This is a genomic window from Aeromonas sp. 600886 (assembly GCF_049174935.1).
Lineage (GTDB): Bacteria > Pseudomonadota > Gammaproteobacteria > Enterobacterales > Aeromonadaceae > Aeromonas > Aeromonas veronii_A.
Genome location: NZ_JAAKUB010000009.1, coordinates 1 through 56,284 on the forward strand (window position 1 = coordinate 1; position 56,284 = coordinate 56,284).

56 protein-coding genes and 2 tRNA genes (1 of these 58 cut by a window edge) are annotated in these 56,284 nt (G+C 58.0%); 23 read left to right on the forward strand and 35 right to left on the reverse strand.

Translation table 11 applies throughout. The features are described 5' to 3' along the window. The 15 genes from G5179_RS08850 to ruvA form a co-directional block, all read right to left on the reverse strand. A tRNA-Val gene (locus G5179_RS08850) sits at window positions 1-72 on the reverse strand. Between the two features lie 31 nt (window positions 73-103). Continuing rightward, window positions 104-179, reverse strand: a tRNA-Lys gene (locus G5179_RS08855). 174 nt (window positions 180-353) lie between these two features. After that, complete coding sequence (gene ybgF / locus G5179_RS08860) at window positions 354-1,154, reverse strand: tol-pal system protein YbgF (protein ID WP_005343216.1); 801 nt, start codon at window positions 1,152-1,154, stop codon at window positions 354-356. Between the two features lie 158 nt (window positions 1,155-1,312). Next, window positions 1,313-1,837: a peptidoglycan-associated lipoprotein Pal gene (gene pal / locus G5179_RS08865; protein WP_005313284.1), complete on the reverse strand. Its 525-nt coding sequence runs from the start codon at window positions 1,835-1,837 to the stop codon at window positions 1,313-1,315. 49 nt (window positions 1,838-1,886) lie between these two features. Beyond that, window positions 1,887-3,212 (reverse strand): Tol-Pal system beta propeller repeat protein TolB, encoded by a 1,326-nt coding sequence (gene tolB / locus G5179_RS08870; protein WP_005335728.1) that lies wholly within the window; start codon window positions 3,210-3,212, stop codon window positions 1,887-1,889. A 95-nt stretch (window positions 3,213-3,307) separates the two neighbouring features. Beyond that, window positions 3,308-4,438, reverse strand: a complete 1,131-nt coding sequence (gene tolA / locus G5179_RS08875; protein WP_216979490.1) for a cell envelope integrity protein TolA — start codon at window positions 4,436-4,438, stop codon at window positions 3,308-3,310. Between the two features lie 5 nt (window positions 4,439-4,443). Continuing rightward, window positions 4,444-4,890, reverse strand: a complete 447-nt coding sequence (tolR, locus tag G5179_RS08880; RefSeq protein WP_005335733.1) for a protein TolR — start codon at window positions 4,888-4,890, stop codon at window positions 4,444-4,446. Further along, window positions 4,890-5,567 carry a protein TolQ gene (tolQ, locus tag G5179_RS08885; protein ID WP_216954450.1) on the reverse strand — a complete coding sequence of 226 codons (678 nt, stop codon included), beginning with the start codon at window positions 5,565-5,567 and terminating at the stop codon, window positions 4,890-4,892. Before tolQ ends, tolR begins: the two co-directional genes overlap by 1 nt. A gap of 1 nt (window position 5,568) precedes the next feature. Then, complete coding sequence (gene ybgC / locus G5179_RS08890; RefSeq protein WP_005343212.1) at window positions 5,569-5,976, reverse strand: tol-pal system-associated acyl-CoA thioesterase; 408 nt, start codon at window positions 5,974-5,976, stop codon at window positions 5,569-5,571. Window positions 5,977-6,081: 105 nt separating this feature from the next. Beyond that, entirely contained in the window at window positions 6,082-6,393 is a 312-nt protein-coding gene (locus G5179_RS08895; RefSeq protein ID WP_041202810.1) for a cyd operon YbgE family protein, read from the reverse strand. Next, window positions 6,380-6,496 carry a cytochrome bd-I oxidase subunit CydX gene (gene cydX / locus G5179_RS08900; RefSeq protein ID WP_005304933.1) on the reverse strand — a complete coding sequence of 39 codons (117 nt, stop codon included), beginning with the start codon at window positions 6,494-6,496 and terminating at the stop codon, window positions 6,380-6,382. Before cydX ends, G5179_RS08895 begins: the two co-directional genes overlap by 14 nt. 14 nt (window positions 6,497-6,510) lie before the next feature. Further along, window positions 6,511-7,647, reverse strand: coding sequence for a cytochrome d ubiquinol oxidase subunit II (gene cydB, locus G5179_RS08905; protein ID WP_005335741.1), 1,137 nt, complete (start codon window positions 7,645-7,647; stop codon window positions 6,511-6,513). Between the two features lie 11 nt (window positions 7,648-7,658). Next, window positions 7,659-9,215 (reverse strand): cytochrome ubiquinol oxidase subunit I, encoded by a 1,557-nt coding sequence (locus tag G5179_RS08910; protein WP_227341407.1) that lies wholly within the window; start codon window positions 9,213-9,215, stop codon window positions 7,659-7,661. A gap of 935 nt (window positions 9,216-10,150) precedes the next feature. Beyond that, window positions 10,151-11,161 carry a Holliday junction branch migration DNA helicase RuvB gene (gene ruvB, locus G5179_RS08915; RefSeq protein WP_005335744.1) on the reverse strand — a complete coding sequence of 337 codons (1,011 nt, stop codon included), beginning with the start codon at window positions 11,159-11,161 and terminating at the stop codon, window positions 10,151-10,153. An 8-nt stretch (window positions 11,162-11,169) separates the two neighbouring features. Continuing rightward, entirely contained in the window at window positions 11,170-11,784 is a 615-nt protein-coding gene (gene ruvA / locus G5179_RS08920) for a Holliday junction branch migration protein RuvA (RefSeq protein ID WP_216952061.1), read from the reverse strand. A 261-nt stretch (window positions 11,785-12,045) separates the two neighbouring features. Between ruvA and G5179_RS08925 the strand changes: the two genes are divergently transcribed. Continuing rightward, window positions 12,046-14,055: a methyl-accepting chemotaxis protein gene (locus tag G5179_RS08925; protein WP_421258213.1), complete on the forward strand. Its 2,010-nt coding sequence runs from the start codon at window positions 12,046-12,048 to the stop codon at window positions 14,053-14,055. 132 nt (window positions 14,056-14,187) lie between these two features. On the opposite strand, the gene lysE is transcribed toward G5179_RS08925, so the two are convergent. Beyond that, a complete protein-coding gene (gene lysE, locus G5179_RS08930) occupies window positions 14,188-14,799 on the reverse strand; it encodes an L-lysine exporter (RefSeq protein WP_421258214.1) in 612 nt (203 codons plus the stop codon). Window positions 14,800-14,993: 194 nt separating this feature from the next. Next, complete coding sequence (locus G5179_RS08935; RefSeq protein WP_216952064.1) at window positions 14,994-15,776, reverse strand: LuxR family transcriptional regulator; 783 nt, start codon at window positions 15,774-15,776, stop codon at window positions 14,994-14,996. A 62-nt stretch (window positions 15,777-15,838) separates the two neighbouring features. Here G5179_RS08935 and G5179_RS08940 point away from each other — a divergent pair, with 62 nt between their 5' ends. The 6 genes from G5179_RS08940 (at window position 15,839) to G5179_RS08965 (ending at window position 23,348) form a co-directional block, all read left to right on the forward strand. Next, complete coding sequence (locus G5179_RS08940; RefSeq protein ID WP_266135413.1) at window positions 15,839-16,489, forward strand: acyl-homoserine-lactone synthase; 651 nt, start codon at window positions 15,839-15,841, stop codon at window positions 16,487-16,489. A 199-nt stretch (window positions 16,490-16,688) separates the two neighbouring features. Further along, window positions 16,689-17,588 carry a LysR family transcriptional regulator ArgP gene (locus tag G5179_RS08945; protein ID WP_266135412.1) on the forward strand — a complete coding sequence of 300 codons (900 nt, stop codon included), beginning with the start codon at window positions 16,689-16,691 and terminating at the stop codon, window positions 17,586-17,588. Window positions 17,589-17,674: 86 nt separating this feature from the next. After that, window positions 17,675-19,690 carry an exoribonuclease II gene (locus G5179_RS08950; RefSeq protein ID WP_216952067.1) on the forward strand — a complete coding sequence of 672 codons (2,016 nt, stop codon included), beginning with the start codon at window positions 17,675-17,677 and terminating at the stop codon, window positions 19,688-19,690. A gap of 253 nt (window positions 19,691-19,943) precedes the next feature. Continuing rightward, entirely contained in the window at window positions 19,944-21,584 is a 1,641-nt protein-coding gene (locus tag G5179_RS08955; protein WP_421258215.1) for a GGDEF domain-containing protein, read from the forward strand. A gap of 4 nt (window positions 21,585-21,588) precedes the next feature. Continuing rightward, window positions 21,589-22,692, forward strand: coding sequence for an EAL and HDOD domain-containing protein (locus G5179_RS08960; RefSeq protein ID WP_421258216.1), 1,104 nt, complete (start codon window positions 21,589-21,591; stop codon window positions 22,690-22,692). A 65-nt stretch (window positions 22,693-22,757) separates the two neighbouring features. Next, window positions 22,758-23,348 (forward strand): HAD family hydrolase, encoded by a 591-nt coding sequence (locus G5179_RS08965; protein WP_270905676.1) that lies wholly within the window; start codon window positions 22,758-22,760, stop codon window positions 23,346-23,348. Between the two features lie 132 nt (window positions 23,349-23,480). Here G5179_RS08965 and hfq read toward each other — a convergent pair whose 3' ends face one another. Next, window positions 23,481-23,840, reverse strand: coding sequence for an RNA chaperone Hfq (hfq, locus tag G5179_RS08970; RefSeq protein ID WP_421258217.1), 360 nt, complete (start codon window positions 23,838-23,840; stop codon window positions 23,481-23,483). Window positions 23,841-24,016: 176 nt separating this feature from the next. Between hfq and G5179_RS08975 the strand changes: the two genes are divergently transcribed. The 3 genes from G5179_RS08975 to G5179_RS08985 are packed head-to-tail and all read left to right on the forward strand — an operon-like array spanning window position 24,017 to window position 27,496. Next, window positions 24,017-25,288, forward strand: a complete 1,272-nt coding sequence (locus G5179_RS08975) for a paraquat-inducible protein A (protein WP_106844099.1) — start codon at window positions 24,017-24,019, stop codon at window positions 25,286-25,288. Then, window positions 25,281-26,930 carry an intermembrane transport protein PqiB gene (gene pqiB / locus G5179_RS08980; protein ID WP_005335774.1) on the forward strand — a complete coding sequence of 550 codons (1,650 nt, stop codon included), beginning with the start codon at window positions 25,281-25,283 and terminating at the stop codon, window positions 26,928-26,930. The genes G5179_RS08975 and pqiB overlap by 8 nt, the downstream gene beginning before the upstream one ends. Further along, window positions 26,927-27,496, forward strand: a complete 570-nt coding sequence (locus G5179_RS08985; RefSeq protein WP_421258218.1) for a PqiC family protein — start codon at window positions 26,927-26,929, stop codon at window positions 27,494-27,496. Before pqiB ends, G5179_RS08985 begins: the two co-directional genes overlap by 4 nt. An 80-nt stretch (window positions 27,497-27,576) precedes the next feature. Here G5179_RS08985 and rlmD read toward each other — a convergent pair whose 3' ends face one another. Then, window positions 27,577-28,929: a 23S rRNA (uracil(1939)-C(5))-methyltransferase RlmD gene (gene rlmD, locus G5179_RS08990; protein WP_204481000.1), complete on the reverse strand. Its 1,353-nt coding sequence runs from the start codon at window positions 28,927-28,929 to the stop codon at window positions 27,577-27,579. A 273-nt stretch (window positions 28,930-29,202) separates the two neighbouring features. On the opposite strand from rlmD, the gene G5179_RS08995 reads away from it, so the two are divergent. Beyond that, window positions 29,203-30,927 carry a proline--tRNA ligase gene (locus G5179_RS08995; protein WP_421258219.1) on the forward strand — a complete coding sequence of 575 codons (1,725 nt, stop codon included), beginning with the start codon at window positions 29,203-29,205 and terminating at the stop codon, window positions 30,925-30,927. Between the two features lie 92 nt (window positions 30,928-31,019). Here G5179_RS08995 and G5179_RS09000 read toward each other — a convergent pair whose 3' ends face one another. The 3 genes from G5179_RS09000 to G5179_RS09010 form a co-directional block, all read right to left on the reverse strand. After that, window positions 31,020-31,700: an SDR family oxidoreductase gene (locus G5179_RS09000; protein WP_279465813.1), complete on the reverse strand. Its 681-nt coding sequence runs from the start codon at window positions 31,698-31,700 to the stop codon at window positions 31,020-31,022. Between the two features lie 31 nt (window positions 31,701-31,731). Continuing rightward, on the reverse strand, window positions 31,732-32,364 hold the full coding sequence (locus G5179_RS09005) for a TIGR04219 family outer membrane beta-barrel protein (RefSeq protein WP_106844095.1): 633 nt from the start codon (window positions 32,362-32,364) through the stop codon (window positions 31,732-31,734). 95 nt (window positions 32,365-32,459) lie between these two features. Then, a complete protein-coding gene (locus G5179_RS09010) occupies window positions 32,460-32,909 on the reverse strand; it encodes a copper chaperone PCu(A)C (protein WP_421258220.1) in 450 nt (149 codons plus the stop codon). 90 nt (window positions 32,910-32,999) lie between these two features. On the opposite strand from G5179_RS09010, the gene G5179_RS09015 reads away from it, so the two are divergent. Beyond that, entirely contained in the window at window positions 33,000-33,749 is a 750-nt protein-coding gene (locus tag G5179_RS09015) for an enoyl-CoA hydratase-related protein (protein ID WP_201953520.1), read from the forward strand. A 17-nt stretch (window positions 33,750-33,766) separates the two neighbouring features. Here the strand turns inward: G5179_RS09015 and G5179_RS09020 are convergent, their stop codons facing one another. Next, entirely contained in the window at window positions 33,767-34,195 is a 429-nt protein-coding gene (locus G5179_RS09020) for a DUF2753 family protein (protein ID WP_005335785.1), read from the reverse strand. A 284-nt stretch (window positions 34,196-34,479) separates the two neighbouring features. Between G5179_RS09020 and G5179_RS09025 the strand changes: the two genes are divergently transcribed. Further along, window positions 34,480-35,139 (forward strand): CatB-related O-acetyltransferase, encoded by a 660-nt coding sequence (locus tag G5179_RS09025; RefSeq protein ID WP_421258221.1) that lies wholly within the window; start codon window positions 34,480-34,482, stop codon window positions 35,137-35,139. Between the two features lie 101 nt (window positions 35,140-35,240). On the opposite strand, the gene G5179_RS09030 is transcribed toward G5179_RS09025, so the two are convergent. Continuing rightward, a complete protein-coding gene (locus G5179_RS09030; protein ID WP_421258222.1) occupies window positions 35,241-35,948 on the reverse strand; it encodes a ParB-like protein in 708 nt (235 codons plus the stop codon). 184 nt (window positions 35,949-36,132) lie between these two features. Here G5179_RS09030 and G5179_RS09035 point away from each other — a divergent pair, with 184 nt between their 5' ends. Further along, on the forward strand, window positions 36,133-37,737 hold the full coding sequence (locus G5179_RS09035; protein ID WP_421258223.1) for a peptide ABC transporter substrate-binding protein: 1,605 nt from the start codon (window positions 36,133-36,135) through the stop codon (window positions 37,735-37,737). 118 nt (window positions 37,738-37,855) lie between these two features. After that, window positions 37,856-38,170 carry a hypothetical protein gene (locus tag G5179_RS09040; RefSeq protein ID WP_421230976.1) on the forward strand — a complete coding sequence of 105 codons (315 nt, stop codon included), beginning with the start codon at window positions 37,856-37,858 and terminating at the stop codon, window positions 38,168-38,170. A gap of 69 nt (window positions 38,171-38,239) precedes the next feature. On the opposite strand, the gene dusA is transcribed toward G5179_RS09040, so the two are convergent. Further along, window positions 38,240-39,226, reverse strand: coding sequence for a tRNA dihydrouridine(20/20a) synthase DusA (gene dusA / locus G5179_RS09045; RefSeq protein ID WP_421258224.1), 987 nt, complete (start codon window positions 39,224-39,226; stop codon window positions 38,240-38,242). 137 nt (window positions 39,227-39,363) lie between these two features. Here dusA and zur point away from each other — a divergent pair, with 137 nt between their 5' ends. Genes zur through G5179_RS09060 form a run of 3 tightly spaced genes read left to right on the forward strand, consistent with a single transcriptional unit; the run spans window position 39,364 to window position 40,508 of the window. Further along, complete coding sequence (gene zur, locus G5179_RS09050; protein WP_160882369.1) at window positions 39,364-39,822, forward strand: zinc uptake transcriptional repressor Zur; 459 nt, start codon at window positions 39,364-39,366, stop codon at window positions 39,820-39,822. Further along, a complete protein-coding gene (locus G5179_RS09055; protein WP_005343179.1) occupies window positions 39,812-40,273 on the forward strand; it encodes a chemotaxis protein CheX in 462 nt (153 codons plus the stop codon). Before zur ends, G5179_RS09055 begins: the two co-directional genes overlap by 11 nt. A gap of 4 nt (window positions 40,274-40,277) precedes the next feature. Beyond that, window positions 40,278-40,508 (forward strand): hypothetical protein, encoded by a 231-nt coding sequence (locus G5179_RS09060; RefSeq protein ID WP_042052444.1) that lies wholly within the window; start codon window positions 40,278-40,280, stop codon window positions 40,506-40,508. A 73-nt stretch (window positions 40,509-40,581) separates the two neighbouring features. On the opposite strand, the gene brnQ (G5179_RS09065) is transcribed toward G5179_RS09060, so the two are convergent. The 3 genes from brnQ (G5179_RS09065) to G5179_RS09075 all read right to left on the reverse strand — a co-directional run bounded on the left by brnQ (G5179_RS09065) (window position 40,582) and on the right by G5179_RS09075 (window position 44,495). After that, a complete protein-coding gene (gene brnQ, locus G5179_RS09065) occupies window positions 40,582-41,859 on the reverse strand; it encodes a branched-chain amino acid transport system II carrier protein (protein WP_421258269.1) in 1,278 nt (425 codons plus the stop codon). A 429-nt stretch (window positions 41,860-42,288) separates the two neighbouring features. Continuing rightward, on the reverse strand, window positions 42,289-43,593 hold the full coding sequence (gene brnQ / locus G5179_RS09070) for a branched-chain amino acid transport system II carrier protein (RefSeq protein ID WP_266135400.1): 1,305 nt from the start codon (window positions 43,591-43,593) through the stop codon (window positions 42,289-42,291). 191 nt (window positions 43,594-43,784) lie between these two features. Continuing rightward, window positions 43,785-44,495 carry a tRNA1(Val) (adenine(37)-N6)-methyltransferase gene (locus G5179_RS09075; protein ID WP_266135399.1) on the reverse strand — a complete coding sequence of 237 codons (711 nt, stop codon included), beginning with the start codon at window positions 44,493-44,495 and terminating at the stop codon, window positions 43,785-43,787. A gap of 119 nt (window positions 44,496-44,614) precedes the next feature. Here G5179_RS09075 and srmB point away from each other — a divergent pair, with 119 nt between their 5' ends. Then, complete coding sequence (srmB, locus tag G5179_RS09080) at window positions 44,615-45,838, forward strand: ATP-dependent RNA helicase SrmB (protein ID WP_064341654.1); 1,224 nt, start codon at window positions 44,615-44,617, stop codon at window positions 45,836-45,838. A 72-nt stretch (window positions 45,839-45,910) separates the two neighbouring features. On the opposite strand, the gene G5179_RS09085 is transcribed toward srmB, so the two are convergent. From G5179_RS09085 to G5179_RS09100, 4 genes are all read right to left on the reverse strand, one after another. Further along, a complete protein-coding gene (locus tag G5179_RS09085) occupies window positions 45,911-46,366 on the reverse strand; it encodes a GNAT family N-acetyltransferase (RefSeq protein ID WP_144714974.1) in 456 nt (151 codons plus the stop codon). A gap of 56 nt (window positions 46,367-46,422) precedes the next feature. After that, window positions 46,423-46,995: a Crp/Fnr family transcriptional regulator gene (locus G5179_RS09090; RefSeq protein ID WP_421258225.1), complete on the reverse strand. Its 573-nt coding sequence runs from the start codon at window positions 46,993-46,995 to the stop codon at window positions 46,423-46,425. A gap of 2 nt (window positions 46,996-46,997) precedes the next feature. Beyond that, window positions 46,998-47,747 (reverse strand): 23S rRNA (guanosine(2251)-2'-O)-methyltransferase RlmB, encoded by a 750-nt coding sequence (gene rlmB / locus G5179_RS09095; protein WP_042052449.1) that lies wholly within the window; start codon window positions 47,745-47,747, stop codon window positions 46,998-47,000. A 602-nt stretch (window positions 47,748-48,349) separates the two neighbouring features. Then, window positions 48,350-48,481, reverse strand: a complete 132-nt coding sequence (locus tag G5179_RS09100; RefSeq protein WP_421258226.1) for a phage integrase N-terminal SAM-like domain-containing protein — start codon at window positions 48,479-48,481, stop codon at window positions 48,350-48,352. Window positions 48,482-48,702: 221 nt separating this feature from the next. Here G5179_RS09100 and G5179_RS09105 point away from each other — a divergent pair, with 221 nt between their 5' ends. From G5179_RS09105 to G5179_RS09115, 3 genes are all read left to right on the forward strand, one after another. After that, the gene (locus tag G5179_RS09105; protein WP_421258227.1) at window positions 48,703-49,239 is read left to right on the forward strand and encodes an AAA family ATPase; all 537 of its coding nucleotides are present in this window, start codon (window positions 48,703-48,705) and stop codon (window positions 49,237-49,239) included. A gap of 166 nt (window positions 49,240-49,405) precedes the next feature. Then, window positions 49,406-50,347 (forward strand): trypsin-like serine peptidase, encoded by a 942-nt coding sequence (locus G5179_RS09110; protein WP_421258228.1) that lies wholly within the window; start codon window positions 49,406-49,408, stop codon window positions 50,345-50,347. Between the two features lie 12 nt (window positions 50,348-50,359). Further along, on the forward strand, window positions 50,360-50,560 hold the full coding sequence (locus tag G5179_RS09115) for a hypothetical protein (RefSeq protein ID WP_421258229.1): 201 nt from the start codon (window positions 50,360-50,362) through the stop codon (window positions 50,558-50,560). 373 nt (window positions 50,561-50,933) lie between these two features. Here the strand turns inward: G5179_RS09115 and rnr are convergent, their stop codons facing one another. Continuing rightward, window positions 50,934-53,327 carry a ribonuclease R gene (gene rnr, locus G5179_RS09120; RefSeq protein WP_421258230.1) on the reverse strand — a complete coding sequence of 798 codons (2,394 nt, stop codon included), beginning with the start codon at window positions 53,325-53,327 and terminating at the stop codon, window positions 50,934-50,936. A 134-nt stretch (window positions 53,328-53,461) separates the two neighbouring features. Here rnr and G5179_RS09125 point away from each other — a divergent pair, with 134 nt between their 5' ends. Continuing rightward, complete coding sequence (locus G5179_RS09125; protein ID WP_421258231.1) at window positions 53,462-54,484, forward strand: GGDEF domain-containing protein; 1,023 nt, start codon at window positions 53,462-53,464, stop codon at window positions 54,482-54,484. A gap of 130 nt (window positions 54,485-54,614) precedes the next feature. Here the strand turns inward: G5179_RS09125 and ompA are convergent, their stop codons facing one another. Then, the gene (gene ompA, locus G5179_RS09130; RefSeq protein WP_227341426.1) at window positions 54,615-55,652 is read right to left on the reverse strand and encodes a porin OmpA; all 1,038 of its coding nucleotides are present in this window, start codon (window positions 55,650-55,652) and stop codon (window positions 54,615-54,617) included. A 266-nt stretch (window positions 55,653-55,918) separates the two neighbouring features. Next, a protein-coding gene (locus tag G5179_RS09135; RefSeq protein ID WP_421258232.1) for an SGNH/GDSL hydrolase family protein crosses the window boundary here: on the reverse strand, window positions 55,919-56,284 show its 3' end. It continues 672 nt past the right edge of the window; 366 of the gene's 1,038 nt are visible here — the last part of the coding sequence; its start codon lies off the right edge, out of view; it ends in the stop codon at window positions 55,919-55,921.

A 56,284-nucleotide genomic window follows, 5' to 3' on the forward strand; every position in this document is an offset into this window, starting at 1 on the left:
GGTCGTTACTGGGATCGAACCAGTGACCCCCTCCTTGTAAGGGAGGTGCTCTCCCAGCTGAGCTAAACGACCTGGGAATTCTGTCTCCACCGAGTGGAGAAAATGGTGGGTCGTGCTGGATTCGAACCAGCGACCAATTGATTAAAAGTCAACTGCTCTACCGACTGAGCTAACGACCCTCACCACGACCAGTTCCGACTGCATTACTGCTTCGGCTCTGACGGCGGCCTATATTACGGATTTAAATTTCCGGTGCAACAGAAAATTCGTAATTTAAATCCGTTTGCTCACTGTGCGTACAAATGCAGGCTGTTTTTACAGTAGCGTTACGAAAACAGTGACATACAGCAATGTTACAGCTTGGCCAGACTCTGTTTGGCCAACTGGGCTGGCGAGGTGTTGGGATAGCCCTTGATCACCTGCTCATAGAAGGATTTGGCTTCCGCCTTCTTGCCATCCAGCTGCGCCAGCATACCCAGCTTCAGCAGCGCATCTGCTCGCTTGGGGGATTTGCTGTATTTGTTGGCCACGGTCGAAAACTGGGCCGAGGCACCGGCTCTGTCACCCTTGTTGAACAGCAACTGGCCGAGCCAGTAGTGTGCATTGGGAACATAGCCCGAATTGGGGTACTGCTTGATGAAGCCCTGGAAAGCCGGAATGGCTTTGTCGTAGTTCTTCTCTTTGAGCACCATATTGACCGCTGCGTCGTAGGCCTGATTCTCATCCTGATTGGTTGAGTAATTGGCGGCAGCAGCCGGTGTGGCAGCAGCAGGGGCCGGGGTGGCTGGAGCAGCTTGCTGGCTGCTGGCAACCTTGTCGAGCTCTTGGTAGAGCTGACGCTGGCGCTCTTGCGACTGTTCCATCTGGTAGGTCTGCTGCTCCAGCTGACCACGCAGCTCGGAGACCTCCCCTTGCAGGGAGTCGACCTGCTGCTGCAATTCAGCTTGCAGTCGCAGACGGGCATTGAGGGTGCGCTCCAGCAGGGCAACCCGATCTTCCAGGCTACCGGTGGGCACGATGGCGCCGTTGTTGCCGCTAAGGACAACCCCACCACTTGAGTCACCGCCCAGATCGCTGACCGGTGCCGCAGCTTGCGCATTCAGAGCAACCATTACGGCCAGCGCAACGACAGCTTGCTTGTACACAGATTTCATTCGGATCAAACCTTAGCGTTTAGTACAGATAAAACGGCCAGCGCCATCGTCGCTCGCATATACAGATTTCATTCGGATCAAACCTTGGCGTTTAGTGCAAATAAAACGGCCATCGAAATGGCCGCTTGCATATAAACGAACTTCGTTCGGTTCAAACCTTAGTAAACCAGAACCGCGCGGCGGTTTTTGGCAAAGGCATCCTCGGTGTGGGACAGATCCAGCGGCTTCTCTTCGCCATAGCTGACGATGGAGAGCTGCTCGGCCTGCACACCCAGGGTTTGCAGATACTTGGCAACAGCCTTGGCACGACGCTCGCCCAGGGCGATGTTGTACTCCGGAGTACCGCGCTCATCGGCGTGACCTTCGATCAGGACTTTCACGCTCGGGCGCTCGCGCAGGTAGCTGGCGTGGGCATCCAGCAGATCAGCGTACTGACCCTGGATATCGTAACCGTCGAACGGGAAGTAGATCACGTTGTCACGCTGCAGTGCTTCGAACTTCTGACGCATCTGCTCTTCCGGGGACAACATGCCGTTGGCGCCGCCGGTTTGTACACCGCCCATGCCGTCGGTCATACCTGATTCGGCGCCAGCGGCGTCGGAATCAGAAGAAGAACTACAAGCGGCCAGGGTGAACAGTGGCAGTGCGATGGCCAAACCCTTGAGCAGTTTATTGAGTTGCATGCTATTTCCTTAAACCTTTATAACAAAACAAAAAACAATTGGATTTTTATCAATTCAAGAAGGGCGACCAAGCTGGTGCACGAATTTCACCGCTACTGGTCGGAAGCACAGCCTTGAAGCGACCATCAGTCGACACCAACGCAAGACTCTTACGACCCTGATAGATGGTGGCATAAATGATCATGCTGCCATTGGGAGCCACACTTGGCGACTCATCCAGAGCACTCTGGGTCAGGACCAGCAGGGCATTGTTTTCCATGTCCTGACGGGCAATACGATACTGTCCCTGAACACGGGTCACCATCACCATGATTTTGCCATCAGGAGTGATGGATGCACCCTGGTTGGATTCACCTTCCCAAGTCATCCGGCGAGTCATACCAGTCGCCAAATTTACGCTATAAATCTGGGGTTTGCCACCACGTTCAGAGGTGAACAACAAATTTTGCCCGTCCGGCATCCAGGAGGGTTCGGTGTCGATCACACGGCTGGTTGTGACGCGGGTCAGCTGCTTGCTAGCGACATCAACCACATAGAGGTTCGGTGAACCATCTTTGGAGAGAACGATAGCCAGACGACGACCATCCGGAGACCACTCCGGCGCCCCGTTAATACCGCGGAAACTGGTGATCAGGCTGCGCTGCTGGGTGTAGATATCCTGCACGTAGATTTCGGACTTCTGGTTCTCGAAGCTCACGTAAGCCAGCTTGCTGCCATCCGGCGACCAGGCCGGAGACATCAACGGCTCGCGGGAGCGCAGCAGGGTCTTCTCGTTGTAACCGTCGTAGTCAGAAATGCGCAGCTGGTACGGGAACTGGGTACCCTGCTGTACGGAGACGTAAGCCAGACGGGTCAGGAAGGCACCGCGCTCGCCAGTCAGACGCTCATAGACGATGTCGGAGATACGGTGGGCAAACTGGCGCATCTGGGCACCCGGGATGGTCGCCATACGGCTATCCAGAATGTAACCGTTGCTCTCGCCACCTTGTGCCTTGGCCAGCTGGCCTTTCAGCACATCGACCAGCTCGAAGTTGACCTTGTAGGTGCCGTCACCGACTGCCGAAATGGACCCCACCACCACGGCTTCAACCCCTTGGGAGGCCCAGGGAGCGAAGTTGATCTCGCTGCTGCTGCTCGGGGTCTGCGGCATCTGGCCACGGGCCAGCGGCTTGAACTTGCCGCTGCGCATCAGGTCGTTGGAGACCACTTCCGCGATGTCCTGCGGCAACTGCCCGTTGCCTTCCCACTTGAAGGGGGCGACGGCGATGGGGCGTGCGCTATCAATACCGCCGGTGATGACGATGTCCAGGGCCGCCTGGGCACTCTGGCCCAGCAACAAACAGCCAACCAAAGCAAAAAATACTTTTCTGATCATGGCTTAAATACTCGGTTCCAATAAAGATGAGAGGTTAAATTCCTTTCTCGGCGAGAGGTTGCCAACCGGAGGCAAGCAACCTCGTTTTATCACGCTTAGATACTCGGTTCTAACTTCAGGTTAAATTCCTTCAACATCTCGAATGCCGCAGGATCCTTGGGCACTGGCAGTTGATTGGCTTTCAAGACAGCCGCCTTACCCGAACGACAGACCGCCGGGTCACCCTGGCCGTTATCTACCGATATGACAAAGCCACTGCTCGCAAGACGTACGCCGATAGTACATGTTTTGCCCCGCATGGTGGGATCCAAAATCATATACCGCTCAACAGTGGCCTTGATGAGCGCCGCATACTTGTCGACCTCACCTTGTGCCGCTGCAGAGGCAGCCTGGCTGCGGGCATTGGCTTCAGCCGCCAGCTGCTGCTGCATCATGGCTTCCATCTCTTTTTGCAGTCTGGCCTCCTCGGCCGCTTTGCGTTTGCGTTCTGCCGCGATCTTGGCCTGCTTCTCGGCTTCAGCCTTGGCTTTCTTCTCTGCGTCAGCTTTTGCCTTTTTGGCTGCCTCTTCCTTGGCCTTCTTCTCAGCCTCGGCTTTGGCTTTTTTCTCAGCCTCTGCCTTGGCTTTCTTCTCTGCCTCAGCCTTGGCCTTCTTGTCAGCTTCCGCTTTCTTGGCTTTGGCCTCCTCGGCTTTAGCCTTCTCTTCCGCCTGTTTTTTCTCGAGCTCTTTCTTTTTCTTCAGCGCCAGTGCCTTGGCCTCTTCAGCAGCCTTGCGCTCGGCTTCCGCCTTCTTGGCCTTCTGCTCTTCCAGCTTGCGGGCCTCCTCGGCTTTCTGCGCCTTCTCTTCCGCCCGCTTCTGCTCGGCAACTTTTTTCTGCTTCTCAGCCTCGGCCTTGCGGGTCGCCTCTTCTGCTTCTTTCCGCTTGGCCTCGGCAATACGCAGCCGTTCCTGCTGCTGGGCTAGTTCGCGTTTGGCAAGATCCGTATCTTCCTTATCCTTCTCTTTCTCTACCTTCTGCGGCTTGGGCTGAGCTTTCTGCTGCTGGATCTGCTTGGCCTGCTCGTTGAGGAAGTTCTCATCAAGCATGACGGCATTGACGATCTGCCCCTTCGATTCGGGTCGTTTCGGTTTGCTGAAATCGAGCCCGACAAACAGGATGATGCCGATGATCAGGTGCAGCAGAAACGACGCGATGAGATAACCGGAAATACCACGCTTCACATCCATCTCCGTTAGTTCACCGGATCTGTCATCAGGCCAACCTGAGGCACACCCGCATTCTTGAGGGCCACCATCAACAGGATCACCTCTTCGTAGCGCACGGCCTTGTCACCCGCGACCACCACGGGGGCATTCTGGTTGATCGCCAGATAGCCCATGGCTTTTTCGGTGATGTATTGCTGCATCGCCTCTGGCGTGCCACTTGGCACCGGCTCGTCATCGGCTTCGCCAGCCTTGATGACATACTCGCCTTCGGTATTGACGCTTACGATGAAGGGCGGCTTGGCATCTTCCGGCAACTGCTCGGACTCAGCCTGCGGCAGATCCACCTTGACCCCTTGCGTGATCACCGGCGTGACCGCCATAAAGATGATAAGCAGCACCAGCATGACGTCGATATAGGGAACCACGTTGATCTCGGCCACCTTCTTGCGCCGGATCCGCTGATAGGTTTGCATTACTGATCACCCTGCTGCTGAGCAATTTGACGGTTCAGAATGGTGGTGAACTCGTCCATGAAGTTGGCGTAGGCGTTCTCCAGCCGCTCGACCTTGTTGGAGAAGCGGTTGTAGAAGATTACCGCCGGGATAGCGGCAAACAGACCCATGGCGGTCGCAATCAGCGCTTCCGCGATACCCGGTGCCACCATCTGCAGGGTGGCCTGCTGCACCTGACCCAGGGCGATAAAGGCGTTCATGATCCCCCATACGGTACCGAACAGACCGATGTAGGGGCTGATGGAGCCGATGGTCGCCAGCACCGGCAGGTTGGATTCCAGATCATCCACCGCACGGGAGAGGGAGACGCGCATGGCACGGTAGGTACCATCCATCACCGCATCCTGACCACGGGCCCCGGCCTTGAGCAGGCGGGCATACTCCTTGAAGCCGGAGTAGAAGATATCTTCCATGCCTTCGATATCATCGCGGCGGGAAGAGGACTCCTGATAGAGGCGATTGAGATCGACCCCTGACCAGAAGCGATCTTCAAACTGTTCCGATGCGAGATTGGCCGCCTTGATCGCCTTGGAACGCTGGATAATCAGCGCCCAGGAGACAATAGACATGCTCATCAGGGTGATCATGACCAGTTTTACCAACAGGCTGGCTTGCCAAAACAGGCCAATAAACGAAATTTCAGCGTGCACTTAACAGCACTCCCTTGATTTTTTCAGGTATAGCTACAGGTTTCATTTGCGGATGACTTACACAGGCTATCTGTACCAAAGCCTGGGTGACGAGTCGTCCATCAGCCGCCAGGATCTGCTGCGAAAAACGCAGGGATGCGCGTTTCACTTCAATCACTTGCGTTAATACATTCAATAGTTCATTAAAACGGGCCGCCGAGCGGAAATCGATCTCAGTTCGGCTCACCACGAAGGCATATCCCTCCTGCAGCCAGACGTCCTGTTCGACCCCTTTGGCACGAAGAAACTCGGTGCGAGCACGTTCCATAAACTTGAGATAATTGGCGTTGTAGACGATGCCCCCGGCATCGGTGTCTTCGTAGTAGACACGTACCGGAAACTCAAAGACTTCCCCCATAACAATCTGTGATCCATTCGACAGTCAGATGGGGGGCTATCATAGCGCAGGGCTGAATAGGAAAGAAGCAGGGGGAGACAGGGAAATCCTGCCTCCCCCCGTTTTTTATGAAAGGAAATATGAATGTGTCAGCCAGAGGCCATACAACAAACTGGGCCAGGCGAGCCAGGGGTTGAACAGCACACGTCCGGGCAGGCTTTTCAGATGAAAGCCAAGCCCGTTAAGTACGCCACAACAGACGGCCCACATCAGCCAGGGAGCAAGCCAGAGACCATGCTCGCTGGTGTTGGCCGCGATCAGATTGGGGGCCTGTAAAATAGCGACGGCCAACAAGGCCGCCGCGAGTAACATCAACCCCTGCCACGGCTGCCGCTCCAGTGGAGCGGCCAGCCTGGCGAGTCGATCACTTGTTTTCATCGATCTGACGATCCATGTTCTCGGTGTGTTCCAGCCACAGCGCATTGATGATGCCAAATGCACAGGCCAGCAACAGCCCCAGGATCCAGGTGAAATACCACATTGTCAGCGCACCTCTTAATAGAGAGATTGTTGGTTATCTTCGATGTGCTTGTTGGTTACCCGGCCAAACATCTTGATGTAAGTCCAGATGGTGTAACCCAGCACAATCGGTACGAAGATCGCTGCAGCCACAGTCATCACCTGCAAGGTGTTGAAAGAGGCGGTAGCATCCCACATGGTCAGGCTCAGTGACGGCTCAAGGCTTGAGGGCATCACGAACGGGAACATGGAGAAACCGGCAGTGAGGATGACCCCGGCAATCGCCAGCGAGGAGCTGGTAAACGCCAGCCAGCCGATGTTCATGCGGGCAAACAGCGCAGTCAGCAGGCTCATGGCCAGACCCAGTACAGGGGCAGCCACCATCCACGGATAGAGGGTGTAGTTGTTCATCCAGGCACCAGCCTGCAGGACAACTTCCTTGTTCATCGGGTTGGATACTGCGTCAGTCGCGGCAGCCTTGACGATGACATACCCTTCCATACCGCTTACCCACCAACCCGCGGCAGCAAACAGCACCAGGGTCAGCAGTGAGCAGATCATGGCGGCAGTACGGGAACGTGCCAGCACTTCCCCGTCGGTCTTCATCATCAACCAGGTTGCGCCCTGGGTGAGCAGCATGAACAGGCTCACCAGACCAGCCAGAATGCCGAACGGGTTAAGCAGGCCGAAGAAGTTGCCGTGATAGGTCAACATCATGAACTGGTTAAACTCGAACGGAACGCCTTGCAGCAGGTTGCCAAAGGCCACACCAAAGACGATGGGCGGTACGGCGCTACCGGCGAACAAGGCCCAGTCCCAGTTGCTGCGCCATTTTGCATCAGCACGCAGCGAGCGGTACTTGAAACCGACCGGACGCAGGAACAGCGCCATCAAGGTCAGGATCATGGCGATGTAGAAGCCGGAGAAGGTCGCGGCATACACCATCGGCCAAGCGGCGAACAAGGCGCCACCGGCAGTGACCAGCCAAACCTGGTTACCTTCCCAGTGCGGCCCCATGGTGTTGAGCATCACGCGGCGCTCGACATCTTTCTTGCCGACGAACGGGAGCAGTGCGCCTACCCCCATGTCGAAGCCGTCAGTGATGGCAAAACCGATCAGCAGTACGCCGACCAGAGCCCACCAGATGACACGCAGAGTTTCGTAATCAAACATGGTCGCTCTCCTTATGCCTTGATCTGTTCAAAGTGATACTTGCCAGTCTTCAGGCTGCTGGGGCCAAGACGGGCATACTTGAACATCAGGTACATCTCGATAACCAGAAGTACGGTATAGAACAGGCAGATACCGATCAGAGAGAACCAGATCTCGGCTGCCGGCAAGTTGGATGCAGAGAGGGAAGTCGGCAACACCTCTGCAATGGTCCACGGTTGGCGACCATATTCGGCAACAAACCAGCCAGCTTCGATGGCGATCCACGGCAGCGGGATCCCCCACAGCAGAGCCTTGAGCAGCCACTTGCGCTGGCCGATCTGGTGACGGGCACTGTCATAGAAGGCCATACCAATCAGTACCAGCATCAGCATGCCGACGGCAACCATGATGCGGAAGGCGAAGAACAGCGGCAGAACCTGCGGGATGGAGTCATCCACAGCGGCCTTGATCTGCTCGTCGGTAGCGTCGGTCACATTGCTGGTGTAACGCTTGAGCAGCAGACCGTAGCCCAGATCCTGCTTCACTTCGTCGAAGCGGGCACGGGTCTCGTCAGACTTGTCACCGGATTGCAGCTTGGTCAGCAGGTCGTAAGCGGTCATACCGTTACGGACGCGCAGTTCGTGCTCGCTCTTCAGATCTTTAAGACCGGTGACCTGACCGTCCAGAGAACGGGTCGCGATAATGCCCAGCGCATAGGGGATCTTGATGGCGTAGTCGGTGCGCATCTCTTCCTGATTCGGAATACCGAACAGGGTAAATGCGGCCGGAGCAGGTTCAGTTTCCCACTCGGCTTCGATAGCGGCCAGTTTCACCTTCTGCACTTCACCGGTCTCGTAACCGGATTCATCGCCGAGGATCAGCACGGATACGATGGAAGCCATACCGAACGCGGCGGCAATGGCGAAGGAGCGACGGGCAAACGCCACATCACGATTCTTCAGCAGGTAGTAGGAGGAGATACCCAGCACAAACATGGCGCCACAGGTATAGCCAGCCGCCACAGTGTGGACGAACTTGACCTGAGCAACCGGGTTGAGCACCACGTCAGCGAAACTCATCATCTCCATCCGCATGGATTCAAAGTTGAACTCGGCACCGACCGGGTTCTGCATCCAGCCGTTGGCGACCAGGATCCAGAGGGCGGAGAGGTTGGTACCCAGCGCCATCAACCAGGTGGCAGCCAGATGCTGATGCTTACTCAGACGATCCCAACCAAAGAAGAACATACCGACGAAGGTGGACTCCAGGAAGAAGGCCATCAGCCCTTCGATGGCCAACGGAGCCCCGAAGATATCGCCGACATAATGGGAGTAATACGCCCAGTTCGTCCCGAACTGGAACTCCATGGCCAGGCCTGTGGTGACCCCCAGGGCAAAGTTGATACCAAACAACTTACCCCAGAATTTGGTCATGTCCCGGTAGATGGTGTTGTTGGTCATCACATAGACGGATTCCATGATCGCCAGGAGAAAGGCCATTCCCAGCGTCAGGGGTACAAACAAAAAGTGATAAAGGGCCGTCGCAGCGAACTGGAACCGCGATAGGTCTACCACATGCTCAGCAATCATGATGTTTCCTCACCGATTATTGGCACGGCTATTTTAAGTTTTAAGGACAAAGCTTCCGTTGGGGGTTATCGAATGGGCCCCGTTGAGACGCATCACAACAAAACACTTTCAGTAACCACCAATATTAACAACAAGGCAACGCGAAAATACAAACAAAGCTAATGTTTAACAATTAAAAAACAATCAGCTTCAATTTATTCTCGCTCATTATGACCGGGTTTTTATATCACCTTTATTTGATTGAAATCAATGTAAAAGGACCCGTCATACATGGCTTTCAAAGCCATGTTTAATCTATTTCACGATTATTGAAGCGAGCCAGATCACAAAAGATGACAATGCGTAAAATATTGATTTAAATCAATTTAAGAATTTAACATCCGGCCACCCCATTTAATTTGAAAAATGTCGATGACGCGCCTTTTTCCATGTTATCCAGGTCAGGCGAACTGATTGTAAAACTCAATTTAAAACTACAAACAATGCATACTCATGCGAACCAATTTCATCAATCACTACATTAGATAAACTAATTTGAAGGTTGCAATTTTTCTTGTTTGCCCGGGCCGATACGAGCTCCTACAATGCGCCTCGCAGTGAGGGCATACCCTTGGATACAGGCCGGTTAATCCGGGTTCACGGTACGTATTCGGCCATCAATTTGAACCTGTCTATTGGAATCGAAGATGAAAAAGTTTGTTACTAAAACCATCCGTTACTACAAGCTTTCCTTTGTTCAGCTCTATCAACTGAACCGACTCTGAGAGCTCGCGACGGCTCACCTGTTTATTTTCCGGTCTGTGTCCAGACGCACTCACTGTCTGTGAACATCCATCCTGAATTGTCTTTGCCCACCGCATCAGCCGTGGGCTTTTTTTTTGCCCGAATAACAAAAAACCGCCTTTGACGGCGGTTTTTTGTTCAAACGACTGTTTTTACTTCTCATCTGGTCGCTGAAGACCGAAATGAGCATATGCTCGTGTGGTCGCAATCCGTCCTCTGGGTGTACGTTGCAGATACCCTTGCTGGATCAGATAAGGCTCAAGCACATCTTCGATAGTATCTTTCTCTTCCCCGATCGCGGCGGCCAGATTATCGAGACCCACCGGCCCCCCCATAAACTTGTCTATGACAGCCAACAATAACTTGCGGTCCATGAAGTCAAAACCTTCGTTATCGACATCCAGCATGTCCATGGCGCGGGCCGCGATGGGGCCATCGATCCGGCCATCGGATTTGACCTGGGCGAAGTCACGCACTCGTCTTAACAAACGGTTAGCAATCCGCGGCGTACCGCGAGAGCGACGGGCGACCTCAATGGCACCATCTTCCGTCATGTCGAGCCCCAGACAACGGGCACTGCGGGAGACGATATCGGTCAGGTCCTTGACGTTGTAAAACTCCAGCCGCTGGACGATGCCGAAGCGATCCCGCAGCGGGCTGGTGAGTGAACCGGCCCGGGTGGTAGCGCCAATCAGGGTAAAGGGAGGCAGATCCAGCTTGATGGAGCGAGCCGCTGGTCCCTCCCCGATCATGATGTCGAGCTGGTAATCCTCCATCGCCGGATAGAGCACCTCTTCCACCACCGGGCTGAGACGGTGGATCTCGTCGATGAACAACACATCGTTCGGTTCAAGGTTGGTGAGCAGCGCCGCCAGATCCCCCGCTTTCTCCAGCACCGGGCCGGAGGTGGTCTTGATATTGACACCCATCTCGTTGGCGACGATGTTGGCGAGGGTGGTCTTACCCAAGCCCGGCGGACCGAAGATCAGCAGGTGATCGAGCGCTTCACCCCGCTGACGGGCCGCTTCGATAAAGATCTCCATCTGCTCGCAGACGGTATCCTGACCGGTGTAATCAGCCAGCTTCTTGGGGCGGATAGCCCGGTCAATAATGTCATCCTCACGGGCGGCACTGGCCGAAATGAGGCGGTCTGCTTCAATCATCAACTACCTCATACCAGGCTACGCAGGGATTCACGGATGATATCTTCCACCGACATCCCCTCTTTGGCGATCTTGCTGACAATCTGGCTCGCCTGCTGCGGCTTGTAACCGAGGGCCACCAGCGCACTGGCCGCCTCTTCGGTCACATCCGGTGCCCGCAATTCTGGCTCACTGGCTGGCAGGGTGACCATGGCCGGGGAGAAGAGGTCGTGACTGACCCAGCCCTTGAGGCGATCCTTCATCTCCACCACCAGACGCTCGGCGGTCTTCTTGCCGACTCCCGGCAGTTTGACCAAAGAGCTTATCTCTTCACGTTCGACACTCAGCACGAATTGGGTAGCTGTCATGCCGGAGAGAATAGCCAGCGCCAGCTTGGGGCCGACTCCGTTGGTCTTGATCAGCTCGCGGAACAGCGCCCGCTCCTGTTTGTGGTTAAAACCATAGAGCAATTGGGCATCTTCCCGCACCACGAAGTGAGTGTGGATGGTCGCCTCCTTGCCGATCTCCGGCAAATCATAGAAGCAGCTCATCGGCATATGAACCTCGTAACCAACCCCACCTACTTCCAGCAAGACCTCGGGGGGCTGCTTCTCAATGACAATGCCTCTCAAGCGACCAATCACGGCTCTCTCCTCACCAATACAGCTATTCGCAAATTGGCTCATAGCATAAAGAATAACTGGATAAGTATCCAGCATAGGGCAGCAACCCTCTGGTATCCGGAGAAGCTTTTTCGCAAATTGGCCACCATGCTTGATCTGGTTCAGCCTGCGTGTACGGGATGTTTCTGCACCGTACCGGACTCCGACTGGGCATGAGCCACTACACTAAATCCGTTCGGAACCGAAATTGATGCCAATGCAGATACCAAGGAAGGCCATCATATGAAAATTGTTACCACCGCCAATCTGGGTCTTGCCATCTTGCTCGGCTGCACGCTGGGGATGGGGGTCGTGGGCTGGTATGGCAGCCAGCGGCTGGCCGGCCTGCTCACCTATGTGTTGGGAAGCGCCTGGCAGACCGCCGATGGCGCCATGGAAGGCTCCATCGAACTGGGCAATCAACAGTTACAGATTCAGAAGATGCAAAACGGCACCCCGCTCAATCGCACCGAGCTTGATGCCGCCAAGGCGGCGACCGATGATGCGCTGGCCCGGGTCAGCCAGGGTCAGCTCATTGATGGCGCAGTCCTGGCCACTATGGAGCAGCAGAAGCTGGCCTATCAACAACAACAAGAGAAGCTGTTGACGCTCTATCACGCCTATACCGAGGTGGATCAGGCCCTGCATCACAACGCCGAGCTGATGGCACGACTCTCGACCCAGCTGGAGGTGATTGGCGATGGGGCGGTAGAGGTGCTGACCCAGGCCCCCGACCAGACCATCAGCTGGAACAGTGGCCTCTCCACCCGCTGGGAAGCGGCCGACGGGGGAATGGAGTCCAATATCGGCTTTTTACGCCAGCTCTATGCGCTGGAGAAGATGCGCAGACAAGGGGTAACGGAGGCGATCAAGGTCGAGCTGAAAGAGGCGACCGATTTCTATCACGAAGCGATCGACAGCATGCTCGGTACCGGGCTGTTCGATATCGAGGGAACCGGCGAATTTGCCGGCAAGCCGCTGGCGATACAGTATCGCGCCCTGTTGGCCCGACATCAGCAGCTGATGGGGCAGTGGATCGAGGCGCTCGGCAGCTATCAGGCCCAGCAGGCTCTCTATGAGGCCAGTGCCGACCAGCTACAGCAACAACTGGTTGCCATCGAGGCGAGCGGTGATGCCACCGTAGAGGATCAGGTAGTCCAGCTCAACGGCATCATCAGCCAAACCCGCACCCTGCTGCTGGGCGGCCTGTTGCTTAGCCTGCTCATGGTCACCCTCTGTGGCTTCTGGCTGACCCGCAAGCTGGTCACCCCGCTGCTGCAAGTGGACAAACGGATGCAGGATATCGCCGCCGGCGAGGGGGATCTCAACGCCCGCATCAACCTGCAGCGGGATGACGAGATAGGCTCGCTGGCCAACAGCGTGGATCGCTTCATCGAGAAATTGCAGAAGATGATCAGCTCCACCATGGACAACACCCGGCACATCAGCGAACACGTTCACACCTCGGTCAACCGGGTGGAGGCGATCAGCCAGAGCAGCCGCCAGACCGCCGAACATGCGCTGGCCCTGCATCAGGACAGTGAACAAATGGTACAGGTCGCTACCGGTATTTCTGACAACTGCAGCATGGCGGCCCACAATGCCAACGAGGTGCGCCAGCTAACCACCGAAAGTAGCCAATATGTCGCCTCTGCCAGTGCGGGCATGCAGCGGGTGGTGCAGGAGGTGGGCGAGTGCGCCATCGCCATCAACGCCCTCAAGGAGCAGGCGGGCCAGATCGGCCAGATCATCTCCACCATCAGCGGCATCTCGGAGCAGACCAACCTGCTGGCCCTCAATGCGGCTATCGAAGCAGCCCGCGCGGGGGAGATGGGACGTGGCTTTGCTGTGGTCGCGGACGAGGTGCGCACCCTGGCCAATCGCACGGCGACATCAAGCGCCGAGATCAGCCAGGTGATCAGCAGCATCCAGCGGCAGACCGAGAGCGCCTACCTGATGATGCAGCGCAACCTCAAGACGGTGGAGTCCGGCATGCAGGACTCCGAGAACACCAAGCAGATCCTGTTCAAGGTGGAAGGCGCCATCGACCAGCTGGCCGACATGGTGCAGCAGGTGGCCGTAGCCACAGGTCAACTGTCACACACCCTGAGCCACTCCTCTGACAAGGTCTCCGGCATCAGTCTGCAAGCCAGAACCGGCGAACAGGAGGCGCAGGAGTGCCTGCAGCTCGCCTCCTCTCTCCATCAGGCCAGCCTGCTGCAACAGCGCCTGCTCTCCCAGTTCCGGGTATAGCCTCTGTATCGAGAAGCTGTAAAAACACCAGTCCGTAGAACGGACTGGTGTTTGACACTCGATAGCACGGAGCCTACCCTCGCTATCCGCCAATGAGCATCACCGACATCACCATGGATACGGTCTGGCGGACTAGCCTCCAAACGCCAGCTTGCCCGCCAGACTCAGCATGATGATGCCGACCAGCAGATCGATCCCCCGCTGCACCCCTCCTCGCTCTAGCCAGGGCGCCAATGCGGCCGCTCCCAGCGCAAGCGAGTAAAACCACACCAGCGAGGCCAGCATGGCCCCCGCAGCAAAGGCCGGACGCAGGGACTCGCTCACCTGACTGCCAAGGGAGCCGAGCAGCATCAGGGTATCGAGATAGACATGGGGATTGAGCAGGGTGACCCCTAGCGTCATGGCCAGTACGCTTCTGGCTCTCATCCGTTGCGAAGAGTCGGCCAGTCCGCCCTCCTGTCCATGCCAGGCGCTGCGCAGGGAGCGAACCCCAAACCAGCCGAGAAACAGCACGCCGCCCCAGGTAAGCAGCATCATGCCAATCGGGCTGGCAGCCAGCAGATTGGCTCCGCCAAATACCCCTATAGCGATCAGAATGAGGTCGCAGAAACTGCAGAGTGTGGCGCTCAGCAGATGGTGATTGCGATGGATGCCTCTGCTCAGCACAAAGGCATTCTGGGCGCCGATGGGGATGATCATGGCAAGACCTATGGTGAAGCCTTGCAGGGTCGTGGTCAGCAGCATGGAAAGTTCCGTTCGAAGTGATGAATGAACGGCACTATAGCGAGCCCTGTTCCCTCTTAGAAATTCATTGATTTACTGGTTCATTCATTTTGCTAATGATGAAGCTTTTCTATTCAATCCCTTGTCAATTACCGGATCTGACAATTGTGACCCTCATACAGCAGCAGGAGAATCTGTGGCATGTGAGACTCGGACTACTGCAACACTCGGGGAAAATTGGTGACCACCACCTGCTCCAGATTGGGCAACAGCAAGCCGGTCCCCACCCCCTTGGCAATGGCCTGGTAGCGGTTCATGGAGCCGGTTTTGCGGGTGACCTGATTGAGGTGGTAATTGACCGTGCGCTCCGTGATGCCGAGGATGCAGGCTATCTCGCAGGAGGTCTTTCCTTCGCTGGCCCAAAACAGACACTCGGTTTCGCGCTCGGTCAGGGGCTCTTTGCCCGCACTGTCCATCATGCTGAAACGCACCACCCGGATTGCGGCATCGAAGATGTAGTTGGACATCCATGAGAGGATCGGCGACGACTCCAGCAGCAGATCGCTCGAGGCCCGCTCGGACGTGATAAAGGAGAGGATCCCGTTCTCCCCGGCTGCACCGTGCAGGGGGAAGGAGATGCCATTGCGTAGCCCGAACTCGGCTGCCAGCCCCATCACATCCATGCTTCCCTCTTGCAGAAAACTGGCTCGCTCATCGAGGCGATTCCAGTAGATGGGCAGAGTCTGCTTGCGCGCCAGCTGGATCACCGGATCACATGCCAGCATGTTGTTTTCGGTGTAGGCCTGCACCCAGGAGTCAGGGCAGTGATTGAACAGCACCACCTTGGGTCTTTGCATCGACATCGGCAGGATCAGCGCGAAGCGGTAGTAGTCGTAGCCCATACCGAGCGTGAAGTGACCGATCAGCTCGGCCAGACGGTTGCCATCCGTCACCGAAGTGAAATGTTCGAGATACTCAAGCAGTTGGTCTCTTTTCATATGAAAGCCCCCTTGGCCAGACATGTGATTATAACGGCGAATAGCAAGACAGAGGGCCCATAATGTTGGTTTTCAAAGGAAAATTGAGAGAGCATCCACGAAATGAGGTAGAGGAGGAACTCTATCGCTTTCGAAATCGCGTCTTTTCCGACCGGCTCGGCTGGGATGTAGAGTCCCATCGGGGACTCGAGCGTGACAGCTTTGATACGCCAGACACCCATTGGGTGCTGATCGAGGATAAACAAGGGCTGTGCGGCTGTATTCGCCTGCTCAACTGTGCCGATGCCTATATGCTGCCCACCATCTTCCCCACCGCCCTTGCCGGTGAAAGTGCACCACGCACCCCCGATGTCTGGGAACTGACCCGTCTAGCCATCGATGCCAGCCGTGCTCCGCGGATGGTCAATGGCGTCAGCGAGCTCACCTGCGTTATCTTTCGCGAAGTCTATGCCTTCGCCCATGCTCACGGGATCCGGGAGCTGGTCGCTGTCGTCAGCCTGCCGGTAGAGCGCATCTTTCGTCGTCTCGGACTGCCCATCGAGCGGCTCGGTCACCGCCAGACGGTGGATCTGGGGGCCGTGCGCGGGGTGGGGATCCGCTTCCATCTGGATGAACGTTTCGCCCGTGCCGTTGGCCAACCTCTGCTGGGCCACTATCAAACCAGCCACATTCTACTGCAGCAACCATCAAGGGCGCTGACAGCGCAGTCATAAAAAATCCCGGGAAAACAGACCCGGGATAAACAGATCGCTATGAGCCCGCAGGCTAACCCACGGATCAGCGGGCAGTATCCTCCCTCAACAACCTGATCACTACTGTCAGAAATCACAGCATAACGTCCCTGTCACCACTCATTGTTGTCCCCTGCCGAGTGACGTAGAGTCAGCCCAGAAGCAACGCAAGGGAGGGAAGATGAAAGAGCTGGACTACAAACTGCTGCGGGCGTTGGATGCGGTACTGCAGGAACAGAACTTCGAGCGGGCGGCCAAGTCGCTCCATATCACCCAGTCGGCCATCTCCCAGCGGATCAAGCAGCTGGAGCAGCAGTTTGCCGAGCCGCTGCTCATCCGCAGCCAGCCGCTGCAAGCGACCCCGCTCGGCCAGAAGCTGCTGGCACACTATCGTCAGGTCCACCAGCTAGAGCTGGAACTGGCTGGTGAGCTGGCTCCCGCCACACCACAAGCACCCATCCGGATCAGTATCGCCGTCAATGCCGACAGCCTGGCCACTTGGTTTCTGCCCTCGATTACTCCCTTGCTTGAGCAGCATCCCATCGAACTCAACCTGCTGGTGGATGACGAGTGCCGCACCCTCGACAAGGTGCGCGAGGGGCAGGCCTTCGGCGCGGTCAGCCTGAGCCCCCAACCGCTGGCGGGTTGCTGTGTCGACGAGCTCGGTGAGATGAACTATCTGCTCACCGCCAGCCCGGCCTTCGTGGCTCGCCATTTTCCTCGCGGTCTGACCCGGGAAGCACTGGCCAAGGCACCGGCAGTAGCGTTCGATCAGCGAGATGACATGCATGTAAGCTTTATGAGGGAGCAGTTCGGGCTGGAGCCTGGCGGCTACCCCTGCCATACGGTTCATTCGTCGGAGGCCTTTGTCGCCATGGCCGAACAGGGAGTGGCCTACTGTCTTATCCCGGAATTACAGATCAGGAGACAACTGGAGAGTGGCTCACTGGTCAACCTCAGCCCAGAGCGCATCCTGACGGAGCGACTCTACTGGCACCGTTGGGTACTGGAAAAAGGGGTACACAAACAGCTCTCTTTACGGCTCATCGACTATGCCCGCAGCTCTCTGAAACCACGCTGATCAGGCCATTCACCTTGGCTTTGCAGGGCTAAAAACGTATAGTGCTGGGCGTTTCTTCATCAGGTCTCCACTCAGGTTCCCCATTTATGTTCCAAGACAATCCGCTGCTGGCCCAGCTCAAGCAACAAATCCGCGAAAACATCCCGAAGAAAGAGGGTGTGATCCGCGCCTCGGACCGGGGCTTCGGCTTTCTGGAAGTCGATGAGAAGACCAGCTATTTCGTGCCGCCTCCCTACATGAAGAAGGTGATGCACGGTGACCGGGTGACCGCCCTGATCCGCACCGAAAAAGAGAAGGAAGTGGCCGAGCCGGATACCCTGCTGGAGCAGTCCGTCACCCGCTTCGTGGCCCGGGTCAAGATGTTCCGTGACCGCCTCAACGTGGTTGCCGACCATCCGCTGATCAAGGATGCCATCAAGGCCCGCGTCAAGAAGGGTCTGGATGAGAAAGAGTTCAAGGAAGGTGACTGGGTGGTGGCGACCCTCAAGCGCCATGCGCTGGTCGACGGCAACTTCTCTGCCGAGATTATCCAGAAGATCGCCGCCCAGGAAGATCACAATGTGCCCTGGTGGGTGGTGCTGGCGCGCCACAATCTGGCCCAGGTCGAGCCGGCTGACTTGCCGGAGTGGAAGGTGATCGAAGAGGAAGAGCTGCCCCGTCGCGATCTGACCGCAGTCCCCTTCTTCACCATCGACGGTGCCAAGACCAAGGATATGGACGATGCGCTGGCCATCACCAAGCTGGACAACGGCTGGGAGCTGCTGGTCGCCATCGCTGACCCGACCGCCTATGTGGCCGAAGGGAGCGAGCTGGACAAAGAGGCCGCCCAGCGCGCCTTTACCGTCTACATGCCGGGCCGCAACGTGCCGATGATCCCGCGCACCCTCTCCGACGAGCTCTGCTCCCTGAAAGAGGGCGAGGAGCGCAACACCCTGTGCGCCCGTCTGCTGATCGCCGAAGATGGTCTGCTGCTGGAGGAGACCGAGTTCTTCGCCGCCCGCATCTGCTCCCACGCCCGTCTCAACTATGACGACGTCTCCGACTGGGCTGAGCATGGCAAAGAGCTGGCTATCGACGCAGGTGTGCTGGCCCAGCTGCCGCTGATGAAGGCGATGACCGAAGCACGCATCGCGTGGCGCACCGAGCATGCGCTGGTATTCCCGGATCGTCCCGACTACGACTTCGAGCTGGGCGAGAATGGCGAAGTGCTGGCTATCCACGTCGAGCCGCGCCGCATCGCCAACCGCATGGTGGAAGAGTCGATGATCGCCGCCAACATCTGCGCCGGTCGCGTGCTGGGCAAGAGCGTCGGTTACGGCATCTTCAACGTTCACACCGGCTTTGACGAAGAGTCCCTCGACGGCGCCATCGACCTGCTGAAAAGCGCCGAAGCCCCGTTCGAGCGCGACGAGATCGCCAGCCTCTCCGGCTTCTGCGCCCTGCGCCGCTGGATCGACAACCTCGACACCCGCTGGCTGGATGGCAAGATCCGCCGCTTCCAGAGCTATGCGCTGATGTCCTCCGAACCGGGCGCCCATTACGGTCTGGGTCTGGATGCTTACGCCACTTGGACCTCCCCGATCCGCAAATACGGCGATATGGTCAACCATCGTCTGCTCAAAGCCGTCATCGCCGGCAAGACCCCGGGTGAGCGCCCGAGCACCGAGCTCACCGAGCACCTGACCGCCTGCCGCCGCCTGCACCGCATGGTGGAGCGTGACATCGGTGACTGGCTCTATGTCCGCTACCTGAAGGCAGATGCAGGCACCGACAAGGTGTTCAACGCCGAGATCATCGACGTGATGCGTGCTGGCCTCAAGCTGCGTCTGCAGGAGAATGGCGCCGTGGTCTTCATGCCTGCCCGTCATATCCTCGACAACAAGGATCGCCTGGAGTGCAACTGGGACAATGGTCGCGTCTATCTGGACAAGACCGAGGTGGTCTACGAGCTCGGCCAGCTCATCGAGGTGAAGCTGACCGAAGCGGTGGAAGAGACCCGCTCCCTTATCGCCAAGCCGGCGGTAGATCTGGTACCGGGTCCGGCACCGGAAGCCCCGGTCGCCGAGAGCACACCTGCGGACGTAGCCCCCAAGGCTGAGTAAGCCGCACAGAGTCATCTCATCTGCCCGAGAGCCCGCCATTGCGCGGGCTCTTTTTTGCCCCGCATCTGCCATACACGCTGCCACAAGTGGCGCCACTACGCACAGTTTTCGCCACAGTTGGCAGTAAAAGCAGTGAATGTTTCCACGCATAACGTGGAATGCAACCAATATGTGCGACACCTCTCCTTTCTGACATATTAATCAAAGAGAAATATGTTTATACTCGCTTGGGTACAATCCAAGGGATGCTGGTATGCAGGAATGGGACCCGGAACACTTCACCAACTTCGCTCAGTTATGCGAAGTGAGCCTCGCCACCATCCGTGAAAAAACCGATGCCGAACGCCTCTACCTCTGGCTGAAAGCCCCCGAACCGCAGCTCTACAGCTTTCAGCTCGATAAGGGGCTGACTACGCTTGATCTCGCCCATCTCGGTCAACTGACCCTGCCCCACCATCTGCTCGACAAGGCGATGGACAAGGGGCAACTGGTGATCGAGCAGATCTACCAGCCGCCGGACTCTGGTGAGAATGTCGAACCAGCCCAGCAACGACTACGCGCCTGCTTCCCCCTCAAACGCCATATGAGCCTAGAAGGGGTCATCTATCTGGAGACCCACCGCCGTATCGACCGCCTCTCTGCACGCCAGCGTCAGGGGATCCAGCTGCAGATCCACTATCTGACCGCCGAATTGAGCAACCACCTGCTATCCAGCCAGGTCAATCAGGAGCGGGATCAGCGGCTCCATACCCAGACCGATCTGGTGCAGAGTCAGGCGCTGCAGGGCTCTTTTCTCACCATGTTGCAGGCGCTGCACATGGTCAGCGTCACCCTCTCCCGCAGCCACAGCGAGAACGATCTGCTGCGGGACGCCGTGCTTCTGGCCCGCAAGGAGCTGCAGTTCGATCGGGTCGCCATCTTCCTGATCGAATCCGATGGCAAGACCATGCGCGGCACCTGGGGCACCAGCGAAGAGGGAGAGCTGGTAGACGAACATGACTTTGTCAGTCCCATTCCGGAGCACCCCACGGTGCAGGAGGCGCTCAGGCGCAAGGACTACGTGCTGGTGCTGGAAGATACCCCCCTCTACTACGAGAAACAGCAGGTAGGTCGTGGCTGGAACGCCATGGTCTCGCTGTGGGATGGCACCACTCCCATCGGCTGGATCGCCGCCGACAACCTGCTCTGTCACCGACCACTCAAGGCTTATCAGAGCGAGATTTTCAAACAGTACGCCGCCATCCTGTCACAGTTACTGATCCGCCAGCGCACCCAGGAGCAGCTGGAGCGGCTCAATCGCCAGCTGGAGGAGCGGGTTGCCGAACGCACGATACAACTGGCCGAAACCAATCGGGCGCTGGAGGAGGCCAATCACCGCCTCTCCCTGCTCTCGCTGGAAGATCCTCTGACTGGTATCGCCAATCGGCGCCAGTGGGACATCACCATGCAACGGGAATGGGAGTGGGCACGGCGCACCCAAAATCCGCTGGCGGTATTGATGATCGATGTGGACGAGTTCAAGGCCTACAACGACCACTTCGGCCATGCCAAGGGGGATCTCTGCCTGCAACAGGTGGCCCATGTGCTGCGGGATGCAGAGCGGCGCTGCACCAATCTGGTCGCCCGTTACGGTGGCGAGGAGTTCGTCATTCTGCTCTGCGCCCCCCAACCCGGTGAGGCCGAACAACTGGCCGAGAGGATCCATGATGGCCTAACCCGATTAAAACTGCCCCATCCCGCCTCGCGGGTTGCTGATTTCATTACGGTTAGCATAGGCTTTAGCTATCTGGTTCCCTCCCTGAACGAGGCATGGCAGAGTCTGACCGAACAGGCCGATCAGGCGCTCTACCACGCCAAGTCTCAAGGACGGGCGCGCACTCTGGCCTATCGGTGATCCCATGCTGTTGCGTCGTTATCCCATCTTCAATCGCCGCATGGCCCTGGTGGCCTACGGCATCGATTATCTGCTCGGCTCACCGGACGAGTGGCCCTCGCTGGCACAACATTGCCGCCTGCTGGCACAAGGGCGCCAATATCTGGTGCCCTTCACCCACGAACAGCTCGATGAACAGCGCCCCCTGCTGTTTGATCAGGATGCGATCCCGCTGGTCGAAGCCTCCAGCGAACGGCTACCAGCTTCCTTTCCGGTGCTGGAACAGTGGCGAGACAGTCGACGCCGGCTTGCCGTACACGGGGTCAGCCGTGAGCCACGCTGGCTCGGTGCCAGCCGTCTGCTGGTATTCTGGATGGGCGAAGAGGGGATCTGCCAGCCCACCGAACACAAGCGGATGGCCCTCGATATCGAAACCTGGGAAGACTTTCTCCCGCTGCGAGAGGCCGGAGTCGACTTCTTTGCCGGTGGTTTTCTCGCCCGCCCCGAGCTGGTCAATCAGCGTGCCACCCAGCCCGATATGGCGCTGGTGCAGCAGATCCTCCAGCTCATCTGCCACGAGGAGTTCTCCTTTGCCCAGGTGGCCCGCCTGCTGGAGCAGGATGCCTTGCTCCCGGGCCAGCTACTCACCTATGTCAACTCCCCCGGCTTCGATCATGCCGCCCCCATCACCTCGGTTTCCCGCGCCCTCTCCTATCTGGGAGAGCAGGAGATCCGCAAGTTTGTGCTGATCAACGGCCTGGCCCGGGTAAGCCAGCATATGCCGGAGGCCTCTACCCGGATGGCCATCGCTCGCGGTCGCTTCTGTGAACTTATCGCCCTCACCGCCCTAGACAAACGCGAAGCAAGCTGGGCTTTTCTGGTCGGGCTGGTACTCGATGGTTCCCTGCTATCGGAGTCGCTGAAGGCCCACCTGCCCAACAACGTAAAACGAGCCATCGAGCGGCACGAAGGGCCGCTGTTCCACCTGTTCCAGCTGGTCAGGACCTATGAACAGGGCAACTGGGCCCTGCTGGAGCAGCTGGCACCGAAATACCAGCTCGACCCGACCAGACTCACCCCCGTCTATTTTCAGGCGCAAATGTGGGGGCAAGCGTTTCTCACCTGCTAGGTGATGGCGAGGCGGGGAGCCACTGGCTAGAATGGGCTCCCTTTTTTCAGAGACTGACCCGCACCATGACGCTTTCCGGATTCCAAGGCCTGGTCTTTGACCTTGATGGCACCCTGGTCGACTCCATGCCGCTGCACCTCGCCGCCTGGGAACATACCGCCCGTGAGTTTGGCTTTCGCTTCGATGCCGACTGGTTCTATGAACTGGGTGGCATGCCGAGCCGCAAGATAGCCCTGCTGGTCGCACAGGAGCAGCAGATCCCTCTCGATCCGCTCGAAGTCACCCGCTGCAAGACCGCCCACTATGTGGCCAACCTGCACAAGGCGACCGTCTTTCCGGCCATGCAGGCGCTGGTCGAGCGCTATCATGGCGTCATCCCGATGGGGATTGGCACCGGCTCGCCCCGCGTCAACGCCGAAGCGGTGCTGCGCAACACCGGGCTGGATCGCTATTTCTCCGTGGTGGTCACCGCAGACGATGTGGAGCTGCACAAGCCCAATCCGGACACCTTCCTGCTGGTCGCCAGCAAGTTGGGGGTCGCGCCATCAGGCTGTCTGGTGTTTGAAGATACCGGAATCGGGGTACAGGCCGGAGAGGCGGCGGGTATGCAGACCTGCATGGTCAAAGAGGGCAAACCGGTCGGCATAACCGCGTAGTGCGGAAAAAAATATCGCCCTGCAAGGGGCGATAACCGAAACCGGCTCTCATACGGGACATGAATGAAAATGAGAGCAGGTTCCGTCAGCCGCTGACGCAGGGCGCGTCAACGGGGAGTGCGGGGCAGACGATTACTCGTTGTTGCCGCCGCTCTGATTGTCGTCATAACGACCCGGCGCACCATGGGGGCGCGGCGCCATGGAGACACGCGGCTTGCGAGCACGCTGGATGTTCACCTGCGGACGGCCGGTGTGCATGGCAATGGTGGAGATCTTGGCCTTGTAGACCAGCTGCTGGTTGCCGTGTGCATCGGTCAGCAGCACGCTGTACTGGTCAAACCCGCTGATGGTGCCTTCCAGCTTGATGCCGCTCACCAGAAAGATAGCGACCTGACTGCGGTTCTTGCGCAACCAGTTGAGGGCAGAATCTTGCCCGTTCCCGAGGGAGAAGGCTTGCTCAATCGTGGAGTAGCTTGGGGATTCAGTTGTCATAAATTATTGTCCCGCGGAAAAAAAGTGGCGTTTGATTGTGCTAAATGGGCACTGGCTTGTCAAAGTCATTCTCACTCCCGCCAGCAATAGCGGCCTCCGGGGGCTGGTCGCTGACCAGCACAACTGCGATAATCGCCAGCTCTGGCTCCACCATGGGCCTTATCTGGGGTTTTATCTTGCATCCGGTTTCACACCAACACCACACCACCTATGTCCATGATGCCACTGCCTGCGAAGAGTGTGACCTGCTGATACCGGCCACACCGCTCGAGGTGGGACAGGCCAGTTGCTGTCCCCGTTGCGGACACACCCTGAGTCGCCACCTGCCACAGCAGGAGTTGCGGCCGATCTCCTACGGGTTCGCGGCACTTATCATGTTCGTGCTCGCCAATGCCTTTACCTTTATGTCCTTCTCGGCCAAAGGGGTGGGCCAGGAGATGACCTTTTTGCAGAGCATCACCACCCTGGTGGATGAGGGCTATCTGTTTCTCGGCGCGGTACTGAGCCTGACCCTGATCGGCCTGCCGCTGGTCTATATGGGCTCCATCATGCTGGTGCTGTGGCGGATCGATAAAGATCTGCACAGCAATGCCCTGCGCTCCCTCGGCCGTCTGCTCTGCCGGATCAAACCCTGGCTGATGGTGGATGTCTTTCTGGTGGGAGTGCTCATCTCGCTGGTCAAGCTGATGGGGATGGCCGACATCAAGATGGGGCTGTCATTCTGGGCTTTCGTCGGCTACACGGTGCTGCTCATCAAGATGATCTCCTCACTGGATCAGATGTGGCTGTGGCAGCGGCTGTTCGGCCCGACCGAGGCGCGGGAGATCGACCCGGAAGCGGGCGCGCTGGAATCAGGTCTGGTGGGCTGCCATATCTGTGGCGCTCTGAGCGAGGTGGGCAGCCACAGCTGCTCCCGCTGCGGCGGCAAGCTGCATGCGCGCAAGCCGGGCGGCCTGAACCGCACCTGGGCGCTGCTGTTTACCTCCGCCATTCTCTACATTCCGGCCAACGTCTATCCCATCATGGATACAGTGTTCCTCGGTGATGACAGCCCCTCCACCATCCTCGGCGGTGTGGTGCTGCTGTGGGCCATGGGCTCCTACCCCATAGCTGCGGTGATCTTTTTCGCCAGCGTGGTGGTGCCGCTGGTGAAAATACTGGCGCTATTCTGGCTTTGCTATATGGTGCAGCGCGGCAATGTCACCTCCCCCCTCGGCAAGCTCAAACTCTATCGCATGACCGAATTTGTCGGACGCTGGTCGATGATCGACGTCTTCGTGGTGGCCATTCTGGCGGGCCTGATCCGGCTCGACAATCTGATGACCATCTATCCCGGCCCTGCGGCCGTCGCATTTGCAGGTGTAGTGCTGATCACCATGGTCGCCGCCATGAGTTTCGACTCCCGCCTGATCTGGGATTTACAACAAGGAGAACGCGAACGTGAGTGAGCGTAAAAAAAGGTGGAAACCGGGCTCTGACTTTCTGAGCTCTGCCGCCGCAATCTGGATGGTGCCCCTGCTGGCGCTGTTCATCGGTCTCTGGATGCTGTTCCAGCACTGGTACTCCCAAGGCCCCAGCTTCACCCTGACAGTCGCCACTGCCGAGGGCATAGTCGCTGGCAAGACGGTGATCCGCTCCCGCGAAGTGGATGTCGGCCGTATCGAGGCAGTCGAGCTGAGCGATGACTACAGCCATGCCGTGCTGAAAGGACGGCTGACCAATGCTGCCTCCGGCATGCTGCGCGGTGACAGCCAGTTCTGGGTGGTCAAGCCCAGAGTGGGCCGTGAAGGGGTATCGGGTCTGAGCACCCTGCTCTCCGGCGCCTATATCGAGCTCGCCCCCGGCAAGAAAGGTCGGGCGCGGGACGAGTACGCCATGCTGGACAAACCGCCGCTCGCCTCCCTCGATGCCAAGGGGCTGCGTCTCACCCTCAGCAGTCGCGACACTCGCGCGCTGGGGGAAGGCTCCCCCATCAACTATCAGGGCTTCACCATAGGTCAGGTGGAAGAGGCGAAGTTCCTGCCGGAAAAGAGCGAGATGCAGTATCAAATCTTCATCCACGCCCCCTATGACATTCTGGTGAGCAGCAACTCCCGCTTCTGGATGACCCCGGGCTTCGAGGTCTCCATGAGCAGCGAGGGGATGAAGGTGAAGATGGATTCGCTGGAGAGCCTGATCGATGGCGGCATCACCATGGGTCTGCCACCCGGCTGGGCGCCTGGCGAACCGGTCAAACAGATGGAAGGGTTCACCCTGTTCCAGGATGAGGCGAGCGTGCTGGCCGGTAGTCTGGATCAGTTCATCGACTACGTCTTCCTGTTCGATGACAACGTGGGTGGCCTGCACCCGGGCGCGGCGGTGCAGTATCGCGGCATTCGGGTCGGTACCGTCATCTCCGCCCCCTACCTCATCGAGGACAAGGGCGTGCAGATCTTCAAGAGCCGCCAGATCCCGGTGCTGGCCCGCATCGAGGTGCAGCGCCTCTCCCACCGCTATGCCAAGGCGGAGAAGGATCAGTGGCGTGCCCTGTTCGGCAAGCAGTTCAAGGAAGGGTTGCGTGCCAGCCTCAAGACCTCGAGCCTGCTGACCGGCGGCAAGATCATCGATCTCAACTTCTATCCGGACGCGCCACGTTTCGAGCAGGCCAAGCTGGCCGGTTATCAGGTCTTCCCCACCGTGCAGGGTGGGTTGGATCAGATCGAGCGCAAGGTGAACCTCATCCTCGACAAGTTTGTCGACATGGACATGGCAACCACCCTGACCAAGGTCAACGGGTCACTCACCACCCTGGATGGCACCCTGAAGAACATCAGTGCAGTCAGCGCCAACCTGAACAAGCTCACCGCCAAGGATTCCACCCAGCAGCTGCCGGCCTCGCTCAACGAGAGTCTCAAACAGTTGCAGGAGACCTTGCAGGCCTATGATGCCCAGTCGCAGACCAATCAGGACCTGCGCCAGTCGGTGCAGACCCTCAATCAGTTGATGCGCGAACTGCAGCCGCTGGTGCACTCCCTCAACGAGCAGCCCAGCTCGCTGATCTTCGATCGCGCGCATCCATCGGACCCTGAGCCCAAGCGAGGCAAACAATGAAAAAAGAGATCCTGACGCTGGCCCTGCTGGGTCTGCTGGCGGGTTGCAGCAGCCAACCAAGCCTGCACTACTACTCGCTCGATGCCGATAGTCAGCAACCCGTGACGACCCCGGCCCAACCGCAGCACCAGTTGGTGCTGCGCCCGGTGGCGCTGGCCAGCCAGCTCGACCGGATCAGTCTGGTCTATCAGCTGGAAGGGCAAGAGCTGCACTTCACCGAGTACCATCGCTGGGCCGGTGCGCTGGACGATCAGCTCAACCAGCTCACCCTCAATGGCCTCTCCACCCGCCTGCCGGGCTGGGTGGTGCGGCAGGATGGCGCCCGCAAGGGGCCGGTGCTGACCATTCTGGTGGAGCGCTTTCAGGGCCGTCATGACGGCAGCGCCGTGCTGAGCGGCCGCTGGCGCCTGCTGGCGGAAGATGGCACCGTGCTGCGCGATGCCCCCTTCCGTCAGGAACGGATACTGCCGGCCGATGGCTATAACGCGCTGGTGAACGAGCTGGGTCAGGGCTGGCAACAGCTGCTCGACCAGATCGCCGCCGAGGTGCGCCAGAGCGCCAGCTAATCGGCCATCAGCCGATTGCAGAGATAAAAAAACGACGCCAGTTGGCGTCGTTTTTTATGTGGGCAAGAGTCGGGGGCGACTTATGCCTTGGCGGGCAGGCTCAGGCGGGCAACCGCTTCCACATGCATGGAGTGCGGGAACATATCGACCGGTTGCACTTCGTCCAGCACGAAGCCCTGCTTGACCAGCCAGGCAAGGTCGCGGGCCAGGGTCTGCGGGTTGCAGGAGACATAGACCAGACGGCGGGGCGCCATGGCGACCAGGGTCTGCAGCACCGCTTTGTCACAGCCTTTGCGGGGCGGGTCCATCACCACCACATCAGCGGTCACACCTTGGGCGTGCAGTTCGGGCATCAGCTGCTCCGCCTTGCCGACGTGGAATTCGGTGTGCTCGATGCCGTTGAGGGCGGCGTTGCGGCGGGCATCGCTGATGGCGCTTTCCACCGACTCGATCCCCACCACCTTGGCGGCCTTGCCAGCCAGGAACAGGGAGATGGTGCCGATACCGCAATAGATGTCGAACACCGTCTCGTTACCGGTCAGCTCGGCATACTCGAGGGCGCTGGAGTAGAGCACATCGGTCTGGGTCGGGTTGTTCTGGAAGAAGGAGAGCGGCGAGATCTCGAACTCGAGTTCGTGGATCTTGTCGCGGATCACCCCTTCGCCGAGCAGCACCCGGTTGGTGGCACCCAGAATGCGGTTGGTGCGCTCATCGTTGATGTTCTGCACCAGAGTAGTAACCGGCAGATCGCTCAGGGCTGCCAGCAGCTCGGCTTCGAACGGCAGCTCCTCGCCCAGGGTCACCAGCACCACCATCAGCTCGCCGCTCTTGAAACCCTTGCGGGTCATCAGGTTGCGCACGCAGCCGCTGTGGTTCACTTCGTCATAGGCGGCGATGTCATGCGTGCGCATCCAGTCACGCACCCGGGCGTTGAGCTCGACGTGCAGCGAGTCCTGCACCGCACAGTCATCGGCGGTGATGAGATCATGAGAGTGCTTGCGATAAAAACCGATCTCGGCACCGGCGTCACAGCCACGCACCGCATATTGCGCCTTGTTGCGATAGGCGAACGGGCTCTCCATGCCAAGGATATCCTTGACCGGCGTGTCACCCAGCCCGACCTGCTCCAGTGCGCTCTGCACCAGTGCCTGCTTGAGCTTGAGCTGGGCCGGATAGGCCAGCGGACGTACCTGACAGCCACCGCACTCGGTGTTGGGGCAGAAATCGGCAACCCGATCGGCGGAGGGTTGGAGCAGCTCGGCAACCTTGCCGTGCAGATAGTTCGGCTTGACCTCGGTCAGCTCCACCAGCGCCTGCTCACCGGGCAGCAGACCTTCGACAAACAGGGGGCGATCGAACAGGCGTCCTTTGCCATCTCCTTTGTCGGTCAGTTCCAGGATCTCGATCTGGTGTTGATGTCCCACTAACGGCATGAGCGGCTCCAAAAGTACTAAAAAATGGGGGCGATGGACGCGGAAAAACCATGCCCATCGAGAAAAGGTGGCAGAGTTTAGCGGAGATCCGGCCAAATTGCAGGCATAAAAAGCCTGCTTGTTGCAATGGTCATTGCCCTGACCATCTGCCGGGCGTGGCCACCTTTCGGGCTGCGGCAAATTTAACCCTTGGGCCGCAACGCCCAGCCTGTTAAAATTCCGCCCTTGAAATTATCCTGGGCCCCGCGCCCGTTCTAGCTAAGGTCTACCGCGATGCGTACCAGCCAATATCTGCTTTCCACTCTCAAGGAAACCCCCTCCGACGCTGAAGTTGTCAGCCACCAGCTGATGCTGCGCGCCGGGATGATCCGTAAACTGGCCTCCGGCATGTATGCCTGGTTGCCAACCGGTCTGCGGGTACTGAAGAAAATCGAGAACATTGTTCGCGAAGAGATGAACAATGCTGGTGCCGTCGAAGTCTCCATGCCAGTAGTGCAACCCGCCGAGCTGTGGCAGGAGTCCGGCCGCTGGGATGACTACGGTCCCGAGCTGTGCCGTCTGACCGACCGCCACAACCGTCCCTTCGTGCTGGGCCCGACCCACGAAGAGGTGATCACTGCGCTGGTGCGTTACGAAGTGAACAGCTACAAGCAGCTGCCGCTCAACCTCTACCAGATCCAGACCAAGTTCCGCGACGAAGTGCGCCCCCGTTTCGGCGTGATGCGTGGCCGCGAATTCCTGATGAAGGATGCCTACTCCTTCCACATCGACAAAGAGTCTCTGGTCGATACCTACGAGAAGATGCACGCCGCCTACTGCAAGGCGTTCACCCGCATGGGCCTGAACTTCCGTCCGGTGCAGGCCGATACCGGCTCCATCGGTGGTACCGGTTCCCACGAGTTCCAGGTGCTGGCCGAGAGCGGTGAAGACTTGATCGCCTTCTCCGATACATCCGATTACGCCGCCAACATCGAGATGGCCGAAGCGCTGGCACCGGCTGGCGAGCGCGCTGCCGCAACCAAAGCCCTGACCAAGGTGGCCACCCCGGCCGTCCACACCATCGACGAAGTGGCCGCTTTCCTGAACGTGGCGCCGACCGCCATCGCCAAGACCCTACTGGTACTGGCCGAGGAAGATGAGCACGGAAAACAGGCCGTCATCGCTCTGGTACTGCGTGGCGACCACGAGCTGAACGAAATCAAGGCTGAGAAGCTTTCTGGCGTGGCTAACCCGCTGACCTTCGCCAATGACGAGCAGATCAAAGCGGCCGCCGGTTGCGACGCAGGCTCCATCGGCCCGGTCGGCTTTGCCGGTCGCATCATCGTCGATCGCAGCGCCGCCCATCTGAGCGATTTTGTTTGCGGCGCCAACGAGACCGGTTTCCACCTGACCGGTGCCAACTGGGATCGCGACATCACCTCTTTTGAGGTTGCCGACCTGCGCAACGTGGTGGAAGGCGACCCGAGCCCGTGCGGCCAGGGCAAGCTGCTGCTCAAGCGCGGTATCGAAGTGGGCCACATCTTCCAGCTGGGTACCAAGTACTCCGAAGCGATGAAGGCGAGCGTGCTGAACGAAGCTGGCAAATCCGTCACCATGGAGATGGGTTGCTACGGTATCGGGGTTTCCCGTCTGGTGGCTGCCGCCATCGAGCAGAACAACGACCAGTACGGCATCATCTGGCCGGACGCCATCGCCCCGTTCGAAGTGGCCATCGTGCCGATGAACATGCACAAGTCCGAGCGCGTGGCCGAGCAGGCACAGCAGTTCTACGCCGAGCTGAAAGCCGCAGGTGTGGACGTGCTGTTCGACGACCGTAAAGAGCGCCCGGGCGTGATGTTCGCCGACATGGAGCTGCTGGGCATCCCGCACGCCATCGTCATCGGCGATCGCGGTCTGGACAACGGCGTGGTGGAGTACAAGTGCCGCCGCACCGGCGAGAAGCAGGAAGTGGCCATCAGCGACATCATCGCCATGCTCAAGGCCAAGCTGGGCCGTTAATTCCGCCCCCTTACCTGAATAGAAAAGCGCGCCGTTTGGCGCGCTTTTTGTTTCTGTGTGCTGACGACGGCAACCGGATGGCGGGCTTCGCCTCAGGAATTGCGACCGATAAAGAGGTCGGTCACGTGGCAGCTGCTTCTGGCTTCCAGTGCGTCGAGCATATAGGCCGCCGCATCTTCCGGGGTCATGAAGCCGCTCGGGTCCACGTGATCCGAGTTGTCCCAGAATTCGCTGCGGATCCCGCTCGGATAGAGATTGACCAGCCGCAGTGGCGAGCCTTTCAGCTCCGCGCGCAAGGATTCGAGAAAGCCGCGCATCCCCCATTTGGAGGCGCAGTAGAGGCTCTCGTTGGCCTTGCCCACCTGCGCGGCGGAGGAGAGCACATTGGCCAGTACTCCGCCTTTCTCACCGATAAGCCGCACCGTCTGCTGGGCCACCAGAATGGTGGAGATGAGATTGCTCTCCACCACCCGGCGGATCTGCTCGGCGGTGTAGACACCGACCGGGCCAAACTCGCCCACCCCGGCGCAGTGGATCACCATATCGGGCTGCCCGCCCCACTCCACCGCAGCGGCGAAGGCAACGTCGACCTCTTCATGGTGCGCCAGATCGGCCGCGATGCCGATCACCGCGCTGCCGAGCAGTTGTTCCTGCTCCTGCAGTCGCTGATAACGGCGCCCCATCATGGAGACCTGATGGCCCCGCTCAACCAGACCTATGGTCAGCGCCCGGCCGAGACCAGAACCGGCACCTGTCACTATGATGTGGCCCATTATCGCTCCTCGTCGTCAGTTGACGGTCTGATTAGAAAGTGAATTCACCACCCATGAACCAGCCGTCTACAGACTGATCGATATTGGCGAAGTCGACCTTGGCTTCACGCCAGCCGGCACGCAGCTTGATCGGCATGGAGGAGAACTTGTAGGAACCACCCAGACGGTAGTCATAGTTGTCCGCATCGTGAGTGCGCAGATCGCCGAAGAAGGCGATGCCGGTGCCCGGGATCTTCACTTCACTGCCGGCATAAGCCATCAGGGTATCTTCGTCATAACCCTTGCGACCGACATAGACCTGCTCGCCATCGTAGTGACGGCCGGTCATACCCAGATCGATCTTGAACAGATCGTTGTTGAACAGACGGTAGTAGAGGCTCAGATCGTAGGCAGTCAGATCGTTCTTGAAGTTGCCGCCGGAGGTGCTGAAATCGGAGACTTCAAACTTGGCGTTCGGCAGGAAGATGATGCCGTGTTCCAGTTGCAGATAGCCGTTCCAGTTGTAGCTGTCGTCATAGCTGCCATCAGCACTGGTGCCATAAGCCTGACCACTGCCCTTGGCGGCCCATACGTCGGCACCGGCGGCAAAACGCCAGTCGTCAGCGGCCATGGCACTCTGGCTGCACAGAGCCAGCACAAAACCGGCAATCAGCGTCTTTTTCATTACGTCACTTCCTCTTGCATACATGGAAAAGAGCACTATTTTACTCGGTGCAGCCAAAATACCCAGCGTCAATCCTGAACAAACGACGACAAATGTCAGTGCTTCATATGCTTCATCTCTGCCATCGGCTCAATCGGCTTCACCGGCAGTGACAGATCCAGCTTCTGACCATCGTCCATGGTGAGGGTGAGCGGGAAAGGGGTCTGCTCGGAGAGCGTGCCCACCTCGAACAGCATGATGTGCAGGCTGCCCGGTTTCAGCACCGCTTCGCCCTTGGCCAGGATCTCGATATTCTCGACCTGACGCATCTTCATCACGCCATTTTCGTGCAGGTGAGTGTGCAGCTCGGCACGACCCGCTGCAGCAGAGGCCGCCGCCACCAGCTTGACCGGCTGGTCGGCGTCATTCTTGAGCACCATAAAGGCGGCAGTGTTGGGAGAGCCCGGCGGCAACAGGCGCACATAGCCGTCGACGGCCTCGACCTTGGCCAGCGCAGGCGCAGTCATCCCCAGAACCAGCAGAGAATAAAACGCACGTTTAAACATGGTTGAAATCCTTTTATGATGTTGTTAAACGGCGCCAAGATTACCCCAGCAGCAACCTTTTTTGCACCTTTCAATAACAAGGATTTAGACATGGCCCCCATTCTCATTGTCGAGCAGCAGGATGGCTTGCTCACCCTGACCCTCAACCGCCCCGACAAGCGCAACGCTCTCAATACCGAGCTCTATAAGCAACTGGTGGCAGCGCTGGGAGAGGCGGCAGCCGATGAGGAGGTGCATGTCCTGTTGTTGCAGGGGCAGCAGGATTGCTTTACCGCGGGCAATGATCTGGCCGACTTTATGGGCAAGAACTCGCTGGAGCCCGACGACCCCATCCTGCAGTTCCTCCACACCCTTGCCGACTTCCCCAAACCCGTGATCGCCGCTGTTGCAGGTCCTGCAGTAGGGATAGGCACCACCATTCTGCTGCACTGCGATCTGGTCTATCTGGGGGATAACGCCCGCTTGCAGCTTCCCTTTGTCGAGTTGGGTCTGGTGCCGGAGTTTGCCTCCAGCCTGCTGCTGCCGCGTCTGGTGGGGCACCTCAAGGCGGCGGAGCTGTTGCTGCTGGCCGAGGCGATTGATGCCGAGGAGGCGCTGCGGCTCGGGCTCGCCAACAAGGTGGTGGCGGCCGATGGAGTGCTCTCCTTTGCCCGCGAGCAGGGGCTGAAGCTGGCGGCCAAGCCGCCCAGAGCGCTGCAAAAGAGCAAGGCGCTGCTGAAACAGGAGCTCAAACAGGCGGTGCACTTTGTCATCGATCTGGAGGCGCGCGCCTTCGCCCAGGCACTGCAAGGGGAAGAGGCGCAACAACGCATCGCCCAGAAACTCAAACGGCGGGGCTGAGCCTCGCCCCAATCCGTTCAGTTCAGGCGAAAACGGCCGATCAGCTCGCAGCCCTGCACCTTGTCCTGCAACTGGATCAGCCGGGCAATTTCCGGATTGGGGTGGCGCTTGAGAAAGGCGAGCAGGGCACCGCGACAGCAACCCAGCTCGCTGATCAGCGCCTCGCACTCCCGGTTGGGGCACTGCGGCACCAGCGCCGTCACCAGCTCGGAGGCAAGCTTCAGGTAGCGCAGCTCGTAAGTCGGCTCATCCATCGCCCGCCAGAAGTCGGCCAGCCGGTGACAGGTGGCGACCCGCATGGTGGCCAGCTCGGTCAACTCGACCTGAGTCATCTCGTAAACATCCCCCAGCGCCTGCTGATAAAAGCAGATCGCTGCCCCCAGCGAACCGGCCTGCCAGGCACGCTCCGCCTCCAGCATGTATCGTTGCCAACTTTGCGGTGTCATCTCGCTCTCCCGAGTCCGTCATGGTGGGAGTGTTATCATGGCTAATTGAGAATAAATATCAACCAGAGGGTTAGTGCAGGATCTCTGCGCAACCTTGGCCAACCCGGCGCCCGACCTTATGATCGCGCCCTTCCCTCTTCTTTGGAGCACACCACAATGCGACCTCGCCTCCCGCAGATGTTGGGCTGCTCCCTGCTCTGCGTGCCCCGCATGCTGGTCTGGATCTATTAGCTGCGCTCAAGCGAACGCAACCCATCCGATCCATTCAGCAAAGGAGTACCAATATGAGCACCTGCCAACACTGGTCGCAGGTCGAATACCTGCACCTGACGGTGACCAACCCCAATATCTGCCTCAAAGGGCAGCACAGCTACTACTCGGGTGCCTGGGATGGCCCCTTCGAAGAGGTGGCGGTGCGCTACCTCCATGGCGATCCCTTCAGCCGCAGCCCGGAAACCGGCTGGGAGCCGCTCTGGCATATCGACCGGCTCCATATCGGCGACTATGTGCAAATTGCCGCCGGGGTAAAGATCATCATGGGGGGCAACCACACCCACAACACGGCCTTCATCAGCACCTATCCGTTCGCCGATCTGGCGGCGCTCCAGCGCAGCTACCGCCCCGCTGGCGATACCCGCATCGGCAACGATGTCTGGATCGGCATGGAGGCGATGATCATGCCCGGCGTCACCATCGGCGACGGCGCCATCATCGCCGCCCGCTCGTTGGTCAATCAGGATGTACCGCCCTATGCCATGGTGGCGGGCACCCCGGCCAGGGTGGTGCGAATGCGCTTTGGCGAGGAGGAGATTGCCCGGCTACAGGCCCTCGCCTGGTGGGATTGGCCGGATCAACAGGTCAACGATCTGCTACCGCTGATCCAGCAAGGTGACGTCGCCCTGCTTGAGCAGGCGGCTGCCCCCTGGGCGGAGCGCCATGAGTGACCATCACTAGCCAGCAGTAACAAGCTGACAGCAGAAGGGCGACCCCGGGGTCGCCCTCTTTTATCTCCGGCATGCTCTGGATGCCGTCATCGCTCATCCACTCACTGCGCGCTTTTGGACTGGTTGAGGCTGCACTGCTTGCCGGGATAACCGGGTAGATCCTTGGCATCGCTGCCGCAGGCGAGCCGTTTGGCCTGTTGCAGGCGGGCCGCCAGATTGGCGCTGTCCACCGGCATCCATTGCATCTGCTTGCCGAGCCAGCTGGCCCAGGCAAACTCGACGAAATAGACCTGTTTGTCCTTGCGAAAGTAGCCCGCATTCTGCAGCAGTCCGGCGAGGGTGCGATAGGGGTAATCAGGCAGCTTGTCGATGCTGGTCGGCAACTGCTCCGGGGTCAGTGGTTGCCCCTTCTCATCCTTGAGCCAGGCCCAATGGTTGTTCTGCATCTGGCTCCAGAAGTTGGCTTTGTCCTGCAGGCGGCCAATCACCTTGACCCGGGCATCCTTGACGCCCTGTTGCCACAACGCCTTGGTGAGATGGTGTCTGTCCACCAGCCAGTAGCTGCCATCCGGTGCAATCACTACAGGGATCTCTTTCTTTTTCATCAACTTGTCGAGCTGCTTTGCGCTCATGCCCGCCATTGTGGCCTGGGTCTCATCAACCTGGATCTGGCCGACGCCCCCCTGGGTCGGGTGCAAGGCATCGATGCCGATCTCGCACCAGTTGCCCACCGCCGTGTCGCTCTGGCACGGGGCCAACGCCCAGGCACTCTGGCTCAACACACAGGCCAGCAATAACCATGCTTTCATCGTTTGACACTCCTCACCACATTGAACTGCACAGACGCCGGGAACGCTCTTCTACCCCGATTGGGAGTGAGAGTCGAATGCTGGCGGTCAGACCAGCAAACGGGATATCATGATTTCCCATCTGTCGGCGATATTTTCTCGCCGAGTTTTCTCCCCGCTTCACACTATTTGAAGGATCCGACCCATGAAAGGATGGACCCCCTTGCTGGCCCTGCTGGGCTGTGCTGCTGTCCAGGCAGCCGATATTCCCGCCGGAACACAACTCGCCGCCGAGCAGATTGTCGTTCGCCACCTAAAGGATGAACCTGCGAGCCTGAGCCCGCTCAAGCTGGTCGGCCTGCCGGAGTTGCAGGTACTGCGGGATCTGTTCGAGGGGCTGCTGACCCAGGGGCCGGATGGCAAACCGGTTGCTGGGGTGGCGGCCAGCTGGGAGAACAAGGGCAACCAGTTCTTTACCTTCCATCTGCGCCCGGATGCGCGCTGGTCCAACGGCGATCCGGTCAAGGCCGGCGACTTCGTCTACGGCTGGCGCAAGCTGGTCGACCCGAAAGAGGCGGCCACCTTCGCCTGGTTTGCCCAACTGGCCCGTTTCGACAAGGTGGACGAGATCGTGGCTGGCAAATTGCCTGCCAGCGAGCTGGGGGTCAAGGCCCTCGATGATCACACCCTGCAAGTGACCCTCTCCCAGCCGGTGCCCTACTTCCTGAACCTGCTGAGCCACCCCAGCCTGTCGCCGCTCCATCAGGCCAGCATCGAGCAGTACGGCAACCAGTGGACCCAACCCGGCAAACTGGTGGGCAACGGTGCCTTTGTGCTGAACAACCGGGTGGTCAACGAGAAGCTGGAGCTGACCCCCAATCCTTATTACTGGGATCGGGCCCATACCATATTGACCAAGGTGATCTTCATGCCGATCAATCAGGAGAGCGCGGCGACCAACCGCTATCTGGCGGGCGATCTGCATATCACCGAATCCTTCCCCAAGGAGCAGTACGACAAGCTGAAGCAGCAGATCCCGAATGAGGTCTACACCCCGGATCAGCTCGGTACCTACTACTACGCCTTCAATACCAAACAGGCACCGCTCGACGATGTGCGGGTGCGCAAGGCGCTCTCCTACACCATCGACCGCGCCCTGATCGCCGACAAGGTGCTCGGCACTGGCGAGAAACCGGCTTATCACTTCACTCCGGATGTGACCGCCAGCTTTACCCCGGCCGCCAACTTGCTCTCCAGCAGCAGCCAGCCGGCGCTGGACAGCAAGGCCAAGGCCCTGCTCAAGGAGGCCGGTTACGGCCCGGACAAGCCGCTCAAGCTGACCCTGCTCTACAACACCGCAGAAATTCACAAGAAGATGGCACTGGCGATTGCCAGCATGTGGAAGCAGAAGCTGGGCGCCGAGGTCGAGCTCACCAATCAGGAGTGGAAAACCTATCTCGACAGTCGCCAGAGCGGTCAGTTCGAGGTGATCCGCTCCTCCTGGGTCGCAGATTACAACGACCCGTCAGCGTTCCTCGGCCTGTGGGGCTCCCGTCACAGCGGCAATATGGCAGGCTTTGCCAATGCCCGTTATGACCAGCTGCTGGCAGAGGCGGCCAGCACTCAGGATGTCGCCAGCCGTAGCAAGCTGTTTGGCGAGGCAGAGGCGATCCTGCTGGATCAAGCCCCCATCGCCCCCATCTACCAGTACACCAATGCCCGACTCATCAAGCCATGGCTCAAAGGCTACCCCATCAACAACCCGGAGGATGTGGCCTACAGCCGCCAGCTCTACCTCGTCAAACACTGAGACCGGCCACAACGATGCGAGGCCCCACTGGGCCTCGCTATTGATACTGTTCACACCACGATTTCCAGCCTAAAATGCCGCCCCTTCTGTTCAATTAATCTTCAATCCCCACTCAGTCATGCGCTACCTGATACTGCTCTCGTTGTTGTGGACCCTGCCTGCGCAGGCCAATCGCGAATCCCAATGCCAGCAAGAGTTTGTCGGCTGGATGCTGCATCAGCAGCAACAGTTCAGCGATCGCAAGTCTGACAAGATGGAGCGGCGCCGGGCCGAGCGGGCCATCGATCTTGCCCGGCAGGAGTACGACAAGCAGGCCAGCTTCTGCAAGACCATGCAGCTTGTTCGTGAATACAAAGATGGCGATCCACGTTTTACTCCGCGCCCCGGAGAGATACACGACTACAGTACGGCTTCTGACAACACATCAGGGTGACCCTGACCAGAAAAACCAAAAGCGCGTCGATTGACGCGCTTTTTGTGGTTCTTGCCCTGACAAAGCGGCTTATTCGGCCGTCTCGCTGCTGGCAAACTCCGGCACCTTGGCCATGGCATCCAGCACCACCTGAATACCGGCGCCCGGCTTGCAGGCGTTCTCACTCAGGTGACGGCGCCAGGCGCGAGCCCCCTGCATGTTCTGGAACAGCCCCAGCATGTGGCGAGTTATGTGGGAAAGGTAGTTGCCCTTGGCCAGCTCCTGCTCGATATAGGGCAGCATCATCCGCACCACCTCGTGGCGGCTCGGCACGGCGTTGTTCTGACCAAACACCAGATTGTCCACCTGCGCCAGAATGTAGGGGTTCTGATAGGCTTCGCGCCCCATCATGACGCCATCGACGTGTTGCAGGTGCTCCAGAGTCTGCTCCATGGAGGTGACGCCGCCGTTGAGGGCGATGGTGAGATCCGGGTAATCCTGCTTGACCCGATAGACGCGGGGATAATCGAGGGGCGGGATCTCGCGGTTCTCCTTGGGGCTCAGGCCACTCAGCCACGCCTTGCGGGCATGGACGATAAAGGTGTCGCAACCGGCATCGCGCACCTGTTCGATAAAGGTCTGCAGAAATTCGTAGGAGTCCTGATCGTCGATACCGATACGGGTCTTCACCGTCACCGGAATATCGACCACATCGCGCATCGCCTTGACGCAGTCCGCCACCAGCGCCGGTTCACCCATCAGGCAGGCGCCAAAACGGCCGTTCTGCACCCGATCGGAGGGGCAACCGACGTTGATGTTCACCTCGTCATAGCCGCGTTCCTCGGCCAGCTTGGCACAGCGCGCCAGATCGGCCGGATTGCTGCCACCCAGCTGCAGGGAGATGGGGTGCTCCTGCTCGCTGTAACCCAGATAATCCCCCTTGCCGTGGATGATGGCGCCGGTGGTCACCATTTCGGTATAGAGCAAGGTCTGGCGGCTCATCAGTCGATGAAAGTAACGGCAATGCCGATCAGTCCAGTCCAGCATGGGGGCGATGGAAAAACGCTGCGCCTGCATAAAAATCATCCGGGTTGGCTAAAGAAAGGGGCGGATTTTATCACAACGTGAAGCAGCCCCAGAAAATGAATTTTGTCGCCGCGCCATGCGAGGCCCTGTGATAGTATCCGGCTAATAGAAAGGGTATCTGCGCGATCATGAATCAAGACCAACTTTTACAACGAGCCGAGCGACTCTGTATACAGCGAGGGATCCGCTTCACCCCGACCCGACGTCAGGTATTTCGCCTGCTGGCGGCACACGGCAACGCCATCAGCGCCTATGATTTGTTGGCCCAGCTGCAACAAACCGAAGCCAATGCCAAGCCGCCAACCGTCTATCGGGCACTCGATTTTTTGCTCGAACAGGGCTTTGCTCACAAAGTGGAATCGCTCAACGCGTTTATCTTCTGCTGCCACTTCGATCACGCTCACCCGATGCAGCTGCTGATCTGCGACGAGTGCGGGGATGTGGTCGAACTTCACGATAGTGCAATAGATAGCGCGTTTTCCGAGCAGGCCCACTTGCATGGCTTTACGATTACCAATAAGACAATAGAGGCACATGGCCAATGTGCTCGCTGTACGCCCACTGTAGGAAGTCATCATGAAGGCTGATTTTGTAAATCCGTTCCTGCTATCTCTGCTCAATGTGCTCTCGACCATGGCACAGCTGGAACTAAAACCGGGCAAACCGAAACGCAAGATGGATGAGCTGGCGCGCGGCGACGTCTCCGGTCTGATCGGCATGGTCGGCCCGCAGACCCGCGGCTCCCTCTCCATCAGCTTCGAGAAGGGGCTGGCGCTGGAGATCATGCGTCGCATGCTGGGGGAAGCTCCCGCCTCCATCAATGAAGAGGTGACCGACATGGTCGGTGAAATCACCAACATGGTGACCGGCGGTGCCAAGCGGATGCTGGGCGAGAAGGGCTACGAGTTTGACATGGCAACCCCCATCATCGTCTCCGGTCCCAACCACACCATTACTCACCGTGCCGATGGCACCAAGATCATGATGCCGTTCGAATCGGATTTCGGTCGCGCCACTATCGAAATCTGCTTCGAGTAACCCTATGTGGAAAGCATTGAAATGGATTTTCATCTGCTGGGCCTTGCTGTTGATCCTGTCGGACATTCAGATCAGCACCTCCCTCTACAAGTACGAAGATAACCGGGTGCTCATCAACTTCCCGCGCTGGGAAGCCAAGCAGCCCTGGGGCACCTTCGAGTGGCATGCCGGACGGGTAGAAACCCACTGGTATGGTCTGGATGGCAAACCCAAGCCGTCAGGCCCGCAAATCTGATCCGGTAACGGATCCGGCAGAAACAGAAGAGGCCAGCAGATGCTGGCCTCTTTGCTATCTCGTTGATCCTGAATCAAGCCGCTTCGGCAGCCAGCTTACCGCTTGGTCGCATCAAGATGCCGACGATGCAGGCCAGCAGAGTTGGCAGCAGCCAGGCAAGTCCCTTGTCGAACAGCGGCAGGAAGGCAAAGCCGTCCATCGCCATACCAGCAGCGCCCAGTCCGTCCAGACAGCCAAACAGGAAGGCGACCAGCAGCACGCCACGAAACGCCAGCCGTAGCTGGGCAAACCACCCTTTGAGGAAGGTCACCAGCACCAGTGCAATGGCAACCGGGTAGATGGCTACCAGCACCGGGATGGAGAGACTGATAAGCTCACTCAGCCCCACATTGGCCACCAGCGCGCAGAGTGCCCCCAGCAGCATCACCCACTTGTGGTAAGTCCAGCCAGTCAAATCTTGGAAATAATCGGCTCCGGCACAGAGCAGGCCTACTGCACTGGTAAAACAGGCCAGAGTGATGATGGCCGCCAAAATAAGCTGCCCTGGCTGACCAAACAGGCTCAGGACGTAGGCATTGACGATGGCACCGCCGTTGCTGATGTCGCTCGCCACTCCGCCGGCACTGTTGCCAAGCTGGAAAAGAGAGAGATAGACCGCCGACAACCCGACCGCCGAGATCAGGCCCGCAATGGTGAGGTATTTGAACTGGCTGCGATAGTCCTCGATCCCCTTCTGGCGCAGCAACCCGATGATCAGTGCGCCAAACATCAGGGATGCCAGGGTATCCATGGTGTTATACCCCTCCAGCATCCCCTTGGTGAGCGGAGCGCTGATGTAGTCACCGCTGGCATCGGGCATGGTACCCTGTGGCGCGATAAAGACCCCGACCGCCAGAATGAGCAGCATCGCCATCAGGGCGGGAGTCAGGTACTTGCCAACCGCATCGAGCAGTTTGCCCCGATCGAGCGCCACCATGATCACCAGCGCAAAGAAACTCAGGGTGTAGATCAGCAGCCCCTCATGACCGGCATCGCCGAGCCAGGGCTTGAGCCCCATCTCGTAGGCGACCAGACCGGTGCGGGGAATGGCAAAGGCGGGCCCCATGATGATATAGATGGCGATGGCCAGCGCCGTCGCCGCCCCGGCGGGCAGATAGCGGGTCATTCCGGTCCAGCCACTCGCGCGGCCCCCCGAACTCCCCTTGGCAACCGCAATCAGGGTGATTAACGGCAGCCCCACCGCCGTCAGTAGAAAACCGCACATGGCGGCCAGCAGATGCTCACCAGCCATAAAACCCGCAAGCGGCGGAAAAATGATATTGCCAGCCCCCAGATAGAAGGCAAACGTCATAAACCCCAGTCCGAATACGTCGGACAACTTCAATGATTTCGTCAAACCCAACCTCATCTGCCTTATCAGCTTGTTATTGATTGCACCCACTGCCTGGCAGATAACCGGTAACAATGTCTCTTGCTTCTCTCTCGTACGGATACCGGACAAGAATTGCGCATTCAGCATAAAGAAAAGGAATCAAATCTCAATATCAAATTAATACATTGAAACAATTTGAACAAATAGAATTAATCACCAACAAGTTTGCCATTCTCAAAATGATGTAAAGAGAGATTGAGCAAAGAGGCGAGAACAGGCAGCAAAAGCGCGGAACAGGCAAGCGTCACCGGCAGTGACCATCACAACCCGGCAAAACACAATGCAGAGTGACGGAAAGCAAAAGAGCCTGCACGGGGCAGGCTCTTGGCAATATCACATCGGGCGTGATCAGGCAGCTTCGGCAGCCATCTGTGTCGGACGCACCATCACGCCAACTACGCAGGCCAGCAGGGTCGGCATCAGCCAGGCGAGGCCCTTGTCGAACAGCGGCAGGAAGGCAAACGCATCCATCTTCATGCCGGCAGCACCCAGACCATCCAGGCACCCGAACAGGAAGGCAACCATCAACACGCCACGGAACACCAGACGGGGACGGCCGAAGTAACCCTTCAGGAAGGTGACCAGCACCAGCGCCACGGCAACCGGATAGATGGCAACCAGCACCGGAATGGAGAGGCTGATCAGCTGGCTCAGGCCCACGTTGGCCACCACGGCACAGATAACGCCCAGCAACACCACCAGCTTCTTGTAAGCCATGCCGGTCAGATTGTGGAAGAAATCGGAACAGGCGGAGATCAGACCGACTGCAGTGGTAAAACACGCCAGAGTGATGATGGCCGCCAGAATGAACTGACCCGGCTGACCAAACAGGCTCAGTACGTAGGCGTTGACGATGGCGCCACCATTGCTGACATCCGTCGCCACACCGGCTGCCGTGTTACCCAGCTGGAACAGGGAGACGTACACCACGCTCAGACCAACGGCAGAGATGAGGCCGGCAATGGCCAGATACTTGAACTGGCTCTTGTAATCGTTGATGCCTTTCTGGCGCAGCAGATCGACGATCAGGGCGCCAAACATCAGGGACGCCAGGGTGTCCATGGTGTTGTAACCTTCCAGGATCCCTTTCACGAAGGGGCTGTTCTGATAGTCACCGGACGCGTCAGGCATGGCGCCTTGCGGCGCTACGAATACCCCGACCGCCAGAGTCAGCAGCAGCAGCATCAGTACCGGAGTCAGGTATTTGCCGATGGCGTCCATCAGCTTGCCCTGGTTCATGGAGACCAGAATGGCCACACCAAAGAAGATCACGGTATAGGCCGCCAGACCCGCTTGCCCCATATCACCGATGAACGGCTTGAGGCCCATTTCGTAGGCAACCAGACCGGTACGGGGCGCGGCAAAGGCCGGGCCTATGATGATATAGATGGCAACGGCCAGCGCAGTCGCAACACCGGCAGGCAGCAGTTTGGTCATGCCAGCCCAACCGTTACCGGCTTTCGCCACGGCCAGAATGGTTACCAGAGGCAGGCCCACGGCAGTGACCAGGAAGCCAAACATCGCCAGGGAGAGGTGCTCACCAGCCATGTAACCGGCCAACGGCGGGAAAATGATGTTACCGGCGCCCAAGTAGAAGGCGAAGGTCATAAACCCTAATCCGAGTACATCGGACAATGTGAGTGATTTCGTCAAGTTCAACCTCGTCTGTCTTGTAAATTATTGCTTGTTATAGTTTTTATCGGTCGCTGACCGGGTGTGTTCAGGGGGTATAAAAAAAGAGCCCCGCATGTTTTTTCATCGCAACCAGTGGTTTTAGCTGGTCTGGAGCGGGCGCTCGATCTGGAACCAGCATAATGGCGTGAAAAAATAGTTCAAGACGAAATTTACATCTTCAAATAGAAGGGGTTGGTCAGTTGGATATATCTGTCGGAATAGGCCCCATCAGCAGAATGGATCACAATTTCACCCCTCTCACACCTGTTTAATCCTCTGCCAAGTAGCAATAAAACACGATTTGCCTCTTTACCCTCTCTGGTGATAACAGCTGTATAACAAATGCCATGCAGATCATAATTCGCCGAAATGCATAAAATTTCATCGGCCATCGCCGTCGGCAGCACCAGCGCCACCTGCCCGTTCGGGCTCAACAAACGATTGCAGGCCGCCAGTAATGCGGGGCTGTCGAGGGCGCCGGTATGGCGGGCCAACGCCCGCGCCGGATCGCTAAATGACTGGCCTGCCACGAAATAGGGAGGGTTGGAGACGACAAGATCGTAAGGGGCGGCCTGATAATCCTGAATGGCACTCTCTATGATGGTCACCCGATCTGCCCAAGGAGAGGACGCCGCATTCTCCCGCGCCTGGCTGGCCGCATTAATATCCAGCTCGACCGCATCAAGACGGCAGTCAGATCTGCTGCGCTGGGCCAGCATCAGGGCGATCAGGCCGCTGCCGGTGCCGATATCGAGCACTCGACGCGCCTGTTCGACCGGCGCCCAGGCCCCGAGCAAAATGCCATCGGTGCCCACCTTCATGGCGCAGCGATCGTGATTGATATGGAACTGTTTGAAGGTAAATCCGCGACTACGTCCCATCTGGCCCCCGTCATCTGCAAAAATGGTGGGCGATTATAGCGGCTAAGACACACTCACCAATAGGAGCCGACGAGATAATCGCCTATAATCTGCCGTTTCCTTAATGACCGAGTATTGCCATGAGCCAGTCCTTTGATGATTTCGACCTGCACCCAGCCCTAAACCGGGCCTTGGCCGAGATGGGATTCACCCGCCCCACCACCATCCAGCAGATGGTGCTGGAGCCAGCCCTGGACGGCCGCGATATTCTGGCATCCGCTCCGACCGGTACCGGCAAGACCGCCTCTTTCCTGCTGCCGGCACTCCAGCACCTGCTGGACTTCCCACGCCGCAAGCCGGGCCCCTGCCGCATGCTGATCCTGACCCCGACCCGCGAGCTGGCGTTGCAGGTGACCGCCCACGCCAAAGCGCTGGCGGCTCACACCAACCTCAGCATCGAGACCATCATCGGCGGCGTCAGCCATGAAGAGCAGCTGCCTGCTCTGACCAAAACCACCGACATCGTGGTGGCCACCCCGGGTCGTCTGCTCGAGTACATCGAGAAAGAGGAGTTCGAGAGCCACGACATCGAAGTGCTGGTGCTGGATGAAGCGGACCGCATGCTGGACATGGGCTTTATCAAGGATGTGAACCGCATCGTGGAAGAGGCGCGCTACCGCAAGCACACCATGCTCTTCTCCGCCACCCTGGAAGGTGCCGGCCTTGAGAAGTTCGCCAACGAGATCCTCAAGGATCCGGTGGAGCTGCACGCCGAACCGCCCCGCAGCGAACGTCGCCCCATTACCCAGTGGATCCATCTGGCCGATGACGCCGCCCACAAGCTGGCGCTGCTGACCCATATCCTGAAAGATTCGGAAACCCAGAAAGCCATCATCTTCGTCAAGACCCGCGAGCGTCTGGCGGAGCTCTCCGGCCAGCTGCAGGCTGCAGGTATCTCCTGCGCCTGGATCCGTGGCGAAATGGAGCAGAGCAAGCGTATCGAGTCGATCCGCAAGTTCCACGAAGGGGAAGTGCCCTTCCTGATCGCCACCGACGTCGCCGCCCGCGGCATCGACCTGCCGAACGTCAGCCATGTCATCAACTACGACATGCCCTACGGCGCCGACGTTTACGTCCACCGGATTGGCCGTACCGGCCGCGCTGGCAACCGTGGATGCGCCATCAGCCTGGTGGAGGCCCACGACATGGCGATGGTCGCCAAGATCGAACGCTACACCGAGGAGCGCCTCAAGCGCCGGGTGATCGACGAGCTGCGCCCGAAACACAAGGAAGCGCGGGTACCGGTGAAGAAGAAAAAGCCGGTCGACAAGAAGAAGTCCGCCAAGAAGAAAAAGAAGAAGTGATCGCCTGGCGATAAAGAGAAGGGCCATCCCGCGGGATGGCCCTTCTGCATTCTGAATCACTCTGACGAGTGGTTATGCCACCACTCTGCGCATCCCCATATGGGGGATATCATCTTCGAGATAGCCTTCCCCTTCCGCCACAAAACCGTGTTGGCCGTAGAAGCCTTGCAGATGAGCCTGCGCCCCCAGCCAGATACTGTGAGTCGGCCAGCGCGCCTCACACGCCTTGACCGCCTCGCCGATCAGCTGGTGACCGAGACCACCGCCACGCGCCTTGGGTGAGGTCACCACCCGACCGATGGCGGCACCGCTCTCATCGCCGATGCCGGGCGCCATGATCCGCGCATAGGCGGCCAGCAGATCGCCCTGATATCCGAGCAGGTGCAAGACCCCTTCGCGGCGATCGAGCCCGTCCAGATCCTGAAAGGGGCAGGTCTGCTCCACCACGAACACCTCGGCCCGCAGCGCCAGCAACTCATACAACTCGTCAGTGGTCAGTTCAGACCAGGGTTTCAGGATCCAGTTCATCGGCAACTCCTTATCAGTTCGGCCTGCCAGCATAATCGTGGCGCCAGCGCCCTGCATTAACCTTTGTTAAGTTCTTTCAGCCGTTTGCGAATGCGGCTCAGACTAATGGGAGTGATACCGAGATAGGCGGCGATCAGGTGATCCGGCACTCTGGCATCAAGCGCGGGAAAACTGTCGAGAAAGTGCTGATAGCGCGCCTGCGGGCTGCCGGTCAGCAGCAACTGCTCCTTCTCCTCCTTGATGCGCAGCTGCACCTCCAACAGGTGCTGGTACCAGCGCGGCCAGCTGGGCAGCTGGCGCAAGTCGACCAGACTGAACAGCTGCAGATGGCAGGGCTCCAGCGCCTCCACACTGTAGCGGGCAGGCTCGCCACTAAGCAGGTGGTGGAAGTCGAGAAACTCGTCCCCCTCCCAGTAGAACTCCTTGATGTACTCGCGGCCATCCTCCAGCACCAGCTTGGCCCGCAGCAGCCCCTGCTCCACCCTGACCAGTAGATCCGGGCTGTCGCCGGCGTGCCAGAGGCAGCTTTTCGGGCTGAGGGTCAGCGGGCGGGCAAAAGAGAGGAGGCGCGCGGCCTCCTCTCTATCTGCGACCTGCGCCCAATCGAAGGGGGGTCTGTCAGTCAGCATGATTAACCGCGACGCTGACGCACGGCTTCAAACAGGCAAACGCCGGTTGCCACCGAGACGTTGAGGCTGGATACCGCCCCTGCCATCGGGATGCTCACCAGCTCGTCGCAATGTTCGCGGGTGAGGCGACGCATACCTTTACCTTCGGCACCCATCACCAGCGCCATCGGGCCGGTCAGTTTGGCCTGATAGAGGTCGTGATCGGCCTCGCCAGCGGTGCCGACGATCCAGACGCCGCGCTCCTGCAGCTCGCGCAGGGTGCGGGCCAGGTTGGTGACCTGAATAAGCGGCACCACTTCAGCGGCGCCACAGGCGACCTTGCGCACGATTGGGGTGAGGCCGGTGGCCTTGTCCCGCGGCACGATGACAGCATGAGCCCCGGCAGCATCGGCGCTGCGCAGGCAGGCGCCGAGGTTGTGCGGATCGGTCACGCCATCCAGCACCAGCAGGAAGGGCTGGCTCTGTTGTGCCGCCAGCTCGTCCAGCAGGCTGGCCAGATCGTGCTCGGCCAGCTTCGGCGCCTCTTTCACCCGGGCCATGATGCCCTGGTGATTGTTGCCTTCCGCTTTGTCATCAAGGGTCTTGCGGTTCACGCTCTGCACCTTGAGACCGAGGGACTCCAGCTCGGCCAACAGGGGTTGCAGCCTGTCGTCATCCCGCCCCTTCAGCGCCCATACCTCGATGAAACGCTCGGGAGTGCGCTCCAGCAGCGCGGATACAGCATGAATGCCGTAGATCAGTTCAGTGCTCATGTTCAAGATCCGTAGGTCGGGTCGTATAAATGCGCCCCGAAGAAAAATGGCCGTACCGGCAGCCTGACCACCATGATGCTGGCGTCGTCACCGGTCGCTAAATGATGGCGCATCATACCAGAGAGACCGGCATCTAGGGAGGAGGAAGCTGCTCGGCAAAGCGCCGAAACTATGACAGGCCTTTTGATCCGGCTGCGCCATCATCCTTAATGGCACACCTGACCCTACTCTCGGCTGATTGCAGGAGGACAATACCCTGCCCGGCAGTGACTAAGTGGGCTCGCTACGCGGCGCTCAAAACGGTCGCATTCCCATTTTCAGCCCTTGGAGATCAGCCCTTTCGTTGTGGATGTTCGACTGCAACACGGCTCAAGATGATTAATTTATTGAACTTGCTCAAAAAAACATCACATCCCGCGATCCTCTCCTGCATCGCACGCTAATATAGTCGTTTAGCAACAGCCTCGTCGGAGTCACCTATGAGCCAAGCCAGTGCAACATCGCCGGTAAAAAGCAGCAGACTGGAGGCTGGAATTCAGGGGCGGTAGCCTTGCCTGATGGAATGGATAAGCGAGTGAAGCAAAACGGTGACTGTCCCAATTTCACAGTTGATTAAAACGTATGAAATTGCGGATCCAGTACCAGTAGAACTTTTCAGTACGGATGCTGTAGTGATGCAAACGCATCGCTGTCCTGACCTGTTCACGCAGGCGGGGTTTGGTAGTGCTCTCCATCGTTGGATCCTTAACTGTTTTTTTATACAGTAGTAATGGTAGAGTAAAAAGAGGAGGTCAAGCGAATACGTTCAAGTATCAGAGGTAGATTGGTAATATTTTGATTTAATTTGATTTTTTTCATGGCAAAAAACAGGGCAGACCGGAGTTATATGGAAGGCCCTGCTATCGGATTAGTACCGCCTTCTATCTAATCACTGTTAGCCGTTTTAGGAGGTTTAATGAACAATCGGGTAGTTTTTACTGGTGGTCTAGGTTCAGGAAAAACTTCGGTGATTAAATTTTTAGAGCAATTGGGGTATCCAAGTGCTACAGAAGTCGGTCGTAAAGTCATTCAAATGCAAACTGAGCGTGATGGAGCAGCTTTACCTTGGAAAGATAAAGCCGCATTCCATGATGCAATGGTTCTTGAAGAACTCAACAATTACGAAGTGCACGACAACTCAGTTCTTACTTTCTTTGATCGAAGCATTATTGATTCTTATGGGTACAGTCAGCTTGAACAAATAGCTATTTCAGAGATCTTATTAAGAAGTTGCCACAAGCTAACCTATCACAGAAAAGTATTCATTTTCCCACCGTGGGAAACGATCTATGAAAATGACATCGAGCGTAAACAAGATTTTAATGAGGCTGTTGCGACATACCATGAAATGGTGAAAGCCTATGAAAGGTTTGGTTATGAACTGATTGAAGTTCCAAAGGTTTCAGTCGGAGATAGGGCTGAGTTCATCTTAGATACGGTGGGCAACGGCTAACAAACGCCTCAAGAGGGACTGTCAACGCGCGGCGTTTCCAGTCCCATTGAGCCGCGGTGGTTACGGTTGTTGTGTTTGAGTTTAGTGGCATGCGTTGCCAGCCCCTTAGGCGGGCGTTAGCGCCCTTTAATGAATCGCACCAAACCACAATCAGAGGAGATCAAATATGAATTTATCCAGCATTCTTGCCGATCAAGACTTAATGAGTGAGGTTCGATCCCGCATAAGAAAAGGAGCGTTCGACCCAAGATTTCCGATCTTAGACAGGCAAGTGACTATTGAAACTCTCGAGGGAGTTGCGCGGGGCGAGACACTTGCGGTTGGATACGATATTGAAGCCATAGTGAGAGTTACTGGTCGGCCAGCACTAATAGTCAAAAATGGGACATTTTCCACGCCAGAGAGTGATGTATGGAAGAGTCGCTTAGAAACTAGTCGATCTCTGATCGAAAATGCAATTTCATCAGTTGGCAGAATTGAATTGAAAAATCATCCCGGCTTTGAGTGGGTGGGAACGGGATGGGTTGTGAAGGAGAATATCGTGGTAACAAATCGACACGTTGCCAACGAATTCTCTCTTAGGGATACCACCGGATCCTTTAAGTTTAGGCGGAATTACGAAAATAAAGAAATGGGAGCGCGCATTGATCTTCGAGAAGAGTACATGCAACCAGATGAAGTAGAGTTTAGAGTCGTTAAGGTGCTACATATCGAAGAGCCAGAAGGTCCAGATATAGCACTTCTTGAAGTGGAGTTTTCTGGCGTGAATGCACCCAAGCCAATCAAGCTTGCCAACACCGTTAATGCTGGCTCATACGTTGCCGCAATCGGTTATCCAGCATGGGATGGACGAAGAAATGATCCAGCAGTAATGCGCCAAGTATTTAACGACATCTATGATGTTAAACGTCTGCAACCAGGTCAAATCGTAACAGTTACAAGCAATTACTTTACCCACGACTGTTCAACTCTCGGGGGAAACTCAGGATCGCCGGTAATTGATCTTTCGACCGGAGAGGCTGTTGGATTGCACTTTGCTGGAAGTTATTTGAAAGAAAACAGCGCAGTGCCAGCAGCTATTGTGAAAGATCGCCTCAACTCAATTTAATGGAGATTCAATATGCGCAATGTAATTACGGTCGTGATCGAAGGCGATGACGAAAAAATGAAGAATTTCAATTTTGGTGCGTTGGCAGAGCGAATTCATCGCTGCTGCCAAGGTGAAGAAATTGACGGGGTTAAGGGTACGGAAGGTGCAGAATTTAAGTCTTGTGACGGCATTAATATCAAGGGCTGGATCTGCATTGGCAGTTCAAAGTGAGCGAAGTGCGCTAACAATTCGCTCAACACGGACACAAATAGGCGGCGAACTGCGCCGCCTATTTGTGCCGGTTAGCTCAAACGTTAGGCTAATCAAAGTGAAAAATAGGACACCCACCTTTCTAAGAGCCGCGTAGCGGCCAATAGCGTGGCTATCGCGCAGGGAGTATGCCCCTCGCCATAGGCACGGGGCCGATCTCCACCGAAGGGCTGAGCCCCTCCCTTTTCGCTGACCATAAAAAATCCGAACCCCGGTAACAGGGTTCGGATTTTTTTCATCTCAGGACTATCAGGCGCTGGCTAAGATAACGCGGGGCCATCAGCCCGTTACAGCCTATCCCCGGGTCGCCGGACCCAAGCCATAGGCAGAGGGCTTACCCCTTGGCCTTCACCTTGTCGCGAGCCTTTTTGGCCGGTCGTCTGTTGCTGGGTTTGGCGCGGCCACCCTTGTCGGATTTGCCGTGATCCTTGCCCTCTTTACGTTTTTCGTGGCGCTGAGCGCTTTTGGCCTTCTCTTTCTTGATCTCGGCCTGCTTGCGCGCCATCTCTTTAGCGTTCTTGCCGGTGATCTTGAGCGGCTCTTCGACCATCACGAAGTCGATCTTGCGATCATCCAAGTTCACGCCCATCACCTTGACCCGCACCTTGTCGCCCAGACGGTAGCGACGGCGGAAGTTCTCGCCAATCAGCTGCATGTGCAGGGGATCAAATTGGTAGTAGTCGTTGGTGAGGGTGCTGACGTGCACCAGACCGTCGATGTGGATCTCCGCCAGACGCACGAAGAAGCCAAAGCCGGTGACGCTGGCGATAACGCCGTCAAACTCGTCACCCACGTGATCCAGCATGTACTCGCACTTGAGCCAGTCGGCCACGTCGCGAGTGGCATCGTCGGCACGGCGCTCGGTCATGGAGCAGTGCTCGCCCATCGGGTTCACTTCTTCCAGCTGGTAGTGATAACCACCGCTCGGGGTCCACTTGTGGCGCAAGTTGCCCTGTTGCTCCTTGGCAGTCTGGTACTTGATGGCGCGGTGCAGGATGAGGTCGGGGTAGCGACGGATTGGCGAGGTGAAGTGCGCGTAGGACTTCAACGCCAGACCGAAGTGACCGATGTTGTCGGCCTGATAGATGGCCTGACGCATGGAGCGCAGCAGCATGGTGGAGAGCAGCTCCGCATCCGGGCGTCCTTCAAACTTGGCAGCCAGCTCGGCAAAGTCTTTCGGCTCGGGCTCGAGGCCGCCTTTGAGCTCCAGACCCAGTTCGGCCAGGAAGTCGCGGAAACCGGTCAGACGCTCTTCGCCCGGACGATCGTGGACCCGGAACAGGGCAAAGGCTTCGTTCTTCTCGATATAACGAGCAGCAGCCACGTTCGCCTGGATCATGCACTCTTCGATGATCTTGTGGGCGTCGTTGCGCACCAGTGGCACGATGCGGTCGATCTTGCGCTGGGCGTTGAAGATGAAGCGGGTCTCCTCGCTCTCGAACTCCACCGCACCACGCTGATGGCGGGCATGCTTGAGCGCCTTGTAGAGGTTGTTGAGCTCCTCGATATGGCCCACCAGCGGATCATACTGCTGGCGCAGCTTGGGATCGCCATCGAGGATCGCGGCAACCTTGGTGTAGGTCAGACGGGCGTGAGAGTTCATTACCGCTTCGTAGAACTTGTAGCCGGACATGCGGCCAGCGGCGGAGATGGTCATCTCGCACACCATGCAGAGACGGTCAACTTGCGGGTTCAGGGAACACAAGCCGTTGGAGAGCACCTCCGGCAGCATGGGCACCACGAACTCGGGGAAGTAGACGGAGTTGCCGCGCTGATACGCTTCGGCATCCAGCGCCGTGCCGGGCTTCACGTAGGCGGAGACGTCCGCAATGGCGACCCACAGGCGCCAGCCGCCACCACGTTTGGCTTCACAGAATACAGCGTCATCGAAGTCACGGGCATCTTCCCCGTCGATGGTCACCAGCGGCAGGGCGCGCAGGTCGATGCGGCCCTCTTTGGCTTTCTCCGGCACCTGCTCGCCGAGACCGGCAACCTCTTTGGTCACCTCTTCCGGCCAGGTATGCGGGATACCGTGGGTACGCAGGGCAATTTCGATCTCCATGCCCGGCGCCATGTTCTCGCCCAGCACTTCCAGTACGGTGCCGACGGCATTGATGCGGGAGGTGGCGCGCTGATTGATGCGCACAACCACGACCTGGCTCTGGCGAGCCCCTTTGTTTTCCCCTTCCGGGATGATGATGTCCTGGCCGATACGGCTGTCATCCGGCACCACGAAACCAACGCCATTCTCGACGAAGTAACGGCCGACAATGTCTGCCTCACGGGACTTGAGCAGGCGCACCAGACGCGCTTCCTGACGACCCTTGCGGTCGATCTCGGTCGGCTGCACCAGCACGTAATCGCCATGCATCAGGCGTTGCATCTCTCGGTTGTTCAGATACAGATCCGGACCACCACCTTCCGGACGCAGAAAACCGAAGCCATCCTTGTGGCCGATTACATAACCTTTGACCAGATTCAGGCGATCCGGCAGGGCATAACATTGGTTGCGAGTGAATACCAGTTGTCCATCACGCTCCATGGCGCGCAGACGACGACGCAAGGCTTCCAACGGCTCTTCATCTTTCAGCTTGAGGACCTTGGCCAACTCTTCACGGGACATGGGCTTTTCATGGCCCTTGATGAGTTCCAAGATCAACTCGCGACTGGCGATGGGGTTATCGTATTTTTCGGCCTCGCGTTCGAGGAAAGGATCTTTTTGAGACATAAGCAGGCCTTAGGGTAGGTGGTAACGGTGCCATTATATCGGAGGGGGGGGCGAATGGCATCCATCGGCTGCCTTTTGGCCAATCTCTCTGTCATACTATCTTCAGTTCGCTGGCATGATGAGACACAGAACTCATGAGTAAGGACACATTTGCCCAATCTGCCGCCTATCTCAAGCAGGCAGTTCCCCTGATGATCAAGTACCAAATCCCAACTACGCCGGACAACTACCACCTCTGGTACAACTATGTCTCGGCCAGCATGCCCGAACTCAACCAGGCGATCGATCAAGCCATCAAACTGCAGGGAACCTGCTCCCTCACTACCTGCGAGCGCCTTTATCACCAATATCTGGCTGCGCAGGACGAACAGCAGATGGAGGCGATGAAGCTCAACCTTGCAGCCATGGCCAACGAGCTCGGCCACTCCATGCAGGATGCCATCTCCGATACCGGTATGTTTCAGGAGATGCTCGACAAGAGCTTCGACAAGTTAAGTAAGATCGACGATGAGGGGCTGAGCCTGGAAGATACCATGGGCATCTTGCGAGACTTGGTGCGCGAATCGCGGGATGTACGCATGTCCACCATGCACTTTCGCAGCCAGCTCAGCAATGCCGAGAAGGAGATCAAGGAGCTGCGTGCCGCGCTCGACGAAACCCGCAAACTGGCCAACGAGGATGCACTCACCAACCTGCTCAACCGCCGCGCCTTCGATCTGGAGCTGGAGGGGTTGATCCGCAGTCAGCACCCCTTTTCACTGATCCTCGCCGATATCGATCGGTTCAAAAATTTCAACGACGAGTACGGTCACCTGCTCGGCGATCAGGTGCTGCGTGCCTTTAGCAAACGGCTGCGCGATGCCTGCAAGGAGGGGGTCACCGCCTATCGGCTGGGTGGGGAAGAGTTTGCCATGCTGGTTCCCCATCGCTCGCTGGCACTGGCTAGGCAAATGGCAGAGAGCATGCGCCGTTCCATAGAGCGGATGTCGATTCTGGATCGCAAATCTGGCCGCCGCATCGACCACATCACCGCCTCGTTTGGCGTGGGCGAGTTCAACGGTCAGGAGAGTGCAGACTGTCTGGTCGAACGTACCGACAAGCTGCTCTACAAGGCCAAGGAGCTGGGGCGCAACCGGGTTATGCCGCTCCCTTCCTGATTTGTCCTCTGTCCGACCGCAATGCCAATGTAAAAAGCCAGTCAGCTCAACTGACTGGCTTTTTGGCCTCTCTTGCTCCAACAGGGGCTGTTAATTCCAACCCCTGTGGAGAGCTGCTCAGTGTGAAAGATTACTCCTGCACCTCGCTGACACCTTCGACTTTCACATCAACACGGCGATCCGGAGCCAGGCAGACGATCAGCTCACGCTTGGACTTGCTGACGCAGCTGTCGCCGGTAACCGGTGAGGATTTACCACGCCCTTCCACATTGATCTTGGCGGCCGGGATCCCTTTACCAACCAGATAGTTGGCGACGGTCTGGGCACGCTGCTCGGAGAGTTTCTGGTTGTAGGCATCGGAACCGATACGGTCGGTGTGACCAATTACGGTTGCCACGCCATCTTTGGGTCGAGCCTCTTCAATCTGGCTGTAGAGGCTATCCAGAGCCTGACTGGCCTCTGGCTTGAGGGTCGCCTTGTTGAAGTCAAACAGCACATCAGAGCTCAGGGTGAACTGCTTCTCGACCATCACAGGCTCGGGAGCCGGGGCTGGTGCCGGAGCGGGTGCCACGGGGGCAACCTGACCAAAGCGATAAACCGCTGCCAACGACAGCAAGCCGTTATCCATTCTCAGGCCGGTATCATCACGGCTGCCATACGGGGTGGTGTACTGGTACTCTAGGCGAGCAGCCCAGTCGAGGTTAAACGCATACTCGGCACCCAGAGCACCGACCATGACAAAGCGGCTGTCATCCTTGTAGAGATCGCTCTTGGTATCAGCCCAGCCATAACCGCCACCGACACGACCATACAGATCCAGATTATCGGTAACCGGGAAACCCAGTTTCAGGGTCAGTTGGGCCAGCTGTGCTTTCACTTCATCACTGAAAGCGCCTGCCGCCGTAGTCGCATCGTATTTGTAATTGCCCAGGTAGTCGTAACCCAGCTCCAGCCCCAGATTTTTGTTGATCTGATAGCCGCCGAACACACCCGCACCCAGGGCATCGTTGGTCTCATTGCCAAGCGTCAGGGCATTGCTTTCATCAATGCCGTAGAAGTTGGACCAACCCAGTTTGGCACCACCATACCAGGTGTTGTCCTGACCGGCCGCCTGGGCATTGGCCGCCAGCAAGCCGGTAACCAGCAAGGTAATCAATGATTTTTTCATATCTGAGCCTCTGCAACTTTGTGTAGGAGGAGGTTGATTGATATCAACTCGTCTTCTAGGCGCAATCGCCCAAAAGCGATCACTGCAGATAAACGTTAGCCTATTTTCAAGTCCCTGATATCAATTAACAAAAAACACTGTAACGCAAACTTGTTACAAAAACAGCAACAAGCGTCTGTTATTTGAGCGGACAATGTCGCAAAACGAGCGTTCTACCCAGACTGACGGGTGAGAAAAGGGCCAGCCTCCGCCAGCCCTTGCATGTATCAGCGATGGATAAACTCGTAGTGCTGATCGATAAAATCAGCGACTCGCTGGCTCAATACCTTGTGCACCGTCTTGGTCGGATGCACCTGATCCCAGAACATATGCTCATCGCAGTTGAGAGTCGCTGCTCGCCCTTTTGCCTGCCCGCTCACCACCGCCTGCGCCAGGATCGGGTTACCGGCAATAGCCACTCTTTCGGAGACACTCAAAGCCGGGGTCGCAGCCACCTCGGCGGCGCTGCCGGAGAACGGCTTCCATGTATAGCCACCACCGTAGCAGGCGTGTTCTGTGTCACTCAGCCCGAACAGCTGGGGATCGCGCATCATCTCGTCAAACTGCTTGTCCACTTCGAACAGCTTCACGAT

Excerpts from the sequence above, each read along its gene's own strand:
- G5179_RS09060 (WP_042052444.1), top strand. The coding sequence starts at position 40,278 with ATGTGGAAAGCATTGAAATGGATTTTCATCTGCTGGGCCTTGCTGTTG.
- cydB (WP_005335741.1), bottom strand. The coding sequence starts at position 7,647 with ATGTTTGATTACGAAACTCTGCGTGTCATCTGGTGGGCTCTGGTCGGC.
- ruvB (WP_005335744.1), bottom strand. The coding sequence starts at position 11,161 with ATGATTGAAGCAGACCGCCTCATTTCGGCCAGTGCCGCCCGTGAGGAT.
- G5179_RS09110 (WP_421258228.1), top strand. The coding sequence starts at position 49,406 with ATGAATTTATCCAGCATTCTTGCCGATCAAGACTTAATGAGTGAGGTT.
- G5179_RS08995 (WP_421258219.1), top strand. The coding sequence starts at position 29,203 with ATGCGTACCAGCCAATATCTGCTTTCCACTCTCAAGGAAACCCCCTCC.
- G5179_RS09040 (WP_421230976.1), top strand. The coding sequence starts at position 37,856 with ATGCGCTACCTGATACTGCTCTCGTTGTTGTGGACCCTGCCTGCGCAG.
- G5179_RS09035 (WP_421258223.1), top strand. The coding sequence starts at position 36,133 with ATGAAAGGATGGACCCCCTTGCTGGCCCTGCTGGGCTGTGCTGCTGTC.
- G5179_RS09010 (WP_421258220.1), bottom strand. The coding sequence starts at position 32,909 with ATGTTTAAACGTGCGTTTTATTCTCTGCTGGTTCTGGGGATGACTGCG.
- G5179_RS09030 (WP_421258222.1), bottom strand. The coding sequence starts at position 35,948 with ATGAAAGCATGGTTATTGCTGGCCTGTGTGTTGAGCCAGAGTGCCTGG.
- G5179_RS09100 (WP_421258226.1), bottom strand. The coding sequence starts at position 48,481 with ATGGAGAGCACTACCAAACCCCGCCTGCGTGAACAGGTCAGGACAGCG.
- G5179_RS09105 (WP_421258227.1), top strand. The coding sequence starts at position 48,703 with ATGAACAATCGGGTAGTTTTTACTGGTGGTCTAGGTTCAGGAAAAACT.
- G5179_RS09025 (WP_421258221.1), top strand. The coding sequence starts at position 34,480 with ATGAGCACCTGCCAACACTGGTCGCAGGTCGAATACCTGCACCTGACG.
- G5179_RS09015 (WP_201953520.1), top strand. The coding sequence starts at position 33,000 with ATGGCCCCCATTCTCATTGTCGAGCAGCAGGATGGCTTGCTCACCCTG.
- cydX (WP_005304933.1), bottom strand. The coding sequence starts at position 6,496 with ATGTGGTATTTCACCTGGATCCTGGGGCTGTTGCTGGCCTGTGCATTT.
- G5179_RS09090 (WP_421258225.1), bottom strand. The coding sequence starts at position 46,995 with ATGCTGACTGACAGACCCCCCTTCGATTGGGCGCAGGTCGCAGATAGA.
- ybgF (WP_005343216.1), bottom strand. The coding sequence starts at position 1,154 with ATGAAATCTGTGTACAAGCAAGCTGTCGTTGCGCTGGCCGTAATGGTT.
- G5179_RS09020 (WP_005335785.1), bottom strand. The coding sequence starts at position 34,195 with ATGACACCGCAAAGTTGGCAACGATACATGCTGGAGGCGGAGCGTGCC.
- G5179_RS08925 (WP_421258213.1), top strand. The coding sequence starts at position 12,046 with ATGAAAATTGTTACCACCGCCAATCTGGGTCTTGCCATCTTGCTCGGC.
- G5179_RS08960 (WP_421258216.1), top strand. The coding sequence starts at position 21,589 with ATGCTGTTGCGTCGTTATCCCATCTTCAATCGCCGCATGGCCCTGGTG.
- zur (WP_160882369.1), top strand. The coding sequence starts at position 39,364 with ATGAATCAAGACCAACTTTTACAACGAGCCGAGCGACTCTGTATACAG.
- dusA (WP_421258224.1), bottom strand. The coding sequence starts at position 39,226 with ATGCAGGCGCAGCGTTTTTCCATCGCCCCCATGCTGGACTGGACTGAT.
- G5179_RS08895 (WP_041202810.1), bottom strand. The coding sequence starts at position 6,393 with ATGAAAACAAGTGATCGACTCGCCAGGCTGGCCGCTCCACTGGAGCGG.
- G5179_RS08935 (WP_216952064.1), bottom strand. The coding sequence starts at position 15,776 with ATGAAAAGAGACCAACTGCTTGAGTATCTCGAACATTTCACTTCGGTG.
- tolR (WP_005335733.1), bottom strand. The coding sequence starts at position 4,890 with ATGCAAACCTATCAGCGGATCCGGCGCAAGAAGGTGGCCGAGATCAAC.
- G5179_RS09000 (WP_279465813.1), bottom strand. The coding sequence starts at position 31,700 with ATGGGCCACATCATAGTGACAGGTGCCGGTTCTGGTCTCGGCCGGGCG.
- lysE (WP_421258214.1), bottom strand. The coding sequence starts at position 14,799 with ATGCTGCTGACCACGACCCTGCAAGGCTTCACCATAGGTCTTGCCATG.
- G5179_RS09115 (WP_421258229.1), top strand. The coding sequence starts at position 50,360 with ATGCGCAATGTAATTACGGTCGTGATCGAAGGCGATGACGAAAAAATG.
- G5179_RS09075 (WP_266135399.1), bottom strand. The coding sequence starts at position 44,495 with ATGGGACGTAGTCGCGGATTTACCTTCAAACAGTTCCATATCAATCAC.
- brnQ (WP_421258269.1), bottom strand. The coding sequence starts at position 41,859 with ATGACGTTTGCCTTCTATCTGGGGGCTGGCAATATCATTTTTCCGCCG.
- tolA (WP_216979490.1), bottom strand. The coding sequence starts at position 4,438 with ATGGATGTGAAGCGTGGTATTTCCGGTTATCTCATCGCGTCGTTTCTG.
- G5179_RS09125 (WP_421258231.1), top strand. The coding sequence starts at position 53,462 with ATGAGTAAGGACACATTTGCCCAATCTGCCGCCTATCTCAAGCAGGCA.
- srmB (WP_064341654.1), top strand. The coding sequence starts at position 44,615 with ATGAGCCAGTCCTTTGATGATTTCGACCTGCACCCAGCCCTAAACCGG.
- G5179_RS08985 (WP_421258218.1), top strand. The coding sequence starts at position 26,927 with ATGAAAAAAGAGATCCTGACGCTGGCCCTGCTGGGTCTGCTGGCGGGT.
- rnr (WP_421258230.1), bottom strand. The coding sequence starts at position 53,327 with ATGTCTCAAAAAGATCCTTTCCTCGAACGCGAGGCCGAAAAATACGAT.
- hfq (WP_421258217.1), bottom strand. The coding sequence starts at position 23,840 with ATGACAACTGAATCCCCAAGCTACTCCACGATTGAGCAAGCCTTCTCC.
- tolB (WP_005335728.1), bottom strand. The coding sequence starts at position 3,212 with ATGATCAGAAAAGTATTTTTTGCTTTGGTTGGCTGTTTGTTGCTGGGC.
- G5179_RS09055 (WP_005343179.1), top strand. The coding sequence starts at position 39,812 with ATGAAGGCTGATTTTGTAAATCCGTTCCTGCTATCTCTGCTCAATGTG.
- G5179_RS08950 (WP_216952067.1), top strand. The coding sequence starts at position 17,675 with ATGTTCCAAGACAATCCGCTGCTGGCCCAGCTCAAGCAACAAATCCGC.
- G5179_RS08945 (WP_266135412.1), top strand. The coding sequence starts at position 16,689 with ATGAAAGAGCTGGACTACAAACTGCTGCGGGCGTTGGATGCGGTACTG.
- pal (WP_005313284.1), bottom strand. The coding sequence starts at position 1,837 with ATGCAACTCAATAAACTGCTCAAGGGTTTGGCCATCGCACTGCCACTG.
- G5179_RS08910 (WP_227341407.1), bottom strand. The coding sequence starts at position 9,215 with ATGATTGCTGAGCATGTGGTAGACCTATCGCGGTTCCAGTTCGCTGCG.
- rlmD (WP_204481000.1), bottom strand. The coding sequence starts at position 28,929 with ATGCCGTTAGTGGGACATCAACACCAGATCGAGATCCTGGAACTGACC.
- rlmB (WP_042052449.1), bottom strand. The coding sequence starts at position 47,747 with ATGAGCACTGAACTGATCTACGGCATTCATGCTGTATCCGCGCTGCTG.
- ompA (WP_227341426.1), bottom strand. The coding sequence starts at position 55,652 with ATGAAAAAATCATTGATTACCTTGCTGGTTACCGGCTTGCTGGCGGCC.
- G5179_RS08965 (WP_270905676.1), top strand. The coding sequence starts at position 22,758 with ATGACGCTTTCCGGATTCCAAGGCCTGGTCTTTGACCTTGATGGCACC.
- G5179_RS08940 (WP_266135413.1), top strand. The coding sequence starts at position 15,839 with ATGTTGGTTTTCAAAGGAAAATTGAGAGAGCATCCACGAAATGAGGTA.
- G5179_RS09005 (WP_106844095.1), bottom strand. The coding sequence starts at position 32,364 with ATGAAAAAGACGCTGATTGCCGGTTTTGTGCTGGCTCTGTGCAGCCAG.
- G5179_RS09085 (WP_144714974.1), bottom strand. The coding sequence starts at position 46,366 with ATGAACTGGATCCTGAAACCCTGGTCTGAACTGACCACTGACGAGTTG.
- ybgC (WP_005343212.1), bottom strand. The coding sequence starts at position 5,976 with ATGGGGGAAGTCTTTGAGTTTCCGGTACGTGTCTACTACGAAGACACC.
- G5179_RS08955 (WP_421258215.1), top strand. The coding sequence starts at position 19,944 with ATGCAGGAATGGGACCCGGAACACTTCACCAACTTCGCTCAGTTATGC.